Annotated in this window: 49 protein-coding genes and 2 pseudogenes (1 of these 51 running past the window's edge); 33 read left to right on the top strand and 18 right to left on the bottom strand. The window is 39.4% G+C overall.

Going from position 1 to position 57,671, the window contains the following annotated elements:
- On the bottom strand, positions 1 to 872 hold the 5' portion of the coding sequence (locus ACE01N_RS02385) for a DUF6844 domain-containing protein (RefSeq protein ID WP_380584436.1). It extends 436 nt beyond the left edge of the window; the window shows 872 of its 1,308 coding nt (coding positions 1-872); it begins with the start codon at positions 870 to 872; the stop codon falls past the left edge of the window.
- Between the two features lies 1 nt (position 873).
- On the bottom strand, positions 874 to 1,338 hold the full coding sequence (locus ACE01N_RS02380) for a hypothetical protein (protein ID WP_380584434.1): 465 nt from the start codon (positions 1,336 to 1,338) through the stop codon (positions 874 to 876).
- A gap of 144 nt (positions 1,339 to 1,482) precedes the next feature.
- Here ACE01N_RS02380 and ACE01N_RS02375 point away from each other — a divergent pair, with 144 nt between their 5' ends.
- Positions 1,483 to 2,136, top strand: a complete 654-nt coding sequence (locus ACE01N_RS02375; RefSeq protein WP_380584432.1) for an AlbA family DNA-binding domain-containing protein — start codon at positions 1,483 to 1,485, stop codon at positions 2,134 to 2,136.
- On the opposite strand, the gene ACE01N_RS02370 is transcribed toward ACE01N_RS02375, so the two are convergent.
- From ACE01N_RS02370 to ACE01N_RS02360, 3 genes are all read right to left on the bottom strand, one after another.
- The gene (locus tag ACE01N_RS02370; protein ID WP_380584429.1) at positions 2,100 to 3,041 is read right to left on the bottom strand and encodes a helix-hairpin-helix domain-containing protein; all 942 of its coding nucleotides are present in this window, start codon (positions 3,039 to 3,041) and stop codon (positions 2,100 to 2,102) included. The two genes, ACE01N_RS02375 and ACE01N_RS02370, sit on opposite strands and share 37 nt — an antisense overlap.
- Positions 3,042 to 3,349: 308 nt before the next feature.
- Positions 3,350 to 3,811: an IS200/IS605 family transposase gene (gene tnpA, locus ACE01N_RS02365; RefSeq protein ID WP_380584427.1), complete on the bottom strand. Its 462-nt coding sequence runs from the start codon at positions 3,809 to 3,811 to the stop codon at positions 3,350 to 3,352.
- A gap of 315 nt (positions 3,812 to 4,126) precedes the next feature.
- Positions 4,127 to 5,026, bottom strand: coding sequence for a bifunctional enoyl-CoA hydratase/phosphate acetyltransferase (locus tag ACE01N_RS02360; protein ID WP_380584425.1), 900 nt, complete (start codon positions 5,024 to 5,026; stop codon positions 4,127 to 4,129).
- Between the two features lie 303 nt (positions 5,027 to 5,329).
- On the opposite strand from ACE01N_RS02360, the gene hisG reads away from it, so the two are divergent.
- The 4 genes from hisG to hisB are packed head-to-tail and all read left to right on the top strand — an operon-like array spanning position 5,330 to position 9,665.
- The gene (hisG, locus tag ACE01N_RS02355; RefSeq protein ID WP_380584423.1) at positions 5,330 to 6,181 is read left to right on the top strand and encodes an ATP phosphoribosyltransferase; all 852 of its coding nucleotides are present in this window, start codon (positions 5,330 to 5,332) and stop codon (positions 6,179 to 6,181) included.
- Positions 6,182 to 6,198: 17 nt separating this feature from the next.
- On the top strand, positions 6,199 to 7,494 hold the full coding sequence (gene hisD, locus ACE01N_RS02350) for a histidinol dehydrogenase (protein ID WP_380584421.1): 1,296 nt from the start codon (positions 6,199 to 6,201) through the stop codon (positions 7,492 to 7,494).
- Positions 7,491 to 8,534: a histidinol-phosphate transaminase gene (gene hisC / locus ACE01N_RS02345; protein WP_380584419.1), complete on the top strand. Its 1,044-nt coding sequence runs from the start codon at positions 7,491 to 7,493 to the stop codon at positions 8,532 to 8,534. The genes hisD and hisC overlap by 4 nt, the downstream gene beginning before the upstream one ends.
- Before the next feature lie 3 nt (positions 8,535 to 8,537).
- Positions 8,538 to 9,665: a bifunctional histidinol-phosphatase/imidazoleglycerol-phosphate dehydratase HisB gene (gene hisB / locus ACE01N_RS02340; protein WP_380584417.1), complete on the top strand. Its 1,128-nt coding sequence runs from the start codon at positions 8,538 to 8,540 to the stop codon at positions 9,663 to 9,665.
- A 40-nt stretch (positions 9,666 to 9,705) separates the two neighbouring features.
- Here the strand turns inward: hisB and ACE01N_RS02335 are convergent, their stop codons facing one another.
- Positions 9,706 to 9,921 (bottom strand): hypothetical protein, encoded by a 216-nt coding sequence (locus tag ACE01N_RS02335; protein ID WP_380584415.1) that lies wholly within the window; start codon positions 9,919 to 9,921, stop codon positions 9,706 to 9,708.
- Positions 9,922 to 10,139: 218 nt separating this feature from the next.
- On the opposite strand from ACE01N_RS02335, the gene ACE01N_RS02330 reads away from it, so the two are divergent.
- Positions 10,140 to 10,496 (top strand): hypothetical protein, encoded by a 357-nt coding sequence (locus ACE01N_RS02330; RefSeq protein ID WP_380584413.1) that lies wholly within the window; start codon positions 10,140 to 10,142, stop codon positions 10,494 to 10,496.
- A gap of 86 nt (positions 10,497 to 10,582) precedes the next feature.
- On the opposite strand, the gene ACE01N_RS02325 is transcribed toward ACE01N_RS02330, so the two are convergent.
- The 3 genes from ACE01N_RS02325 to ACE01N_RS02315 form a co-directional block, all read right to left on the bottom strand.
- A complete protein-coding gene (locus tag ACE01N_RS02325; protein ID WP_375727765.1) occupies positions 10,583 to 11,275 on the bottom strand; it encodes a Crp/Fnr family transcriptional regulator in 693 nt (230 codons plus the stop codon).
- A gap of 84 nt (positions 11,276 to 11,359) precedes the next feature.
- Positions 11,360 to 12,799 carry an N-acetylmuramoyl-L-alanine amidase gene (locus ACE01N_RS02320; RefSeq protein ID WP_380584410.1) on the bottom strand — a complete coding sequence of 480 codons (1,440 nt, stop codon included), beginning with the start codon at positions 12,797 to 12,799 and terminating at the stop codon, positions 11,360 to 11,362.
- Between the two features lies 1 nt (position 12,800).
- Positions 12,801 to 13,181, bottom strand: coding sequence for a BlaI/MecI/CopY family transcriptional regulator (locus ACE01N_RS02315; protein WP_380584408.1), 381 nt, complete (start codon positions 13,179 to 13,181; stop codon positions 12,801 to 12,803).
- Positions 13,182 to 13,394: 213 nt separating this feature from the next.
- Between ACE01N_RS02315 and ACE01N_RS02310 the strand changes: the two genes are divergently transcribed.
- The 5 genes from ACE01N_RS02310 (at position 13,395) to ACE01N_RS02290 (ending at position 17,583) form a co-directional block, all read left to right on the top strand.
- Positions 13,395 to 13,739, top strand: a complete 345-nt coding sequence (locus ACE01N_RS02310) for a NifB/NifX family molybdenum-iron cluster-binding protein (protein WP_380584406.1) — start codon at positions 13,395 to 13,397, stop codon at positions 13,737 to 13,739.
- Between the two features lie 12 nt (positions 13,740 to 13,751).
- Entirely contained in the window at positions 13,752 to 14,123 is a 372-nt protein-coding gene (locus ACE01N_RS02305; RefSeq protein WP_380584404.1) for a thioredoxin, read from the top strand.
- 90 nt (positions 14,124 to 14,213) lie between these two features.
- Positions 14,214 to 15,179, top strand: a complete 966-nt coding sequence (trxB, locus tag ACE01N_RS02300) for a thioredoxin-disulfide reductase (RefSeq protein WP_380584402.1) — start codon at positions 14,214 to 14,216, stop codon at positions 15,177 to 15,179.
- A gap of 443 nt (positions 15,180 to 15,622) precedes the next feature.
- Entirely contained in the window at positions 15,623 to 16,135 is a 513-nt protein-coding gene (locus tag ACE01N_RS02295; RefSeq protein WP_380584400.1) for a DNA-3-methyladenine glycosylase, read from the top strand.
- 191 nt (positions 16,136 to 16,326) lie between these two features.
- Positions 16,327 to 17,583 carry a porin family protein gene (locus tag ACE01N_RS02290; RefSeq protein ID WP_380584398.1) on the top strand — a complete coding sequence of 419 codons (1,257 nt, stop codon included), beginning with the start codon at positions 16,327 to 16,329 and terminating at the stop codon, positions 17,581 to 17,583.
- A gap of 447 nt (positions 17,584 to 18,030) precedes the next feature.
- On the opposite strand, the gene mnmA is transcribed toward ACE01N_RS02290, so the two are convergent.
- The 4 genes from mnmA to ACE01N_RS02270 all read right to left on the bottom strand — a co-directional run bounded on the left by mnmA (position 18,031) and on the right by ACE01N_RS02270 (position 22,509).
- Positions 18,031 to 19,092 carry a tRNA 2-thiouridine(34) synthase MnmA gene (mnmA, locus tag ACE01N_RS02285; RefSeq protein WP_380584396.1) on the bottom strand — a complete coding sequence of 354 codons (1,062 nt, stop codon included), beginning with the start codon at positions 19,090 to 19,092 and terminating at the stop codon, positions 18,031 to 18,033.
- Between the two features lie 8 nt (positions 19,093 to 19,100).
- Positions 19,101 to 20,211, bottom strand: a protein-coding gene (gene prfB, locus ACE01N_RS02280) for a peptide chain release factor 2 (protein WP_380584394.1) whose coding sequence is annotated in 2 segments (ribosomal slippage) — positions 19,101 to 20,147 and positions 20,149 to 20,211 — 1,110 coding nt in all. Because the reading frame shifts where the segments join, the coding sequence is not laid out codon by codon here.
- Between the two features lie 224 nt (positions 20,212 to 20,435).
- Positions 20,436 to 21,557 carry an arginase family protein gene (locus ACE01N_RS02275; protein ID WP_380584392.1) on the bottom strand — a complete coding sequence of 374 codons (1,122 nt, stop codon included), beginning with the start codon at positions 21,555 to 21,557 and terminating at the stop codon, positions 20,436 to 20,438.
- Position 21,558: 1 nt separating this feature from the next.
- Positions 21,559 to 22,509 (bottom strand): NAD(P)H-dependent flavin oxidoreductase, encoded by a 951-nt coding sequence (locus tag ACE01N_RS02270; RefSeq protein ID WP_380584390.1) that lies wholly within the window; start codon positions 22,507 to 22,509, stop codon positions 21,559 to 21,561.
- A gap of 118 nt (positions 22,510 to 22,627) precedes the next feature.
- Here ACE01N_RS02270 and ACE01N_RS02265 point away from each other — a divergent pair, with 118 nt between their 5' ends.
- The 8 genes from ACE01N_RS02265 (at position 22,628) to ACE01N_RS02230 (ending at position 32,470) form a co-directional block, all read left to right on the top strand.
- A complete protein-coding gene (locus ACE01N_RS02265) occupies positions 22,628 to 24,841 on the top strand; it encodes a patatin-like phospholipase family protein (protein WP_380584388.1) in 2,214 nt (737 codons plus the stop codon).
- 11 nt (positions 24,842 to 24,852) lie between these two features.
- Positions 24,853 to 25,548 carry a lipoyl(octanoyl) transferase LipB gene (gene lipB / locus ACE01N_RS02260; RefSeq protein WP_380584386.1) on the top strand — a complete coding sequence of 232 codons (696 nt, stop codon included), beginning with the start codon at positions 24,853 to 24,855 and terminating at the stop codon, positions 25,546 to 25,548.
- 276 nt (positions 25,549 to 25,824) lie between these two features.
- Complete coding sequence (locus ACE01N_RS02255; RefSeq protein ID WP_380584384.1) at positions 25,825 to 28,071, top strand: inorganic phosphate transporter; 2,247 nt, start codon at positions 25,825 to 25,827, stop codon at positions 28,069 to 28,071.
- A 71-nt stretch (positions 28,072 to 28,142) separates the two neighbouring features.
- On the top strand, positions 28,143 to 29,135 hold the full coding sequence (locus ACE01N_RS02250; RefSeq protein ID WP_380584382.1) for a hypothetical protein: 993 nt from the start codon (positions 28,143 to 28,145) through the stop codon (positions 29,133 to 29,135).
- A gap of 11 nt (positions 29,136 to 29,146) precedes the next feature.
- On the top strand, positions 29,147 to 30,490 hold the full coding sequence (locus tag ACE01N_RS02245) for a hypothetical protein (protein WP_380584380.1): 1,344 nt from the start codon (positions 29,147 to 29,149) through the stop codon (positions 30,488 to 30,490).
- A 90-nt stretch (positions 30,491 to 30,580) separates the two neighbouring features.
- Positions 30,581 to 30,997 carry a C-GCAxxG-C-C family protein gene (locus ACE01N_RS02240; protein WP_380584378.1) on the top strand — a complete coding sequence of 139 codons (417 nt, stop codon included), beginning with the start codon at positions 30,581 to 30,583 and terminating at the stop codon, positions 30,995 to 30,997.
- On the top strand, positions 30,990 to 31,748 hold the full coding sequence (locus ACE01N_RS02235) for an MBL fold metallo-hydrolase (protein ID WP_380584376.1): 759 nt from the start codon (positions 30,990 to 30,992) through the stop codon (positions 31,746 to 31,748). The genes ACE01N_RS02240 and ACE01N_RS02235 overlap by 8 nt, the downstream gene beginning before the upstream one ends.
- A 26-nt stretch (positions 31,749 to 31,774) precedes the next feature.
- Entirely contained in the window at positions 31,775 to 32,470 is a 696-nt protein-coding gene (locus ACE01N_RS02230; protein WP_380584374.1) for a type 1 glutamine amidotransferase, read from the top strand.
- A 145-nt stretch (positions 32,471 to 32,615) separates the two neighbouring features.
- Here the strand turns inward: ACE01N_RS02230 and ACE01N_RS02225 are convergent.
- The 4 genes and pseudogenes from ACE01N_RS02225 to ACE01N_RS02210 form a co-directional block, all read right to left on the bottom strand.
- A pseudogene (locus ACE01N_RS02225) lies at positions 32,616 to 32,792 on the bottom strand (T9SS type A sorting domain-containing protein); the annotation flags it as partial.
- Between the two features lie 7 nt (positions 32,793 to 32,799).
- Complete coding sequence (locus ACE01N_RS02220) at positions 32,800 to 32,889, bottom strand: peptidase associated/transthyretin-like domain-containing protein (protein WP_380584855.1); 90 nt, start codon at positions 32,887 to 32,889, stop codon at positions 32,800 to 32,802.
- A 171-nt stretch (positions 32,890 to 33,060) separates the two neighbouring features.
- Positions 33,061 to 33,594, bottom strand: coding sequence for a hypothetical protein (locus ACE01N_RS02215; protein ID WP_380584372.1), 534 nt, complete (start codon positions 33,592 to 33,594; stop codon positions 33,061 to 33,063).
- Between the two features lie 238 nt (positions 33,595 to 33,832).
- A complete protein-coding gene (locus ACE01N_RS02210; protein WP_380584370.1) occupies positions 33,833 to 34,504 on the bottom strand; it encodes a zinc metallopeptidase in 672 nt (223 codons plus the stop codon).
- Positions 34,505 to 34,788: 284 nt separating this feature from the next.
- On the opposite strand from ACE01N_RS02210, the gene ACE01N_RS02205 reads away from it, so the two are divergent.
- The 14 genes and pseudogenes from ACE01N_RS02205 to ACE01N_RS02140 all read left to right on the top strand — a co-directional run bounded on the left by ACE01N_RS02205 (position 34,789) and on the right by ACE01N_RS02140 (position 56,651).
- Positions 34,789 to 35,100 (top strand): isoamylase early set domain-containing protein, encoded by a 312-nt coding sequence (locus ACE01N_RS02205; protein WP_375727790.1) that lies wholly within the window; start codon positions 34,789 to 34,791, stop codon positions 35,098 to 35,100.
- 82 nt (positions 35,101 to 35,182) lie between these two features.
- The gene (locus ACE01N_RS02200) at positions 35,183 to 36,103 is read left to right on the top strand and encodes a DMT family transporter (RefSeq protein ID WP_380584368.1); all 921 of its coding nucleotides are present in this window, start codon (positions 35,183 to 35,185) and stop codon (positions 36,101 to 36,103) included.
- 50 nt (positions 36,104 to 36,153) lie between these two features.
- Positions 36,154 to 36,849, top strand: a complete 696-nt coding sequence (locus ACE01N_RS02195) for a hypothetical protein (protein ID WP_380584366.1) — start codon at positions 36,154 to 36,156, stop codon at positions 36,847 to 36,849.
- 135 nt (positions 36,850 to 36,984) lie between these two features.
- Positions 36,985 to 38,286 (top strand): ribosome biogenesis GTPase Der, encoded by a 1,302-nt coding sequence (der, locus tag ACE01N_RS02190; protein WP_375727793.1) that lies wholly within the window; start codon positions 36,985 to 36,987, stop codon positions 38,284 to 38,286.
- A 47-nt stretch (positions 38,287 to 38,333) separates the two neighbouring features.
- On the top strand, positions 38,334 to 38,927 hold the full coding sequence (locus tag ACE01N_RS02185; RefSeq protein WP_375727794.1) for a DUF2179 domain-containing protein: 594 nt from the start codon (positions 38,334 to 38,336) through the stop codon (positions 38,925 to 38,927).
- Positions 38,928 to 38,998: 71 nt separating this feature from the next.
- Positions 38,999 to 41,830, top strand: coding sequence for a TIM-barrel domain-containing protein (locus ACE01N_RS02180; protein ID WP_380584362.1), 2,832 nt, complete (start codon positions 38,999 to 39,001; stop codon positions 41,828 to 41,830).
- A gap of 332 nt (positions 41,831 to 42,162) precedes the next feature.
- Positions 42,163 to 44,340 carry a beta-glucosidase gene (locus ACE01N_RS02175; protein ID WP_380584360.1) on the top strand — a complete coding sequence of 726 codons (2,178 nt, stop codon included), beginning with the start codon at positions 42,163 to 42,165 and terminating at the stop codon, positions 44,338 to 44,340.
- A gap of 23 nt (positions 44,341 to 44,363) precedes the next feature.
- On the top strand, positions 44,364 to 45,938 hold the full coding sequence (locus ACE01N_RS02170; protein WP_380584358.1) for a GH39 family glycosyl hydrolase: 1,575 nt from the start codon (positions 44,364 to 44,366) through the stop codon (positions 45,936 to 45,938).
- Positions 45,938 to 47,443 carry a family 43 glycosylhydrolase gene (locus tag ACE01N_RS02165; RefSeq protein ID WP_380584356.1) on the top strand — a complete coding sequence of 502 codons (1,506 nt, stop codon included), beginning with the start codon at positions 45,938 to 45,940 and terminating at the stop codon, positions 47,441 to 47,443. The genes ACE01N_RS02170 and ACE01N_RS02165 overlap by 1 nt, the downstream gene beginning before the upstream one ends.
- Before the next feature lie 202 nt (positions 47,444 to 47,645).
- Positions 47,646 to 48,902 carry a T9SS type A sorting domain-containing protein gene (locus ACE01N_RS02160; RefSeq protein WP_380584353.1) on the top strand — a complete coding sequence of 419 codons (1,257 nt, stop codon included), beginning with the start codon at positions 47,646 to 47,648 and terminating at the stop codon, positions 48,900 to 48,902.
- A 128-nt stretch (positions 48,903 to 49,030) separates the two neighbouring features.
- Positions 49,031 to 49,924 carry a type IX secretion system membrane protein PorP/SprF gene (locus tag ACE01N_RS02155; protein WP_380584351.1) on the top strand — a complete coding sequence of 298 codons (894 nt, stop codon included), beginning with the start codon at positions 49,031 to 49,033 and terminating at the stop codon, positions 49,922 to 49,924.
- Between the two features lie 9 nt (positions 49,925 to 49,933).
- Complete coding sequence (locus ACE01N_RS02150; protein WP_380584349.1) at positions 49,934 to 50,602, top strand: hypothetical protein; 669 nt, start codon at positions 49,934 to 49,936, stop codon at positions 50,600 to 50,602.
- Between the two features lie 70 nt (positions 50,603 to 50,672).
- Positions 50,673 to 54,647, top strand: a pseudogene (locus ACE01N_RS02145) (carboxypeptidase-like regulatory domain-containing protein); the annotation flags it as partial.
- A gap of 150 nt (positions 54,648 to 54,797) precedes the next feature.
- Entirely contained in the window at positions 54,798 to 56,651 is a 1,854-nt protein-coding gene (locus ACE01N_RS02140) for an alpha-2-macroglobulin family protein (RefSeq protein WP_380584853.1), read from the top strand.
- Between the two features lie 40 nt (positions 56,652 to 56,691).
- On the opposite strand, the gene ACE01N_RS02135 is transcribed toward ACE01N_RS02140, so the two are convergent.
- A complete protein-coding gene (locus ACE01N_RS02135; protein ID WP_380584347.1) occupies positions 56,692 to 57,288 on the bottom strand; it encodes a superoxide dismutase family protein in 597 nt (198 codons plus the stop codon).
- Between the last annotated feature and the right edge of the window lie 383 nt (positions 57,289 to 57,671).

Below are 57,671 nucleotides of genomic sequence, written 5' to 3'. Positions count from 1 at the left end.
CCGCTTGCATTCACCTCTTCCTGTCCAAATCCGTATACAACCATATCACCATTCTGATCGTACGTAATATAGGTTCCCATTCTGCCGACAAGTTTATCGGGGGTCATACCTAAAATCTTGTCCATCGAATTTGTCGATTTTCCCTGCTTTGCCTGCGAATCATCCCGGTTCTTAATCATGGCTGACAGTGACTGAAACTCTGGTGAGTATTTCATACATACAGAAACCTGATAGTCATTATTCCCAGCCTCTCCCTCACAAATACGGACGACTGCACAACCTTTTACCATTCCGGAAACAAAAGAACGGATCGATTCATTATACTTCTGTTCAAACACAGCCTTCTTATTGGATTCGTTCAATTTCTGTATTTCCTCATCCGAAACACCGAGTGCACTCAAAGCTTTATCAAGCGACTTATCCATTACCATTTTGGCCTTTTTCAGCATACCTGCTTTCTTTTTCTGATCCGGATCTTCACCAATTATTTTATCATCGATCATTTCAAATCCTCTACCTGAGGTGATCTGTTCACCTGCCATTCTCAGTAAATTCATTTTAGCAGTCATTTCAGCAATTGAATATGCCACATTTCTTGATAAAATAAATCCCGGCATATTACTAGGCCTGGTAGTAGTTCCTGATGCTATCACATAAATGGAACCATCGCTGTTAATTGCATCCAGACTCTTCCCTTGTCTTGCAAGTGAATTCATAACCGATTCAGTTAATTTATCTTCCGGGAATTCAAGCACTTCTACCTGGACATCCTGTGTCTCAGAAACGGCCTTTGAAGCCGCCATATCTCCGGGATTTTGAGCTTTGGCCATTAAAAAAGGCAAAAACGCAAAAAGCAATAATTGTTTTTTCATTTTATTCAATATTTATGGGTTTGTAGATTGCGTAGTAAAACATAGACTTATCATCAGACTTCCAGCTTGCCAGCTTGGACATAGAGTGAATAAATCCTTCTGAATTCTCTTTAATTGTCTGAAAATATGATGTTTTTTCTTCTACTTTCCTTTCGTTACCTTCCGTGGTAACAATTTGCTCTATTACCGCCACTGCTGACGACGTAAAATCAGAACCATTAATCAATACTGCAATTTCCTTTTCAGCTTTAACCTTCCCAATTCTTTCAAGAATGGCACGTGATTGTCCCTTATTTTCCACAAAGCCAACTCCAACAATATAGGCCTGCCCATCAAAAGGTATGACCTCGGCACCTCCCTCGCTAATGACCGGATGTTTTTTTACAACCTTAATCAATGAATCAGTCTGTGACCATAAAGCTAATGGCAACAAAAACACAAAAAGCGTTGATGCGATATATTTCATAATGGATACATTGAGGTGCCGTAAATTTATTAAAAACCCAATGGTTTTATGTTTCAGGTATTTAAAATTATAAGCCGTCTCCTTAATTTATAATCATTATACATTAAGAAGATATATCATTTTATTTAAAGCTATCTTTGCACCATGTCTTATACGAACAAAATACTGCAGTATATTACAGAAGGAGAGCATGTGGAACAGGATTTCAAATTTGAAATTTCTGATTCAAAAAAAATTGCGCGTTCACTTGCAGCCTTTGCTAACACACAGGGAGGTCGTTTGCTCGTCGGTGTTAAGGACAATGGAAATATCTCTGGTGTGCGCTCCGAAGAGGAATTTTATATGATAGAAGCTGCTGCACATATGTATTGTAAGCCCCCGGTCCCCTTTCAGGCAAAAGAGTGGGACGTGAACGGGAAGACCGTACTGGAAATAAAAATCGCAAAAAGTGACTACAAGCTCCACAAGGCACCGGATAACGACGGGAAGTTTAAAGTGTATGTTCGGGTAAACGATCAGAATTTGTTGGCTAATGCCATATACATCAATGCGCAAAAGCAGAAAAAGCGACCTGAAGGCAAGGCTTTTTTGTTGTCTGAACCCGTGAAAAAACTGCTCGATCTGCTCAGCGCTGAAGAAACCGTTACTGCCGGAAAGTTTAAACGTTTGGCTGAGATCAACTCCAGAACGGCCAACCGGATATTAACAGACCTTGTTGCCATGAACATTATCCGCATCCATTTTACGGATAAACTCACCTACTATTCACTGGTTTCTCCATCAGAAAATGACAAGTAAGGCTTGATCCTTCCCAGTTTTACTGTATCCAGACCTTCTATCCTCATAAGCTCTTCAAAATTTTCTATCGGTTTTTTATCTCTTCGGTATTCATATATGGCTTTAGCCTGGTAAAAATTCAGATATGGATGGCTTTTCAGTTGATTGACAGACACTGTATTTGGATTTAGCCTTACCAACAACGTAGTGTCAATGGTAAGCTGATCCGAAATATTATGTACCACATCGGGTTTCAGACCATAAACTTCTTTTAATTGATCCTGACTGTAAAAACCTCCCAGCCAACTCCGGTATTTCACGATACGCTCAGAAAGTACTGAGCCAATTCCGGGCAACATTTTCAGCAGAGCAGTATCAGCGCTGTTGAGTTCTATGACAATTTCAGGTTCCTTTTCAATACTCACATACTCAACCCGCTTTTCCTCTTTAACCTTTACTTCAGTTACTTCCACTACTTTAGCAGGAAAACTTTTCTCCTTTTTGCTGATCCGGATGAAAGGTTTCAATACCACGAATTCACTGTCTGATACAGAATATATTCTTCCAAGATCTTTAGCTTCACGAAATGATCCACCAGATTTTCGGTAACGTGTCATATTATTGATACTGATTGAACCAAATCCCAAACGTCGCATAGTTAATGAATCAGCTGTGTTCGGATCAAACACCGAAAGGGAATCTCTATTAAAATGATCCTCTGTGAGCCACACCTGCCTTAAAGAATCCATGTACATTGCATGTTTAAACGAATCTATTTTTGACTGGTAATAGGAATAGTCATATGGTCTATGGTTGACAAGTGTTGGCATAAATAACCTTGCAATCAGCAAAATCAGCAACAGGATGATGAGAATAATAATGCCATTGCGTTCCCGGCGCGAGTAAAAAAACCAGTCTTTCCACATGTTCAGGTTGTTTAGTAATAACCAAAGTTAACAAAAAAACTAATTCCTGTTATCAAGGACTTTAATGCGAGTAAAAGCTTCATTTATCCCAACTCTTTCGCTCCTACGGAGCTCTGATATTTTTGATGTTGATTGTCCCTACCATACAGTCGGGATCTACGGCCCTCTTTTTAAGTATCCGGTCTTTTTCTCCACATTAAATGCATTTACACAAAAACATAAGCACACCAGAGGTATGCAAGTATGGTAGAAAAATAACGCGTTTTAATAGCGAGGAGCCCGATAAGGGCGAAAGAACTTAGGTAAGTTTATTCATAAAATTCAAATACATATTCTCCTTTAAATTTTATACTAAACTTCTCCAATAATTCTAAATATTCTTCACGAAAAGTTCTTTTCCTGTGGTGTAACTCTTGTTTTGTGATGTAGTTAATTACAGCATCCCTTTGTGATCTGGAATAAGAAAATCCTCCATAGCCTTCCTGCCAACTGAATCTGCCTAAAACAAAGCGGTTTTCGTTTATCCATTTAGTTGAATTGCTTTTAATAATACTGATAAGATTTGAAATACTTGTTTTAGGGTTCAATTCAAAAAACAGGTGGACATGATCCTTATCACCATTTACAGCTAATGGGTATTGTCCACTATTTTTCAATATCCCTGATAAATATTGATGTAACCTGTCCCTGAATTTATTGGTTATTAAGTTCTCTCGTCCTTTTACAGAAAATACAATATGAATATTAAACTGGGTGTAGGTATTTGCCATTGCATTTGGATTAAAGGGTTTAACAAATATAAAAAATGACAAGAGGAAAAACAATTATTATTCTTTCGCTCCTACGGAGCTCCGTATTTTGATGTTGATCGGTTCTACCATACTGTCGGGACCTATGGTCCCCTTTTTAAATAAGCACACTGTAAGGTGTGCAAGTATGGTAGAAAAATTGAGCGATTCAATTATTAGGAGCCCGATAAGGGCGAAAGAACAGGTAAATTTTGAGTACAGATTATCATTGAAATATCATAGCCTGACTATGAATTTTCAAGGATAAATTACATTTCCCAATCAGGTATTTGTCTATTATGCACCTACAGCTGCCAGCAAAATAGAATTAAATTTAGCTTCTTCTGAATCGCTCCTGGAAGTCAATACGATTGGCGCACTTGCACCCAGCACCACCGATGCCACCTTCGCATTTGAGAAAAATACCAAAGACTTATACAGCACATTTCCCACCTCAATATCGGGAACAAGTAGTATGTCACAATCGCCGGCCACATCACTTTTGATGCCTTTATGTTTGGCACTTTCGCTGCTTACAGCGTTATCAAACGCCAGTGGACCATCAATAATACATCCCATTATCTGATCCCTCTGATTCATTTTTGAAAGCAATGCAGCATCCAGAGTGGCAGACATTTTCTCGTCAACCACCTCAATGGCACCCAAAACGGCTACTTTAGGATTAGCTATCTGAAGCCTGTGCAGGTAACTAACGGAATTTTCCAGAATACCGATTTTCTCATTCAGGTTTGGTGATATGTTCATTGCAACATCCGTAATTGCAATGAGTTTATGGTAAGTGGGAACTTCAAATAAAGCAAAGTGCGACAGCAGCTTTCCGGTACGTAAACCCCATTCTTTATTCAATACCCCGCGCAATAAATCCGGTGTTTTAACATTACCCTTCATAAGTATGTCTGCCTGCTTGTTATGAACCAGACTAACGGATAACCGAATACCTTTCAATTTATCCGGTTCATGAATAATCTGCGTCCCTTTAATGGATATCTCATGTTCATAAGCTACTTTTTCAATTTTGTTCTGGTCACCAACCAGAACAGCATCAATAATATTTTCCTCCTGCGCAGCTATTACAGCACCTAAAGAATGTGGATCATCAGCAACAGCCAGAACAAGACGCTTGGTTGGCATATCGGCTTTTAAAAGTTTGTTGAGGTCAGACAGTTTTATTAGCATGGTAAATTTTTTAATAAAAATACAGCATCTAAACAAAATGAAATATGATGAAGTTCATTCCGCTGTGTAACAAGAGCATGTGTATTGATTAAAATTCCATGACAATTGACAGGTTTTTTTGCAGATTTTAAATTTTAACTTACATTTGCAGCACAATTAATTGAACATGATTACGAACACTTTACATCACGGTCATCATTTTTTCCTGCTTCAGCGGTAGGCCGTGATTCTAATGTGTAAAAATATTCAAAGGCTTATCGTTTACCGGTGAGCCTTTTTTATTTGCATATAACTAAATAACAAATGATACGAATTGCAGTACAAACCAAAGGTCGGCTACACGAAGAGTCGATGGAGTTACTAAAAGAAGTTGGTATTAAACTCACACCAGGGAAACGTCAGTTGCTTTCTCCCGCAAAAAATTTCCCTTGCGAATTGTTGTTCCTGCGCGACGATGATATTCCTCAGTCGGTAGCAGATGGTGTGGCTGATATCGGGATAGTGGGTGAAAACGAATATCTGGAAAAAGAGCAGGATGCGGGAATCATCAAACGTTTGGGATTCAGCAAATGCCGTCTGTCGCTTGCAATACCTAAGGGTGAAGATTATCAGGGACCTGAATGGTTTAAGGGTAAAAAAATCGCTACGTCCTATCCGGTGATCCTGAAAAATTATCTGAAAGAACAGAACATCAGTGCTGAGATTCATGAGATTATGGGATCAGTTGAGATTGCTCCCGGAATTGGTCTGGCAGATGCTATATTTGATATTGTCAGTTCAGGCGGGACACTGGTCAGCAACGGACTAAAGGAAGTTGAGGTGGTCACACCTTCAGAAGCCATCATCATCGGGAACAAAAATCTGAGTGATGAGAAAAAAGCAATTATTGACGAGCTGATCTTCCGGATAGAATCGGTTCAGAGGGCCAATAATAAAAAATACATCCTGCTGAATGCTCCCAATGAAAAAATCGATGCCATAATTGAGCTGCTTCCGGGCATGAAAAGCCCTACGATTATGCCTTTGGCGGAAGAAGGATGGAGCTCTCTGCACTCCGTTATCGAAGAAAAACAATTCTGGGAAATCATCGGAAAATTAAAGGCACTTGGAGCACAGGGCATCCTCGTGATTCCTATTGAGAAAATGATAATGTAAATTTGTAACAAAAAGCAATGGAAGTTTTACGATTCCCTGACCGAAAGGAATGGAATAAAATAACAACCCGACCGGATAATGATAACAGCGGCATTTTTGATTCGGTTCAATCCATACTTGACGAGGTAAAAGCAGGTGGAGACAAGGCTGTGCTAAAGTTCGGGAAGAAATTTGACCGTGCTGAACTGGATCAGCTTTTGGTGACTGAAAATGAAATTGAAACGGCATCTAAACTGGTGGATGAAGAACTGAAAGATGCCATCAGACTGGCCGCAAAAAACATTGAAACATTCCATAAGACTCAGGTCTTTGAAGGCCAACCTGTTGAAACAGCACCTGGCGTACGCTGCTGGCAAAAAAGTGTGGCTATTGAAAAAGTAGGCTTGTATATTCCAGGCGGCACTGCACCACTTTTCAGCACGGTATTAATGCTGGCTGTTCCGGCTAAAATTGCCGGTTGTAAAGAGATTGTGCTTTGTACACCTCCCTCAAAAGACGGAACCATAAATCCGGCTATTCTCTGGACCGCACATTTTGTAGGCGTAACGTCAATTTTTAAAGCCGGTGGTGTTCAGGCTATTGGTGCTATGGCCTACGGAACCGAATCCATTCCTAAAGTTTTCAAAATTTTTGGCCCGGGAAACCAGTTTGTAACGGCTGCAAAACAGTTGGTAAGCTTAAAGGAAGTTGCCATCGATATGCCGGCAGGTCCTTCTGAAGTGGAAGTGATTGCAGATAAGGATTCCAATCCTGCATTTATCGTGTCTGATCTGCTTTCACAGGCTGAACATGGTGAAACCAGCCAGGTCATCCTGGTGACAGATACAGAAGATTTGATTGCTCCTGTACTGTATGAACTTGAAAGTCAGCTTTCAAAGCTTCCCCGAAAAGACATGGCACGAAAAGCCATCGCCAACAGCAGGATGATCGTGGTAAAAAACACAGAGGAGATTGTTGATATCACCAATCTTTATGCGCCGGAACACCTGATTATACAAAGCAAAAACTACAGTGAGATTGCGGATAAAGTAATTAATGCCGGATCCGTATTTCTGGGTCAGTATACCCCTGAAAGTGCAGGTGATTATGCATCGGGAACCAACCACACCTTACCAACAAACGGCTACGCAAGGGCTTATAGTGGTGTAAATCTGGATAGTTTTACTAAAAAGATCACTTTCCAGGAAATCACCGCACAGGGATTAGCCAACATTGGTCCTGCCATCGAGAAAATGGCCGAAGCGGAACAGCTTATGGCACATAAAAATGCCGTTTCACTGCGATTAAAAGATATAGAAGATTCTGAAAAATGAGCCAGATTGATCTGAATAAACTGCTACGAAATAATATTAAGCAGTTAAAACCATATTCCAGCGCCCGGGATGAGTTTTCGGGAACAGCTTCGGTTTTTCTAGATGCAAATGAAAATCCGTATAACGAACCATATAACCGCTATCCCGATCCGCTGCAGAGGGAACTCAAATCACGCATTTCAACAATAAAAGGAGTAGATGCATCAAGGATTTTCCTTGGAAACGGCAGCGATGAACCCATTGATCTGCTTTTCAGGGCATTTTGTGAACCCGGTAAGGATAACATTGTGGCCATGGAGCCGAGCTATGGTATGTATACCGTTGCTGCTGACATTAACAATATAAAAGTAAAACCGGCTTTACTCAACAGCGATTACAGTCTGAACACCGATACTGTTCTGAATGCTGTTGATGAGGATACAAAGCTGATCTTTTTGTGTTCCCCCAATAATCCAACGGCTAATCTGCTCAAAAAAGAGGCGATAGAACCAATCCTGGACCGCTTTAAAGGATTAGTGATCATTGATGAAGCCTATATTGATTTTGCACCTGGGGCAACATGGCTGAACCAACTGGATAAATATCCAAATCTTGTGGTTCTTCAGACTTTTTCGAAAGCATGGGGAATGGCTGCCATCCGTCTTGGAATGGCCTTTGCCGCAACTGAAATCATTCAGGTTCTGAATAAAATTAAATATCCTTATAACCTGAATATTCTCACGCAGCAGAAAGCCATGGAACTGCTGAAAGATGATGTCAAAAAAACAAATTGGGTGGATGCTATTTTAAAAGAACGGGAACGTCTGAAAGGTGAACTGCTACACATTCCGTATGTTGAGAAGATATATCCTTCGGATGCCAACTTTTTACTGGTGAAGGTTAAGGATGCTGATGGAATATATCATAAACTGATCGATAATTCTGTGATCATCCGGAACCGTAGCCGTGTAAAGCTTTGTGAAGGTTCACTTCGCATCACGGTTGGGACACCTGAGGAAAACACAAAATTAGTCACTGCACTGAACACATTAAAGGCTTAAAAAATGAGCAAACAACGCATATTATTCATCGACCGGGACGGTACACTGGTCAAGGAGCCACCGGTAGATTATCAGCTGGATTCACTGGAAAAACTGGAATTTTATCCGGGAGCGCTCCGGAACATGCATTACATTGCAGAGCTGGATTTCAAACTGCTTATGGTGAGCAACCAGGATGGCCTTGGAACCGCTTCGTTTCCAGAAGAGACATTCCGGCCGGCACATAATAAGATTATTTCTGCCTTTAAGAATGAAGGTGTCGTGTTTGATGCCGAGCATATTGATCCGTCCATGTCCGAAGATAATTCTCCTGCACGTAAACCCGGAACTGCCATGCTTACCGAATATATGAAAGGTGATTATGACCTGGGTAATTCTTTTGTAATCGGAGACAGACTAACAGATGTGCAACTGGCAAAAAATCTGGGTTGTAAAGCCATTTTGTTATCTGAGGTAATAACATCTGATGACCTGAAAACCAATGAACTGTCTGATGTTTGTGTGCTTCAAACCGGAAACTGGGATGATATTTACGCTTTTCTGAAAGCCGGGGAAAGAACAGCCGAAGTTCAGCGCACAACAAAAGAGACGGATATTTATGTCCGGATCAACCTTGACGGTACGGGGAAATGCGATATTCAAACCGGTCTTGGTTTTTTTGACCACATGCTGGAACAGATTGGAAAACATTCCGGTTCGGATCTGACAATTAAAGTTAAAGGAGATCTTGAAGTGGATGAACACCACACCATTGAAGACACTGCACTGACCCTTGGAGAAGCCATATATAAAGCCATTGGCGATAAGCGTGGCATTGAACGCTACGGCTATGCCCTGCCCATGGATGATTCATTCATTACGGTTGCACTGGATTTTGGTGGCCGGCCATGGCTGGTCTGGAATGCTGAATTCAAGCGCGAAAAAGTGGGAGATATGCCAACTGAAATGTTTCTGCACTTCTTTAAATCCTTCTCGGATGCTGCAAAATGCAACCTGTACATCAAGGCAGAAGGAGATAATGAACACCATAAAATTGAAGGCATTTTCAAAGCTCTCGCCCGATCCATTAAAATGGCGGTAAAACGCGATGTCTTTAAATTTGAACTGCCCTCTACTAAAGGGGTACTTTAATGTATTCATCCGATTACTTCGAGTCATTGGATGAATAAGTTTATTTCTTCACCCTCGCATCTACAAAGCTTTTGATAAAGATGATCATGGCGTATAGCGATGTCGCCATCATGATAACCACCCGAACCACTCCAATCTGACTATCGCGGCCAATTGCACCTGTAAGCGGTTTAACAAGTGACACCAGTAACAAAAATGTTAGTGTGACCACGATATGTGCCACTACCCTGTTTCCTCCCTGCATTGGTTTAACCATTGCCAAGAGTACTACGCCAACAAACACAGGTATCAACGCTGTAACGGAGGGAGTTTCGCTTCCAAAATACGACCACAAGCCTAAGGCTATAAGAACGATACTGTTAATCAAATTTGCCAAATATGGTTTCATCTTAATTATTTTAAAGTTTTTTCTATCCTACTATAAACCATTTTTATCCGGAATCGTTTAAAATAAGAACCTTTTATTTTTAAAACATGGCAAACGACAAACAAAGCCGGAAATCATTTCTGAAGCGAATAGGACTGACACTGGGAGCAGCAGCTGTTGCGCAACTCGCCACTGCATCAGATATTGGTTATATGAAAGATGATAAGCTAAATGATGTACAGAAAGATTTTTTACAGACGTATGAAAAATGGCTTGGTGAATTTCACGGGTTTGTAAAAAAACAAAAGGCTGACTTTACCAATCTTGAAAACAACAAAAAGCTGATGGCATTATCGGCGGAAGCCGAAGAATGGAAAAAACAGCTTGAAGTTCATATGCTGGATGAACGGTTTTCGAGATATCACGAAAAAATTACCAGGAAAGTCACCGAGGAAATAGCGTAGTTAATTACGGCACTTCGATATATTCAGTAAAAATTAGGAATTTGGATAACACAATCCGTAATTATTCATAATTCCGAATTGATTTTTTATCCTTTGATGCTGACATCTTCAAGACCGTGTTTATCCAGAATTTTGATATCCTTACCATCCAGAGAAATTAATTTATCCTGTTCAAATTCTTTCAGTAGTTTTACGGTACTTTCCATGGTTATTCCGGCAAATTCAGCGATCTCTTTTCTGGTTAAATGATGAAACACATCTTCCGCCAGAAAATCTTCCTGTGCAAGATATAGCAACGTTGTTGCAAGCTTTCCAGGCATTTGTTTATGGGTAATGGTCTTGATGATCTCCAGCAAATGGTTTTCTGTCCGGTAGTTGCGCGATACAATATTAAATGCAAAATCACGGTTATCTTTCAGGATCTTTTTCAGCCCCTCCTTATCTATCATGCAAACTGCAGACTCTTTCAATGCCATGGCGGTATAATTGTAAACACTCTCTCCAAATACCGTTGAAAACGCGATGAAGTCACCGCCTTTCATCAGGCTGATGCTTTTAAATTTTCCTCTGCCCGTTTCCACAAAAACCTTCACCAGACCATCCAGCACATACAATACATACGGGGCAAACGCGCCCTGCTTGCACACTGTCTCGCCACTGTTATAAACAATCTGACGCTTCTTGGTGCTGATAAAATCGAGCTCATCCTCTGTCAGCATCATAAAACAACTGCTCTTGCTGAATATAGAGTTCAGGTGGGGTACCTGGTGTTCTTCCATCGCATTTTATTTAAAATACGAAGATACAAAAAACAGCGATACAGCGAGGGTTTCGCTTAACGCGAAACCCTCGCTAAAGCAAATTTACTTTCTGTTTTCCTGAATTTTTAGAAGTCCGTTATAAATGGATTTTGCAATTTGCGATTGGTAATCAGGATCCGAAAACGTTGTTACATCCCGATCAGCAACTGAAAGATCAATTGAATATAATGCAGAAGGACATTCACTATGCTTGAGCACATAAAATGGCCCGCTCATAATTTTATTAGTTTCCTTGTTCAAAGATTCTGAAAGCAAGTCTTCACAACAGGAAAACGATTCTGAAGAATACTTACCATCATTAAAATAGCATATAAAATCGTTGACTCCTTTCGAAATATTATCCTGGCAATGAATGCTCAGAAAAAAGTCAGGATGGTTTTCAGCTGAGATATCCACTCGTTCTTGTAACTTCAAAAATTCATCGTCTGTTTTAGTGAGAATGATTCTAACATTATCATCATTTTTCAAACTTAAGGAATACAGAAGTTTACTGACATTCAAATTAATATCCTTTTCCTGTATGCCATTCAATACAGCTCCGGGATCTTTCCCTCCATGACCGGAATCAATTACAACTACGAAAGGTTCACGTTCTGCACCCAGATCGAAGGAGGTTAAAATAAAAAAGGAAACAGACAATGACAATGCAAAAAGAAGAGTAACCCATCTTCTGAATTTTGCAGGATTTTTTCGGTTTACCATACGTATTCTGTTTTTAGTTTGCGTAAAATTAAATCCACTGACCAATTGATAGCTTTTATTTTTTATTGAGCTATTTATCAGACAATTAAAATACATCTCCCTATCCGTTCCCGTTTTCACAACACTATCATCAGCCAGATATTCATGGTTCAACACCATTATATTTTTAAATACCCAAATCAAAGGATTGAACCAGAACGCACATTTTATCAGTTCCACCAAAATGATATCCACAGAATGAAGCTGTTTCATGTGAGCCCTCTCGTGTTGTATCAATATAGAGGACGATGCATCATCTTTTAAATCATGGCTGCTTATAAACATATAATTTAAAAAACTATATGGTTTAATCCGCTTCTCTTCTACTACCATTTTCAATCCATCAATTTTAATTCGCCCATGTCTGGCACTAAAAAGGATCAGCATAAGGTTGAAAACAAAACGGATCAAAAAGCCTGAAGCAATAAGAAAATATCCGAACAGGATTTTTTGCCGTTTTGAAAATTTGATATTCTCTGGCTCCCTAAACATAATCTCCTCATTTTGTACAAAATCCTTCTGTACAAAACTTTTTTCTGTTCTTCTAATACCAAGATCTTTAATTACGGAAGGCATATTATTTACCTTTATATTCATTGTTGGAACAATTAAGCTTAGCACCAATGCTGTTAACAAGAAGAACCTGATGAAAACAAAATTCTTAAGGGATTTAAGTAAGGTGTAATAAAGCAGAATCGCAATTCCTAAACCTATGGTGGATTTTAAAATATATTCAACCATGTCATTGGTTCTTTTGGGAAATTTGTGACTTAACCAGTTCTTTCAGCTCTTCCAGTTCTTCAACACTGAGGTCACTGTTTTTTGTAAAAAAAGATGCAAACTGAGTCGCTGAATCATTAAAAAAGAGAGAGATGATACTTTTCAAATATCCTGAAAAGTAGTCCTTTTTCTGTAGGATTGGAAAATACAATTTGTCCCTTCCAAGTTTCTTGAATCCGATATATTTTTTGGAGCACATTCTGTTCAACTGTGTTGAGATGGTAGTGTACGCCGGCTTTGGTTCAGGGAACTTTTCAACGATATCTTTCATAAATCCTTCTTCTATCTCCCAGAGATATCCCATAATTTGAAGTTCGGACTTATTAAGCTGCTTTATAACCATAAATGTAGTTTTAATACTACAAATGTAGTAATTAATTTTAAATAAGCAAATTTTTTATGCTCAGCGAGGGTTTCGTTTTAAACGAAGCCCTCGCTACCACCCTCGCTAAAAATTGCTTTGTAAAATTTCAATTTTTGGATTGTAATACTTCAATGGCTTTTTCTTTACCGGAATTTGGCAGCGCCGTACTTTTGTTGCATAGAAATTTAGTGAATGAAACGCATCGCAATTCCAATACAAGACAACAGGCTGAGTTCCAAATACGGAACATGCGATTTTTTGACTGTCTATGCAACGGAAGGCAGAAAAGTTGTTGGAAAGGAAACATTACTTCCGGTCAACGGATCAACCGAGGAAATTGCAACTCAACTGAACGCAATGGGTGTTGGAATTGTGATCACAAACTTTATAGAGCCGGGCATCATAGGATATTTGGCTCAGCACAAAATTCAGGTTTTTATTGGGGTTAAAAACAGCGATCCGGATGTGCTTGTCCGTCAATATTTAGACGGACAGCTCACCTCGGATCAAAAAGTAATGCATTTGTATAACAATTAAACATAAAGTAAAATGAAGTATTTAAGAACTGGCTTACATGAGTTTGAGACAGCTGCAGAATTGCAGAAGTTTATTCAGGAAAATGAAAACGTAATGGTTTGTACAGGACGTATGGGGCCTATGTGTATTCCTGTTTACGGAATCATGGAAGAACTGGAAGAAGAAGAGAAATACAGCCATGTTAAATTTGCTGTAATGGCATTCGACAGCCCTGAAGCACACATCGTTCGTAACGATCCAAAATGTGCAGGTTTTATGGGATTGCCTTTTACCATGTATTACAAAAACGGAGAAACAGCACACGCTACATCAAGCATCCAGAGTATGGATATGGTAACCTCTGTTCTTGACAGAGAATTCGCCTCAGCTGATGTAGAAAAATAAGACCCAGGTCAAATGATTATTTGGTTCATGCTTTCATGCGTGAACCAAATTCATTTATCCCAATTTTCTTGCTTAATAAATAATTTTACCATGAACGAAGAATTATATGATGTAATCATTTTAGGGGCCGGACCGGCAGGACTCTCCGCCGGAATTTATGCTTCACGGAGTAAGCTGAAAACACTGATTTTGAATGAAGGAGCGATTGGAGGGCAGGTTACGCTTACAGAGGAGATTGCAAACTATCCGGGTGTTGAAACCACACACGGATATATGCTGGTGAATACCATGAAGAACCAGGCCAAATCGTTCGGATGTAAAATCAAAGCCAACCTGTCAGTTACCGGTTACCGGTTGAACCAAAATATCAAAGAGATTGAGGTGAACGGGAAAGAAGTATATAAGGCAAAATCGGTAATCATAGCTGCTGGTGGTAAACCACGCCCATTGGGTATTCCGGGTGAAGCCGAATTGAAAGGCCGTGGCGTATCCTATTGTGCCACCTGCGATGGTGACTTTTTTACAGGAAAAGAACTGGTAGTGGTCGGCGGAGGAAACTCGGCACTGGAAGAGGCAGTGGCACTGACTAATTATGCCACAAAGGTAACCATCGTTCATCAGTTCGATCATTTTCAGGCTTTTGAACATGCAGTGAATGAAGCAAAGAATAATCCGAAGATTACGTTCGTAATGGAAAGTGAACTACGTAAAATCAACGGAACAGATGGCGTGGAATCCGTGGTAATTGAAAATCTGAAATCCGGCGAACAAACCGAACTGAAAACAGACGGTGTGTTTGTGTTCATCGGCTATGTGCCAAACACTGATAATATCAAACACCTGGTTAAAACAAACGACCGGGGAGAAATTCTGGCTGATGCCGATATGAAAACTAATATTCCCGGTGTGTTTGCAGCTGGTGATTCCATTCAAAAAAGATACAGACAGGTAACCACTGCCGTAGCAGATGGTACCATTGCAGCACTTTCAACATCAGATTACGTGCGCAGTGTATTCGTTGAAAAAGAAGAAGAAATTGCCATTAGTGCAGTATAAAATATAACATCCGGTTTCGTAATACAGCCAATTACAAACCAGTTTTTGTTATAGTAGCGATTGTTAGAGGTTAGATAATTAAGGGTTTCGCATATGCGGGGCCCTTAATTTTTGCCACAAAATTTCCTTGAGCCTCCGCTTACCCTTTTATTCCCTAAAGGGAACCACACACTTACGCTCTTAATTATTTAAAGTCCGTAGGACTAAAATATTGGTAGAAACAGGTTAACCATTAAAAATAAATCCCGTAGGGATGATATATGATATCGTTTATTATTAACTAATGATCTCGTACCTATGGCACTTGGATTTGTATCTTTGATTTCAAACTCTACCAATATTGTGTCCCTCCGGAACAATGTCGTCGCGATGGCTTCGCTTTGAGCGAAACCATCGCTAACTCTTAAATAAATTCACTATTTTAGTCAGCCTAAACGCAACAAATGGCTGAAAGACTTAAACGGGAATTTTACATACGCAACGTGCTTGAGGTAGCTCCGAAGCTGCTGGGAAAAACCATTGCCGTCAATCATGGCGATGAAATTCTGCGCTATAAAATTACCGAAGTTGAGGCTTATAACGGATTCGAAGACAAAGCCTGCCATGCTTCCAAGGGCCGTACCAACCGAACCGAAATCATGTTTCACGAAGGTGGTCATGTATACATGTACCTTATCTATGGCATGTACTGGATGCTGAATATTGTAACCGGACCAAAAGATATTCCGCAGGCTGTTCTGATCCGCGGTATTGAAGGGTTCGATGGTCCCGGGAAAGCAGGAAAAGCACTTGGACTGGACAAATCATTTTACGGCGAAGATCTGACTACTTCCAACCGTATCTGGATCGAAGATGCTCCGGTGATTTCTGATCATATCACCACACCACGCATTGGGATAGATTATGCCGGCGAACCCTGGGTAAGTAAACACTGGCGATGGAAACTCATCGGATGACTCAAAGTCATCCGATGAGTGGCATATGAAATTTACTCAATTAGCTGGCTTATTATTATTTATTTGTGTATTTTTAAACATTAAAACTTTTGCAACCTGTTTTAAAATGAAAACACTGTTGAATTTTACCTGATAACAAATGTTTATTAAATTGACTATGATATTTTAATTACCATACTACTTGCATACTAATGAAAAAACTAACTCTTACCATTTTTATATTCTTTATCGTTTTTCATACCTATGGACAGATTTCCTTTGAAAAAGGTTATTATATTGATAACCGGAACGACTCAACAGAATGCTATATTAAGAACAAAGACTGGAGTACTAACCCCAAAGAGTTTCAGTGTAAATTATCTACTGACGATGCTCCGATTATTTTAGGCATAGATTCCGTTAAAGAATTCGGAATATATGACAAATCAAAATATATCAGGTCTGAAGTACTCATTGACAGATCTAGCCATGCAGCAACTCACATTAGTGAAACAAGGGAGCCTATCTATAAAGAAGAAACACTTTTTTTAAAGGTCATTATGGAAGGTAAAGCAAGTCTGTATTACTACAATGGAGCAGACTTCTACAGATACTTTTACAGCATTGACAATTCAAGGATTGTTCAGTTAATATATAAACCTTACAAAGATAAAGTTGCTAATGTAACTCCAGACTATGGTATATTACTGATTAACTATTCTTATGATAAGAAAAATGAGGATTATAAAAAGCAATTATTAATCGACCTCCACTGTAACGCCATTTCATCTGATAAAATAAATAGTACACAATATTATAAAAAGGATTTAATCAAGATTTTTAAACTGTACAACGAATGCAAGGATTCAGACTACAAAGACTTAACTAAGAGACCTAATCCTGTGTTTATAGCTTTAAGACCCGGGATACGTAAAACATCTTTATATTATAATCTTGCTAATTCTGCACTTGGACACTATGTGCCTTACATATACGAATACCGTTTTGACAATGAAATATCATATCGTTTTGGAATAGAATCAGAACTTACACTACCCGGAAATAAGCAAAAATGGGCCTTCCTTATTGAACCTACATATGTGTATTTTAATTCAGATCTGAGGTATCCCGGTAATTCTGAAAAACTCGCAAATGTTAAATACCATGGAATTGAGTTGCCCCTTGGATTCAGGTATTATTTCTATTTGAATCAAAAATCAAAGATATTTGTGAATGCCGGTTACTCCTTTGGGATGGCTAGTTTTACATACCAGTTACAAACGAAAACCAATTCAAAATACTTTATAAATTACTTCACCGTTGGTGCCGGTTATAAATATAATGATAAACTGAGTGTGGAATTACGTTTTAGACCAACTAAAACTATATTGGAATTCGTGACTTCTGAAAATAAACATGATCCGAATCTTACCTCTTTAACTATTGGTTATACAATTTTTAAAAAATAACAAAAACTGTTTTGTCTGATATTCGAAGTAAGAGTAATAAAAGCTCTAGACAAAATCACTGCATTTAGATACCTCACTTTTATTTATTTGTGTATTTTAAACTTCAAAAGATAAGGAACCTTAAAAAACTGATTGGCATTTAGTTAAAAAAAAGAGTTGAGTTGACGATTTTATAAATTATTAATTCCCTATCAATGTTATCCGCTTAAAAAATAAATATTACTTAAAGATTCTTCGCTTCATTTTACTACGCTCAGAATGACAGTCTTTTAGGTTCATATGGTGCTGGAGGATGGGTTGGTTTGCGACAGATTCGCAAACCAACCCATCCTCCAGCCCAACAGCCAGCAAATGCCTGTCATTCCGAGTGTAGCGAGGAATCTCTGAAGCTTTAACCGGTCAACAGTAAATAGGAATTATTAATTGTTTTGGATAAAATACTAATTCCTAATTGACTATAAACCCTCCTCCTAAAATCAAATTCCCCTGCATAAAAACGGCGGTTTGGCCTTTGGCGATGGCATATTCGGGTTCGGATAAAACAACTTTTAAAATCTGATCATCATCGGTTTTATACAGCCGTCCTTTGGCCAGTTGTTTGCGATAGCGGATTTTTACATCCAACTCCATTTCCATCACTTTTTCCGGATCGATAAAATAGAAATTGGTGATGTAAAATTCTGATTTGTACAACTGATTATGCGGACCAAGTGTTATATTTTTGGTCTCGGAATCAATTTCAGTGACAAACAGCGGGCCATCAATATTGAGATTAAACCCTCTGCGCTGGCCTACTGTATACAGATGAATGCCGTTATGCGGACCTAGAATTTCTCCTTCCGGCGAAACAAAGTTTCCTTTTAGTGCATTCAGCTTCCCCTCCGGCACATATTTTTCTAAAAACTGCTGGTATCCTTCGCCGGCGAAACATACACTCAGGCTGTCCTTCTTTTTAGCCATGGACGTAAAACCTATATTTTTAAGGTATTCACGGACTTGGGTTTTTGTGGTTTGTCCCAACGGGAATAAAATCCGGGGCATCCACTCTTTACGTATGCTCCAAAGAAAAAAGCTTTGATCCTTATCAGGATCAGCGGCCACAGAAATGACCTGTTGTTCCTGCCAGTTTTCAATCTGCGAATAGTGCCCCGTGGCTACAAAACCGCAATTCAGCCGATCTGCATACTCCAGCAGCAAGGGCCATTTCAGCGTTTTGTTGCACAATGCGCACGGAAAGGGTGTAATACCGTTTATATACTGATCAATAAACGGTTGAATGATGGTTTTGGCAAAGTCTTCCTGCACATCCACTACATCAATGGGAATGCCTGTTTGGATGGCAAGATTTTCAAACGCATCAAAAACCGGTTGCAGGTTATCTGATTCGTGATAAAAAACAAAGTGAATGCCGTATACCACATACCCCTGATCTTTTAACATCAGTGCGGTTGCCGTGGAATCTACGCCGCCACTCATGGCCACTAATACGGATGTTGCGTTTGTGTTCAAACCGAAAATTAACGTGTTGATACCACACTGTCGCTAGCACCGAACATCATGAGATAAGCCTTGATGAAATCATCCAGATCGCCATCCATAACAGCCGGAACATTGGATGTTTCATGACCGGTACGCAGGTCCTTCACCATTTTGTAAGGCTGAAATACATAGGAACGGATTTGTGATCCCCACTCGTTTTTCTGCTTTGTTCCTTCAATCTTTTCCTGCTCTTCCATGCGCTTGCGAAGTTCAAGTTCGTACAGTTGCGACTTTAAAATTCGCATGGCATTTTCCTTATTGCCCAGCTGGGAACGACTCTCTGTATTTTCAATAATAATCCCGGAAGGCGCATGCCGCAAACGGACACCGGTTTCCACCTTGTTCACATTCTGTCCTCCGGCACCACCCGAACGGAAGGTTTCCCATGTAATATCAGCCGGATTAACCTCAATTTCAATGGTATCATCCACCAAAGGCGCTACAAAAACCGAAGTAAACGATGTCATACGTTTGTTCTGCGCATTAAACGGCGACAAGCGAACCAGCCGATGCACACCATTTTCGCCTTTGAGATAACCGTAGGCATAATCGCCTTCCACCTGAAGCGTAACCGATTTAACACCGGTTTCATCGCCGGGTACGAAATGTGTTTCAGTAACTTTGTATTTATGACTTTCGCACCAGCGCAGGTACATGCGCAGCAGCATATCAGCCCAATCGTTGGATTCTGTTCCTCCGGCTCCCGCGTTGATTTTAATAATAGCACCCATGCGATCTTCTTCTCGGCGCAGCATATTTTTCAGCTCCAGCGCCTCAATCAGGGTTACTGTTTCAGCATAGTGTTGGTCCACCTCATCTTCGGAAGCTTCCCCTTCTTTCTGAAAATCGTAAAGTACCTGTAAATCTTCAATGGAAGTGTTGATGTCGTTGTATCTGCCTACCCAGTCTTTCAGGTCGTTCAGCTCTTTCATCTGAGCCTCGGCTGATTTCGGGTCATTCCAGAAATCTGGCGCCTGGGTGCGCATTTCCTGTTCTTCGAGTTCTATCTGTTTTCGGTCGATGTCAAAGATACCTCCTCAGAACATCCCTTCGGGATGAGAGTTCTTTGATATTTTCAATTGTAATCATAGTTATTTAAATTTTTACGGCTACAAAAGTAGGAAATCAATTACGATTTACGAATTAAGAATGAGGAATTAGTGTTCGTTGATAGGAACCCGGTTACTGAGTGAAACGAAGTTTCGTATCGAAGTAACCTTGATGCAATTACGAATTATCAATGGCTTTTAACGAGGGCTTCGTTTTAAACGAAGCCCTCGGTTAATTCGTAATTCATCATTCCCCTTTACTGATTATTTAAGGTGTTTGTGCCACTTATAATACACATCCGGAATTTTATTGGCCCGGGCATAATGATAATCGTCAATTGTACAGGACACGATCATTTGTTTCGCAGCATCAATCTCCAGCCACCAGCGGTTATTCTGCGGGTTATTGTAAAAAACCATTTCATGGTCTATATCAGATTGCTGCACCACAAATTTTTTATATGTTGAAATGTTCCTGACTGGATAATCCTTATACCTCTTATCCAGGCCATCGAGAAAATGCCAGATAGCCTGAGCTGCCAGTTTTGAGGTCTGGTTATTCAGATCACATTCCGGATTGGTCTCAAACAACGAAAACAATGAAATCCTGTCGCTGAAACCGGCATAGCGGGCAAGCTGACACAATTCTTCGCCAAACAAACCATTTGGTGATCCATATGCCACACCCGGTCCGTCTGCCAAACGAACGGCACCCATATCCATAGCTACTATATCCGCATCACGAAAAAGTGGTTCTGTAATATGAATCTGCTTTCGCAGCTGCCCCAATCTGATCACATTTTTCGGAAATCTATTAAAGGGTTTCAGATAAGTCTCATCGTACAAATAACTTTGATAGCCAACCAGACTAAACGACAAGAGGTCGGGATCATTCAGCACCTGTTTCAGATAATTTCGGTGATCAAAATCCTCCGAATCGTTAGCATCCAGTGTTTGATCCACGGCAACCATGTTGACCTTTCCACATGCCTCTTTCACACCGTTGAAAAGCGGTAGTGCAAAATCGTTGGATCCGCCTAATATAACCGGAATAACCCTGTTTGTTATCAGATAGGCAACCACTTCCTCCAACGCAAAATAAGCATCTTTAACCGTTTTACTTTTTATGTTACCCAGATCAGAAACGTAAATGTTTTTAAAGCTTCCACGTAAACCGTACAGTTCCTGTCTGATAGTCTCCGTGCTTTTCGCTGATCCTTTATTAGTGGTCCCGTTAGTATCGTTCGAAATTCCGATGATCGCCACATCATAATCCACCTGCGTAGAAACAACAGATTTTAAAACTTCACCAAGCGACTGACCTTTAGAAAGATGTCCGGATTGTTTTGCAACTTCAACGGGTTCTGTATAATCGTAAATATCCATTTTATAAGGTTCCTGAATTTGTAATCCGGGTCAAAGCCTGATTATATGACTCCATTAAATCTTTCATAATCTCTTTAACCGGCTTAATGTCATTTATCGTTGCCGATACCTGGCCAATTTCCAGTTCGCCCTCTTCCATATCGCCTTCAAAGATTCCTCTTTTTGCCCTTCCTCTTCCTAAAATATCCTTAAGTTCTTCAACCGGTGCGCACCGCAACTCGGCTTCAGCAACCCTGTTGTAAAAGCTGTTTTTAATTAAACGCACCGGGGTAAGCTTTTTTAAAGACAGCATAGTGTCTCCTTCGCTTATAGAGACAACTTTCTGTTTAAAGTTGACATGTGCCGACGATTCTTCTGAAGCAGCAAACAATGAACCTATCTGTACACCTTCAGCTCCCAGAGCAAAAGATGCCAGCATGCTTTCGCCTGATCCTATCCCTCCTGCAGCAATTAGAGGTAAGGAGGTGGCCTTTCTTATGGCCGGGATAAGGGTCATGGTTGTTGTTTCGTCCCTTCCGTTGTGTCCTCCTGCTTCGAAACCTTCGGCGACAATGGCATCCACCCCGGCAGCTTCGCATTTTTCAGCAAATCGGGTTGCCGAGACCACATGAACCACCGTCACACCAAGATCCTTTAAGTAAGACGTCCATTGTTTGGGATTACCAGCAGAGGTGATGACGATTTTAATCTCCTCATCCTTTATGATCTCCATTATCTTATCAACATTAGGATATAATAAAGGAACATTCACTCCAAACGGTTTATTTGTTGCCGCTTTGGTTTTCAGAATATTTTCTTTTAAAATATCCGGATACATCGATCCTGCACCCAGTATCCCGAGGCCTCCGTTATTTGCCACTGCCGAAGCCAGTCTCCATCCACTACACCACACCATACCTGCTTGAATAACAGGATATTTAATCTTAAATAACTCCGTAATCCGGTTCCTCATAATTATATTAATTTAATTCAAAAATAGATATTAATTTTTGTACTTTTGGTCAATATATTAAAAACCTGACAAATCACTTTTTTGTTATACTATAACATGTATTGGTTTATTTAGCTGAATGAAAAAAATAACCGGATATAAAAACAGTTTGATGGTGCTCATTTTTTGCACTTTGCAGGTGTGCTTTTCATTTGCTTTTGCAAAAAACGACACGAAGATTGGTCTTGCATTAAGCGGTGGCGGAGCCAAAGGATTTGCACATATCGGAGCCATTAAAGCACTTGAAGAACTGCAGATGCCGGTAGATTACATTAGCGGAACCAGTATCGGATCCATCGTCGGTGGCATGTACGCTATAGGTTATAAACCGGATGAGATGATGAAGCTGATCAATCAGCAGGATTGGGAGTTTGTGCTTAGTGATAAGATGATCCGTAATCAGATGCCGTTTTTCGAGAAAGAAGAAATGGACAGGTATATCATCTCACTTCCAATTACAGGAAAGAAAATTGAACTGCCTTCCTATTTTGTGGAAGGACAAAACATAATGCAGTTATTGTCAGATCTGACCGTTGGCTATCATGACGATGTGGATTTCTTAAAATTCCCAATCCCGTTTGTATGCATCGCCACCGATCTGGAAAATGGTGACGAAATTGTATTAAACCATGGGTCGCTGCCCCAAAGTATGCGCGCAAGCATGGCTGTTCCTGCTGCTGTCAGTGCGGAATTGATTGATGGAAAACTACTGGTGGATGGAGGTGTAACCAATGTATTTCCCGTAGACAGGGTAAGAGAAATTGGTGCGGATATCGTTATCGGAATAGATATTCAAACGGGTCTTAAAAGTAAAGATGAACTGAATGATGCACGAAATCTTGTCAATCAGCTTGTGGCCATTTTATCGAAGGATTTGTACGAAAAGAATGTAAAGAACTGTGACATTCACATCAAACCTGACTTGACCGGTTATACTATGACGAGCTTTAATAAGCCTGCAGCAGCAGCTATGTATCAGCTTGGTTACGATGCAGTAATGCAGCAAAAGGACAAACTCATTCATTTGCGTGATTCCCTGCATCTGAGTTATAATCCTATCCCAAAATATAATCCTGTAACGGATGACGATGTATTCTTTTTACGAAAAATAACGGTTGAAAACGGAGACGATGAACTGACAAGCTACGTAAAGGGGAAACTGGAGCTTCAGGAGGGATCATTTGTTCCTTTTTACCTCATAAAAGAAGGAGTGGAAAAGTTGTATGCCACAACCAACTATCAGAAAGTGGATTACAGACTAATTGGCGACAAGGAAAAAACGCTTGTTCTGGACCTTTTGGAAGCCAACAGCAGTTATCTGAACATTGGTCTGCATTACAACGTGGAAAGCCAGGCTTCTCTTCTAATTAACGGGACCCTGAAGAATAAACTTGGTCTGGGTTCATTACTGTCAGTAGATTTGAACCTGTCACGTCTTCCGGGTTTTAAATTCAGGTATACCCTGGATAAAGGGACCATTCCTGGCCTGGAATTCAGATATGATTTTTCAGGAGCAAGCTTCGATCTGTACAACGGAGGGAACCTGGCCGGATTTGTAAAAGGGAATTACAACAAAGTTCAGCTGAACACACATACAATATTTAACCATACCTTTACTATTGGAGCCGGATTTGAGATGGAAATGTATGATGTAAGTTCCTATTATTACAATGTGCCTGATGGCGAAGATCCTCTGGTTTTGAGCGATGAAAATTTTTATAACTATCAGTTCTTTATCAAACTTGACGACAGGGATAGTAAATATTTTCCGCATAAGGGAACATTTTTGCAAGCCTACGCAAAAGTTGTCACCAGCGATTTTGTAACGTTATACGGCTCGAATCCTTTAATTATTGGGAGCATAAAATATAAATATGCCAACGAAATATTACCAAGGTTTACTGTACTACCGGCATTTTATACACGAATTCTGTATGGTGACAATGTTCCTCCCTACCATTATTCAAGAATAGGAGGTGACGACTGGGTGGAAATCATCGAGAACCAGATTCCGTTCTATGGTATGCGACTGGCTGAAATACAGACCAATGAAGTGGCTATAGGAAGGATAGAACTTAGATATAACTTATTTAAGACCCATTACTTGCATACTTTTTTTAATTTTGGCGGGATATCGTCAGACTTTAATTTTACAAAAAACGGACGTATGATTTGGGGAGGTGGTTTAGGTTATTCAATTAACAGCTTTGGCGGACCTTTATCCTTTACACTCACTACGTCATCAAACAACATGGAATTTATCAGTTATCTGAGTCTAGGGTACTGGTTTTAAAACTAATTATCGTGGGTAAAACATATTTTCAGGATTGGGGAGTAACAGATTATAACGAGGCATGGAAAAAACAGGAAGTGCTTTTCGATTCTATAATGAATGCCAAAAAAGATGTACGGGAAGGTAAAGCTGATCCGGATATTATTGATCATTATGTAGTATTTGTAGAACATCCTCATGTTTATACTCTGGGTAAAAGTGGCTCAGAAAATAATTTGCTGATTAATGCTATCCAGCTTCAGGCCAAACATGCCACATTTGTTAACACCAACCGTGGAGGAGACATCACATACCACGGCCCGGGACAAATTGTAGGCTATCCGATTCTCGATCTGGAAGCATTGGGACTTGGTTTAAAACAATACATCCACCTGTTGGAAGATAGCATTATTCTGAGTATTGCTGAATATGGTATTACAGGAAGTCGTCTGGATGGAGCTACAGGTGTCTGGCTGGAACCAGAAACCAAAAACGCCCGTAAAATATGTGCCATCGGTGTAAAAAGCAGTCGCTATGTTACCATGCATGGATTTGCACTTAATATTAATACGCAACTTGAATATTTCAATTATATCAATCCCTGTGGTTTTATCGATAAAGGTGTTACTTCTGTTCAAAAAGAACTTGGAAGAGAAATTGATTTTGAAGATGCCAAAAGAATTGTAAAAAAGAATATTGAAAAAGTCTTCGGTTTCAATTTACGCTGAAATTATTTATCGAAAAAATGTAGTAAAACGCTGGACTTCGCATTTTGAACCACACACAACTGTATCAGATAACACAATCCTGTTACAATTTCATTATTATTTAGATTAATTTAATTAAATATTTGATTATTAAATGAATTGACAGTAAGTTTATCATTGCGAATAGGCTTTAATGTCATTCCTATGTCATTAACATGTAACATATTTGTAACATTTATTTCGCTCTTTTGCAGCGGAAAAATCTAAAAGGATTTAATGTTAATATAAAAAATAATCATGGAGACCCTGTTTTTATTTATCGTTATTGTGCTATTTGCTCTGGCAATTTCAGACCTTATTGTAGGAGTAAGTAATGATGCAGTAAACTTTCTTAACTCGGCTGTTGGTTCTAAAGCAGCATCATTTAAAGTAATTATGATCGTTGCCGCTCTCGGCGTTTTTGTCGGAGCAACGTTTTCCAGTGGGATGATGGAAGTTGCCCGTAAAGGTATTTTTCACCCGGAACATTTTTACTTTTCAGAGATCATGTACATGTTTCTTGCAGTAATGTTAACCGACATTATCCTGCTGGACACCTTTAACACGCTTGGATTACCAACTTCAACTACCGTATCAATTGTATTTGAATTGTTGGGATCAGCAGTTGCCATTTCATTAATTAAAATTAATACAGATCCGAATGCCCTGCATTTGTATGAATATATCAATACTTCAAAAGCACTTGCCATTATATCGGGTATCCTCATATCGGTGGTGGTAGCCTTTACGGTTGGAGCCATTGTTCAGTACCTGTCCCGTTTATGGTTTTCATTTAATTATGAGAAAACCATGAAATATTACGGATCCATTTTTGGAGGTATTGCCATAACATTTATCACATATTTTATACTTATCAAAGGTGCAAAGGAGGTAGCATTTATTTCCAGCGACGCCAAAGCCTGGATACACGAGCACGTCTGGACCATAGTTGGTGTTGGATTTGTTGCATGGACTTTGATTATGCAATTAGCGGTATGGATATTCAAAGCTAACATCCTGAAATTTATTGTACTTGTTGGTACATTCGGTTTAGCCATGGCTTTTGCCGGTAACGACCTTGTAAACTTTATTGGTGTTCCTCTGGCCGGATTCCAGTCTTTTAAAGAATTTATCGCCAATCCAGGTGCTGATCCGAATACATTTGGTATGGCTTTCCTTGGAGGAAAAATTAAAACGGATACCTATCTGCTTATTATTGCTGGTCTTGTAATGGTAGTTACATTGTGGACTTCACGCAAGGCAAGGTCAGTTATTAAAACATCCATTGACCTTGCCCGTCAGGATGAAGGGGAAGAACGCTTTGGTTCATCATTACTGGCCCGCTCAGTTGTCAGGTTTTCTGGTAATATAGCAAGTGGGGCATCGGCCATAACACCTGGTGTGTTGAAGCGGTTCGTACAAAAACGATTTGACAGCACCGAGTACAATGCTAAAATTGCACAAATGGAGGAACCACCTTCATTTGACCTGATCCGTGCTTCTGTGAACCTGGTTGTAGCAAGTATTCTTATTGCATTTGCAACATCATTAAAACTGCCTTTATCTACAACTTATGTTACCTTCATGGTTGCCATGGGTACTTCACTGGCAGACAAAGCGTGGGGAAGAGACAGTGCTGTTTACCGTGTTACCGGTGTATTATCCGTAATTGGTGGCTGGTTTCTTACTGCATTGATTGCATTTACAGTTGCATTTGTCATTGCAAATATTATTTACTGGGGAGGAACCATTGCCATTATTCTCCTTATTGCTCTGGCTGTATTCCTTGTGATCAGAACCCAAAAGATTTATAAAAGACGTCAGGCAGAAATTGCGGCTGATACCAAAGAACAAAAATCCAAAGTTGTTTCAGTTGAAAGTTCATTAATCAATTCCTGTTCAACAGAAGTAAATGATGTGATTGACAGAATGGGTGATATTTTCTGTAAAACAATCAATCATGCCAGGGTTGAGGAACGTAAGGGACTGAAAGAACAGCTGGCTGAATCTGAAGCAATAAGTAAGCGGGCTAAAAAGCTGAAAAAACGCTCGCATGAGAAATTAAAATTACTGGAGGATACAGGCCTTGAAACCGGACTCTACTATATTCAAATACTTGATTACTTACGTGAGACAGCTCATTCACTGGAATATATTGTAGAGCCAACGTTCACGCACTTCGAAAATATTCACAAACCATTTTCTAATATTCAGCAGCAGGAACTTGCAGAAGTTTGCAAAAACATCAAGAGCTTTTTGTATCATGCTTCCAGAATTGTGAAAGATAAGGATTTTGAAAAAATGGATGCACTGTTTAAAGAACAGGTAGCTATTCTTGAAATGCTTAAGCGATTCAACAAGAACCAGATTAAACGTCTCAAAAAAGCTGAGGATGGAACAAGATCCAGTATGTTGTTCATCACTATTCTCCAGGAGACTAAAGGTTTACTGCTTAATCTGAATAACCTTATTAAAGCTCAGCGCGACTTTTTATCGCAAAAATAAAAGCAACAACATAATTTAGCAGCCGGACTTATTCCGGCTGCCTTCTTACAGCAGCAACAAACAAAACAACAATGAAGAGAATTTTATTATTGTGCTTTGCGGTCATTGGTATATCTACAATCGGCAGAGCAGAGACTCCTCTGGCAGGAGGTAAAGTTACCGGTAGAATTTTTACCGATGCCTATGTGAATACAATTGGGGATTACAATTCTGCCAGTATGGCATTTGAGGTTACCCGCGCCTATTTCGGGTACAGCAACGAATTTGCTGAAGGCTGGTCAGCATTTGTGCTTCTGGACATTGGTAGTATTAACGACGATTCTGAATACGCACTTATCAGAAGATACACTTACTTCAAAAATGCCGGACTTAAATACAAAAAAAACGGTTGGGAATTGCAACTGGGATTAATTGGAACCTACCAGTTTAAACTTCAGGAGAAACTTTGGGGGAAACGTTACATCCGCAAATCATTTCAGGATGAATTTAAATTTAACTCCTCAGCAGACCTTGGATTTTTCGTAAAGAAATCGCTGAACGATATTTTTGATGTAGATTTTATGATCGCCAACGGCGAAGGTTATAAGGATTTTCAATACGACGATTTCTTACGGTATTCTGCCGGTGTGGTTGCCAAACCTGCAGATTTTCAATTCAGGGCCGGTATCGATCTTGCTCCGAATAATGATAATATAAATACCGTATATACGTTTTACGGAGGTTACAAAGGAGAAAAGTTCAAACTGGGAGCAGACTTCACGCTCGAACAAAACTACAAAAACCGTGAAGGATACACCCGGCAGGGTGGTTCTGTATTCGGTGAATTATTTCTGTCGGACAAACTGAGCGTTTTTGGCCGTTACGACATGATTTATTCTAACATTCTGGAAGGCGATGAACGTCCGTGGAACCTGAGCAAAGACGGGAGTGCCCTGGTGGGAGGGCTGGAATACAGCGTAAACAAACACATGAGGGCATCGTTAAATTACCAGGACTGGATGCCTTACGCTAAAAACCTGGACTACGCTTCAGCCATTTATCTGAATCTCGAAATTAACTTTTAAATCAGGTCAGCATGAAAAATACAGTTTTATATCTAATAGCTGTCCTGATGGTCTTATCTTCCTGCCGGAAAAGTGATTATGAACTAACGGAAGATGAACTTCAGGTAGTAGCAGCCAATGCAGGTGGTGTGGGAACAACAACATGGACAAGTGACAAGGAATATTTGCTGGACGGATTTGTGTTTGTAAATCCGGGTCAGACCCTGATAATTGAAAAAGGGACTGTGATAAGGGCAAAGACCGGACAAGGGGTGAATGCCAGTGCCCTGATTGTCGCTCGTGGGGGAAAAATATTTGCCCAGGGAACAAAAGAAGAACCCATTATATTCACGTGTGACGGTGATGACCTGAAGGGGTCAATTGATGTATATACCAGAGGTTTATGGGGTGGTGTTATCATTCTTGGCAATGCACCGGTAAACACTACTTCTGGTGAAGCATATATTGAAGGAATTCCATTATCAGAACCCCGTGGCGTATATGGTGGAGATAATGAAGCCGACAATTCCGGGATTCTTGAATATGTTTCCATTCGCCACGGAGGTACAGATATTGGAACGGATAACGAAATTAATGGCCTGACATTGGGCGGCGTAGGTAAAGGAACAAAAATCAGTCACATTGAAATCATATCAAATAAAGATGACGGGATAGAACTTTTTGGTGGATCGGTGAACCTGAAAAATATTGCCGTAGCATTTTGTGGTGACGATGCATTTGACTTCGACCTGGGTTATCACGGCAGATGCCAGTTTTTGCTGGCCATACAAGGTGAGCAGGTTGGCGATTGTTTGGCTGAACACGATGGTGGAGTAACGCCTGAAGACGGGATACCTTACACCATACCGCAAATTTATAATGCCACATTTATTGGAAGCGGGCAATCGCTTATCCATAATCTGATCACATTTCAGGATAACGGTGGTGGTGTCTATTCCAATTCCATTTTTGTGAATCAGGACCTTGGGATCACCGTGGAGTATGTAGGAGATGCTTCGAGTTACGAAAGACTGGAGACAGGTGATCTGGCATTTAAGAAAAATATATTTTATGACGTGGCCAGTAACACATTTGAATCCCTTGGGGAAGTTGTGGATCAGTCATTCAATGAAATTCCTGATAAGAGCGATGTGTTTATTCTGGATATTATCTCCCAAGGGAATGAAATTGAGAATTATGGTATTGGTTACAGCGGATCATCGTTCAAGGTAACCTCTGATTCTCTTCCGGAAACAAACCTGGACTCCTATTCCTCCGATTGGTACGACTGGGTGGATTACAAAGGTGCTTTCGGACCGGAAGATAACTGGATAGAAGGATGGACTCTGCTGTCCCAGGAAGGATTGGCAGAGTAGTTTGATTATACATTTTGTTGAAAGGAGGTCTTCGGATCTCCTTTTTTGTTGCAGAAATTTGTAATAAATTGCAGCAAAATATTAACCACTATGAAACCACAATCAAAATCGGAATATGCCGTTGCTGTATTTTATGGCGATAATAACTGTGCGCAATCTGTCCTGGTTCCTTTTGGAACTGAGAAAGGATTAAGTCAATCACAATGTATACAAATTGCATCAGGGTTCGGAGGTGGAATTGCCATGTCGAGATTAACCTGTGGTGCAATAACCGGGGCTATTATGGCACTGGGACTTGCAGGAACAGGGGAAGGAAAATCGAAAGAACTGACCTACGAACAGTCGAAAGAACTAATGCAAATGTTCGAAGAAAAGTTTGGATCAACCCAGTGCAAAATTTTAATCGAACCCAAACAAAATGATGACACTAAACATTTTTGTGATAAATTTGTCCGCGAAGCTGCTTCAATGGTAGAAGATATTTTAAAGAGAGAGATTAATGGTTGAGATTTGTGCGATTGCTTCAGGCAGCAATGGAAATTGTTATTACGTTGGAAATGGTTCCGATGCTGTCTTGATAGATGTAGGGATAAGCCGTAAACAGGTTTTGCTGAGAATGGAAGCAATGGGGTTGGATAAACATAAAGTCAGGGCCATTTTTATATCGCACGAACACGCCGATCATATGAGGGGTGTTAAAGTTCTTTCAAAAGTTTTGGATATTCCCGTTTATCTGACAAAAAAAACATATGAATCTTCGTGGAACCCCAACCGTCCCGGTAAGTATGCTTTTTTTGAACCGGATCAGCCGGTAACTATTGGATCCGTTACGGTTCATCCGTTCATTAAAAATCACGATGCCATTGAACCTTGTAGCTTCAGGATTGAAATTAATGGCAAACAGGTTGGGGTATTTACCGACATTGGCGAACCCTGCGAAAATATGATATCACATTTTAAACAATGTGATGCGATGTTCCTGGAGACAAATTATGATGAAGATATGCTGTGGAACGGACCATACCCCTACTATTTGAAACAAAGGGTGGCTTCATCAAACGGACATCTGAGCAATATTCAGGCTCTGACACTTTTAAAAGAGCATGCAGGGACTAATCTGAATCATGTATTGTTATCCCATTTGTCTCAGGAGAACAATACACCGGAGTTAGCTGTTAATACATTTTCTGAATTAAATGCCAGGTACAATATACAACTGACATCACGACTGGAAGCTTCAGGGGTATTTACACTTTAACTGTTTTGTGGCGAAATAAAACGTGTATGAAGAAAGTGCTAATTTTAAAACATGTTGAATTCGAAGGTCCGGGAAGGTTTTTAAAGATTTTTGAATCTTTAAACTATACCATAACGTATTGCAACATTTGGAAAGACTCACTCCCTTCTATAAAGGATTATGATTTATTCCTTATTATGGGTGGTCCGATGAGCGTTAACGATACAGAAGACTTCCCCTGGCTAGAGGCCGAAAAACAATTTATTAGCAGTGCTATCAATGCAGGTAAAAAGGTTATCGGTATTTGTCTGGGTGCACAGCTTATAGCCAGCACATTGGGTGAGCCGGTTTTCCTGGGAGAAGAAAAAGAGATTGGCTGGTATCCTGTACGTTTGAATAACAACGATCTGCATTTTGTCTTTCACTGGCATGGTGAAACCTACGACCTTCCTGTGGGTGCCGAATTGCTTGCATCTTCGGCAGCATGTGAAAATCAGATTTTTACATACAACAAAAATGTTATTGCATTTCAGTGTCACCTTGAGATGGATGAGTCTGCGTTAAAATCTATAGTGGATAAATGCAGGGATGAGTTGACCGGTGAACGCTTTATGATGACAGAAGAACAGATCATGGACGGTCTGGCTGTCTATGGTGCCAGTTCATTCGAACTCTTAAAATCCCTCATCCTTCCATTTCTTAAAGAAGCCTCATTTCAGCCTTTATCCGGACCTGTAATCTGAATCAAGTTCTTTTATTACAACATCTCCTCTATACTGAACCGGAGTTGGGATTATTATTACAAAACCAACCAGTGTAAGAATTATGTTATACAAAAAAGAGGCTATCATAACGACAACCTCTTTCCTTCAGCTTTAATCTTATATTTTATTTTTTCACAAAACGTACCACGTTTGAATCAACAGACAATAGATAAACACCGTTATCCAGTGAAGAAACATTGATTTGATTGTTTGAAACATCAAGTGTTTTCACAACTGAACCCAGAATATTTACAACGTCAACCTGTTTTGCTGTTGTTCCTGTAATATTCAACACATCTGATGCAGGGTTAGGAGTTAGTAACCGTGCCTGTTGTTGTACCCTTAATTACAACTGTGGCACCAATCAGGGTTTCTTTTGTATCCTTATCTACAACAATACCTCTAACCTACCTCTGGCCGTAAGTGATAATTGAAAAAAATAATACAATAAGGTGAAGTGCAAATTATTCTCATAAAAACAGTATTATAAAAGATATTAATATGAAACTGAACATTTAACCTTTAAACTTTCAAATGTTTACACCACACAATATCTTCTTATGAACCAATTATTTATGTCGGATTTTTAAATCGTAAACATCACCAAACAGATTTGTGTTTGTCTGCAACGACTTTATCAGCGAAAGGTCTTCATTTTCAACAGCAGCCTCCATATCTTCCAAATCAAAGCTCAGAGTACGCTCCCGTACAAACAATGTCCCGGTATGATTCAGTAACTGCCTAAGAATCTTCAGGTCCGGTTCTATGTCAAGGTCATTGTAGTTCAAATGCAGAATGATAATATCAAATATCCTGCCTGAATTCAACATTGCCTTCATGCTTTCGGAGCTTACATCAATACGTTTTTTTAAAACGTATTTTTTTGATGCGGCTTTGGTTTCTTCATCCGATAACCCACTAAGCGTAATTTTACCTGTTAAGCATTTTTTATGGAGATGCTTTACCAGTTTTTCAGCTTCATAGCCTGCAACAAGAATTTTTTCATACCCACATACAGAGATATCTGCAATGTAGGATTTATAATAGCCACTTGTGGGAATCAACAGATTTTTCTTACCTGAAATCATATCCTTTTTACTCATCTTCTATTGTTTTAAGTGTATGACATAAAAAAGAGAAGTTACAGAACTGCAACTTCTCACTTTGGGAAGGTATTATGTTGATATTGAGGAAAGACATAACCTTTTGATCACAAAACTATAGCCTGCGTATTACGCTTTTATTGCAACCAAATTAAAGATGAATGAAACTGATGTGAAGTTAATACCACAAAAAAAGCATCCCTAAAGAGGAATGCTTTTCCAAATTTTGTAATTTCCTTTACCTGCTTCTGGCTATCATAATATAATAAAGCAGCGTAACCAAAGAACCTAAAGCAGCCACAACGTAAGTTCTTCCTGCCCATTTCAGTGCATCCTTAGCCATGGCATTGTTCTGAGATGTGGTTATGCCGGATTGTCCTAACCATGCTATTGCTCTCCGGCTGGCATCCATTTCTACCGGTAAGGTAATGAATGAAAACAATGTGGTAACCGCAAATAAAATGATCCCTACCATAAAAATCTGCGGAAAGGTGTTAATCATTATAATCCCTGCAATGATTACCCATTGAACCCAGTTGGAAGCCAAACTTACAAATGGAACCAGGGCAGAACGCATATTCAGCCATGCATACGATCTGGCATGTTGCACGGCATGCCCGCACTCGTGTGCAGCAACTGCTGCTGCCGCAACACTGCTCCCATTATATACATCCTGACTCAGATTCACAGTTTTATTTGCAGGGTTATAATGGTCTGTTAACTGCCCGTTTACAGATGTAATACGCACATCATAAATACCATGGTCATGTAACATCTTTTCTGCGATATCCCTACCGGTCATCCCGTTGATTCCAACTTTGGAATATTTTTTAAACTTTTGTTTGAGCGTACTCTGTACGATCAGACCGGGAATCATAATAATAATGATCAATAAAATATACGACATCATAACTTTTAAATTTAATGTCAGAATTGCTTCAAATCAAATGCCAATTCATCCGAAATGCCTTTTTGGCATATCACTTTTAATATTTTTTTAATAATTATCATTTACCCTCAAGTGCCTGAATAAGCGAAACAGAAATATCCTGACTTATACATCAGCAGAATGTTTTTACAATTATTATGTCATTTTTGTATTAAATCTTAATTTTGCAGCACCGCAACCTGATTAATTGGATTCATTCTGTTTCCAAAAAGAAATCTCATCTATTAATTCTAAAGATATTTGTCATGAGTTTTAAAAAAACATTTTTAAAATCAAAACCGGTATGTAAAGTTGCATTCCGGTTATCTAAATCTGAAGTTGAAAGTGCCAGTGATGTGAAGATCCTTGGATCATTCAATAACTGGGATAAAGGTGCTGAGCCAATGAAACAATTGAAGAACGGTGATTTTACCGCAACTGTTGAATTACCGGTTGACCAGGAAATCGAGTTCCGCTATCTGGTCAATAATTCATCATGGATTAACGACTCTGAAGCAGAAGGTTTCATTTCCAATGCTTTTGGAGATACAAACAGCTTGATCAGCACCAGGGCATAACACGTTCTGAATATTTTTGCTAATTCACTTACACTATCGTTATAGTGTAAACCATTTTCTATCTTAGCGAAAATTTTCGGACATGTTTCAAACCCATTTTGGTGAAGTTGCCTCTGTTTTGACTGCCCTTTTCTGGACGGTTACAGCACTGGCGTTTGAGGCAGCAGGTAAACGGGTCGGAGCTCTTTCTCTGAACCTGATAAGGCTTTTTATGGGCTTTATCTATCTGAGTATTTACAGCCTTATCAGCCGTGGCTTTCTGTTACCGGTCGATGCAACTTCTTACCAATGGTTCTGGCTTTTTTTGTCGGGGATTATAGGCTTTGTCCTGGGTGATCTAATGCTTTTTCAGGCCTTTATCCTGATTGGTGCCCGCATATCCATGCTTGTCATGTCGCTGGTACCACTTATCACAGCTATCATTGCCTGGATTACACTCGGCGAGGTGCTGACAGTAAAAGATTTTCTCGCGATGGGTTTGACCATTACCGGGATTGTTATTGTTATGCTCGTACGCAAGCGGGTCAACCAAAAAAAAGCCAACGAGACATTGAAAAAAGAGCGGTTCTCCAAAACAATGTTGGGATTACTTTTTGCCTTTGGTGGTGCTTTAGGTCAGGCAACCGGACTGGTGCTCAGCAAAAAAGGAATGGGAAGTTATGATGCTTTTGCGGCCACACAAATACGCATCATTGCGGGAATTGCAGGTTTTATTATAGTTGTTACGGTAATGCGAAGATGGAAAAATGTCAGAGCAGGATTGCTGAATATCCCGGCCGTTAAACGTATGGCTTTAGGATCATTTACCGGACCATTTCTGGGTGTTGCTTTTTCGCTTTTAGCTGTTCAGAACACCAATGCAGGTATAGCCGCCACCATAATGGCCATTGTTCCCGTATTAATTATTCCGCCTGCTATTCTTATTAACAAAGAAAAGGTGCACATCGCAGAAATTGCAGGAGCAATTATTTCTGTTGGTGGTGTTGCACTGTTTTTTATGTAAAACTATTTTATTCTTCTGCTGTTGTTTTTGTAATAATCCTTACGGATCACATGCAGGTTACAACACTTACCATATTAAAATTTAAAGGGAAAGAGATTTTCTGGATGCTTCCTCAAATGCAGTTAGCCAAACCTGCCCTGGAACAAACCAAAGGATTACGGTTCTTTAAGCTAATGGGAAGCGGCAGCAAGGGAGGATTCTCGGTCATTCCTGATTTTACAACATTTGCAATTTTGTGCGTGTGGGATAATGAAACATTTGCTGATACATTTTTCAATCATTCGGACCTGTTTCAGCAATTAAAGTCACATTCAAAAAATGCCTGGACAATATTTATGCATGCTGCAAATTCCAGAGGTTCCTGGTCGAAGCAAACACCTTTTACCGACTTTAGTGAAACCAAAGCTGGAATAATTGCTGTTATAACGCGTGCCACTATTAAATGGAATCATGTACCGCGTTTCTGGACTAAAGTCCCTGCTGTCCGACGTAATTTAAGACAAAGTCGGGGATTAATCTTTTCTATCGGAATCGGGGAGTATCCTTTATTTATGCAGGTTACATTCAGTTTATGGAGAGACCGATCACATATGGCACAGTTCGCGTACAAAAATGGACAGCACATGAAGGCAGTCCAAATGACGAGGCAACGCGACTGGTTCAGAGAAGATCTGTTTGCCAATTTCACACCATTTAAAACCCTTGGATCGTGGAATGGAAATGATCCGCTGGAAGAACATCTGTAAATTACACTCCTGGTGTGTATGATAAATATTCATAAAAGTTAATTCGCTAAGAGAATTAAACTTAGATAGAAAAGACTTTTACTATTTAAAAGAATGTAATTCTGTTGTTTTAATTACTTTTGCAAAAATTTTGACATGAGTATTGTAGCTATTGTAGGGAGACCAAATGTTGGCAAATCGACACTGTTTAATCGTTTAACCGAGTCTAAAAGGGCTATCGTTGATGAGACGGCCGGAGTGACCCGTGACCGCCATTACGGAAAGTCGTTATGGAACGGAAAAGATTTTTCTGTGGTGGATACCGGAGGTTATGTGGTAAATTCGGACGATGTGTTTGAGGAACAGATACGAAAACAGGTCCTTATTGCAATAGCCGAAGCGGATGTAATTATTATGCTGGTTGATGTAACCACCGGCATCACCGATATGGATTCAGCGGTAGCAGAAATTCTGAGAAAAACGGAGAAAAAAGTAATTCTTGTGGTCAATAAAGTTGATAACAATATGCTTATCAACGATGCTTATGAATTTTACAACCTCGGACTGGGCGACTACTTTATGATATCTTCCATGAACGGCTCAGGAACTGGAGAACTGATGGATGAAATAGCAGCAAATCTTACCGAAGACACAACTGAAGTAGAGGAAGAACTCCCCAGAATTGCCGTGGTTGGAAGACCGAATGTGGGCAAGTCATCTATTATTAATGCCTTTATTGGCGAAGAACGCAATATTGTAACTGAAGTGGCAGGAACAACACGCGATTCTATCAATACCCGGTTCAATAAGTTCGGACACGATTTTATTCTGATCGACACTGCCGGTCTGCGTAAAAAAGGAAAGGTCAGTGAAGATCTTGAATTTTATTCTGTTCTGCGTACCATACGCTCCATTGAATACTCCGATGTTTGTGTATTAATGCTTGACGCCACTCGTGGAGTCGAAGCACAGGACATGAACATTTACAGCATCATAAACAAGAACCGGAAAGGTGTTGTCGTTTGTGTTAACAAATGGGATCTGATTGAAAAAGATACACATACGGCTAAAGAATTTGAACGGGATGTTCGCGAACGCTTTGCCCCGTTTACAGATTTCCCTATACTGTTTACATCGGTTCCTGATAAACAAAGGATTTTAAAGGTGCTTGAAATGGCCATGAAGGTGTATGAAAATAAAACCAGAAAAGTTCCTACCTCGAAATTGAATGAGGTAATGCTGGAAGCCATCGAAAATTACCATCCGCCGGCCGTAAAAGGTAAATTCATCAAAATTAAATTTGTGACCCAGCTGCCTTCAACCACGCCTTCATTTGCGTTTTTCTGTAACCTGCCACAGTATGTCAAAGAACCATACCGGCGATACCTTGAAAACCAAATCAGAAAAAACTGGGATTTTTCAGGCGTTCCAATTCGCGTTTTCATGCGCAAAAAGTAACTTTGCATTAAGCAATAACCGCCTTCGGGAAACAAAATATATCGATTATGTCTGATCTGATTTCGACAGATTCGTTTATGTATACGTACATATTAATTCCACTATTGATTTTTTTAGCACGCATAGCTGATCAAAGTATTGGAACGCTACGCATTATTTTTGTTTCCAAGGGATTTAAGGCTATTGGCCCTATGTTGGGCTTTTTTGAAGTAATTATCTGGTTACTGGCAATGGGGCAAATAATGCAACACCTCAATAATGTGTGGTGCTATCTTGCTTACGGTGGTGGATTTGCAACAGGAAATTACATCGGGATGCTGCTGGAAGAAAGACTTTCCCTCGGAACGGTTCTGGTTCGGATCATACCTAAAAAAGATACAACAAAACTCATAGAGAACCTGAAAAATGAAAAATTTGGTGTAACTTACCTTGATGCCAAAGGAGGGAAAGGTCCAGTGAATATTATTCTCACCATCGTTAAAAGAAAACAACTGCCCAGGGTTATAAATATTATCAATGAACACAACCCAAACGCCTTTTACACCATAGAAGAACTTAAAACCGTGAATGAAGGTGTCATTCCGCTGGAAACCAATAAAACTATTTTTAAACGATTGACCCAAAGCCGTAAAAACAAATAATTATCTTTATAGCCTGGTAAACTAACGGGTATCACCACTTTCATTCAGTGCGTGAGTTTAACAAAATGACTATGAAGATACTATATCCCATTTTGCTTATCTGCTTAATTACAGCATGTAAACAACCATCTGTGGTAACAGAAAAAAACAGTGTTATTACCTATCCTCAAAAAAAATCTCAGACCAAAGCTGTAAGGATCACTTTTTTAACCAATTCTGTTGTAAAAGTGGAAGCTTCTGCCAGTAAGGGATTTGATGATACAAAAAGTCTCATTGAGGTTCCTGCTCCTGATCAGGTATCCTTTAAAACCACTGAAAACGACTCTGGTGTTGAGCTGGCCACATCCAAATTACTGGTAAAAGTTTCCAAACAAACCGGCGAAATCAGTTATTTTAAACCGGATGGTTCTCCTGTTATTTATGAACCTGAAAATGGAGGCAGACTTTTTGAGCCGGTAACGGTAGACGGAGTGGATGCTTTTAGCCTTCAACAACAATTCATTACTCCAAAAGATGAGGCCTTATACGGTCTCGGGCAACATCAGGCAGATGAAATCAATTACAAAGGGAAAAACGAGGAACTGTTCCAGTATAATACCAAGGTATCCGTTCCGTTTATCGTTTCTACCGAAAACTATGGCATACTGTGGGATAATTATTCACTAACCCGGTTTGGTGATTCTAGACCCTATGACAATATCAACAGCTTAACCCTTTATAATAAAGAAGGCAAAAAGGGAGGACTTACTGCCACATACATCGATGACAGGAATACTGATCATGTTTTCACCACACGTACAGAATCAACCATTGATTATGAAAATCTGGAAACGATTACTGACTTTCCTGAAAATTTTAAATTCAACAGGGCTGAGATTACCTGGGAAGGTGACATGGAAGCCACTGAGAACGGGATCTACCGCTTTCTCTGTTACTATGCAGGGTACACCAGATTGTGGATTGACGGTGAACTGCAGTTTGACAAATGGCGGACCTCATGGAATCCTTCTGTTGCCAAGTTTAACGTGAACATGAAAAAAGGAGAAAAACACCATATTAAACTGGAATGGATTCCTGATGGTGGTGTATCCTATATCGGACTTAAAGTTCTCTCTCCTGTTGATCCGGAACAACAAAACAACATCTCATTTTACTCTGAGATGGGTAAGAATATCCGTTACTATGTCATCACCGGAGAATCTATCGATGATGTTATCAGTGGTTACCGTAAGATAACCGGGAAAGCACAGGTTATGCCGAAATGGGCCATGGGATTCTGGCAAAGCCGTGAACGGTACAAAACACAGGATAAACTGCTGAATACCTTAAAAACGTTTAGAGAAAAGCATATTCCAATCGATAATATTGTGCAGGACTGGTCATACTGGCCTGTTGACCAATGGGGGAGCCACGATTTTGATCTGAAGCGTTTTCCTGATGCAGCAGGCATGAATAAAGCCGTTCATGACATGCATGCCCGCATCATGATCTCGGTTTGGCCAAAATTTTACATCAACACTGACCATTTTAAAGCTTTTGATGAACAGGGCTGGATGTACAGGCAGGCGGTTAAGGACAGCATTCGCGACTGGATACCACCCGGCTATATCGGTTCATTTTATGACGCCTATAATCCGGATGCAAGACAACTTTTCTGGGATCAGATAAAAACAAAACTTTATTCCAAAGGCTTTGATGCCTGGTGGCTGGATGCCACAGAACCTGATATACAGTCCAATGCAAGTATTGCTTACCGTAAAAAACTGATGAACCCTACTGCCTTGGGACCGTCAACCCAATATTTCAACGCCTATGCACTGATGAATGCCAAAGGTATTTATGAAGGACAGAGATCACTTGGAAATAACAACAGAATATTTATTCTGACCCGTTCCGGATTTGCGGGAATTCAGCGTTATGGTGCTGCGACCTGGAGTGGTGACATCGGAACCTGCTGGGAAGATATGAAAGCACAGATACCTGCCGGTATTAATTTTGCCATGGCAGGATTGCCATACTGGACGATGGACATTGGAGGTTTTTCGGTTCAAAAACGATTTGAAAGAGCCAGGGAAGGGAGTGAAGATATGGACGAATGGAGAGAACTGAATACACGATGGTTCCAGTTTGGGGCTTTTGTACCGCTCTTCAGGGTTCACGGGCAGTTCCCGTATCGTGAAATGTTCAACCTGGCTCCGGAAGACCATCCTGCCTATCAGTCCATGTTGTACTACGATAAACTGCGTTACAGGCTCATGCCTTATATTTACAGTATGACCGGCTGGACCTACCTGAAAGATTATACCCTTATGCGTGGCCTGGCCATGGATTTTGCGGAAGACAGCGCTGTTTACAATATCGGGGATCAGTATATGTTTGGTCCTTCACTGTTAGTAGCTCCGGTTTATCAGTACAAGGCAAGATCGAGAACCGTTTACCTGCCCGAATCAAAAGGCTGGTACAACCTGTATAATGGTAAATTTGAAAAGGGTGGACGTCAGATAGAGGCAGCAGCACCATATGAACGGATGCCGCTTTATGTCAAAGCCGGTTCAATAATTCCGTTCGGACCGGAGATCGAATATACCGGTCAAAAGCCGGCAGATCCCATAACCCTGTATGTATATGCCGGAGATAATGCCACATTTGATTTGTACGAAGATGAAGGAACCAACTATAATTACGAAAATGGTGCATATTCGGTCATCCCGGTTTCTTGGAATGATGATGAAGGTCTGCTCACCATTGGAGCCCGTAAGGGCAGCTTCATTGGTATGCTGAAAGAAAGAACATTTAATGTGGTTATAATTACAGAACAGAATAGTGTTGAGTTATATGCAATGAATCCTGACATAAAAAAAGTGACTTATGCGGGTGAACCGGTAAATGTGAGGTTAAAGTAAATGATGAATGGATTTTTCTCTAGAGGCTGTCCAAAAAGTAATATCAGAATTATCTTTACTTACGGATTGTAAGTAGTTTTTACTAAATTACCCCTAAATCCCCTGAATGGAACTTAAAGCCTTCCGTCAGATGACGGAGAGGTTTGGAGGGGTAAAAGAAAGATTGCTTACAATTTATAAGTTCAAAATGTTTTATTTGTCTTTTTGGAAAGCCTCGTTTACTCAAAAAATGTAGAATTGAAAAACACTTATTCTTAATATTCACAATGATTGATCAGAATTGTTAGAGAACCAATTTGCGAAAACATTACATGAAATTAAATAATATAACGATGAACAGAACCTTGTTTTTAATCCTGGCAGTTTCGGTTTTTACCGGAGTAATGCATGCTCAGAGCAATGCAGAAATGGACAAAGAGATTGAATCGATCCTGTCAAAACTTACCCTGAAAGAAAAGGTGGCTATGTGCCACGCACAATCCAAATTCAGTACACCCGGAGTGGAACGGCTGGGTATCCCTGAAGTCTGGATGTCGGATGGTCCTCATGGTGTGAGGGCAGAGATCAACTGGGACGATTGGGGATATGCAGGATGGACCAACGACTCCATCACTGCATTCCCTGCTTTAACCTGTCTTGCGGCAACTTTTAATCCTGAGCTTTCGGGAGAATACGGATTTGCTGTTGGCGAAGAAGCACGCTACCGCAAAAAGGATGTGCTGCTGGGACCCGGCGTGAATATCTACCGTACACCAATGAATGGCCGCAATTTTGAATACATGGGCGAAGATCCGTTTCTGGCTTCCACCATGGTAGTGCCTTATATTCAGGGCGTTCAGAAAAGTGGTGTTGCTGCCTGTGTGAAACATTATGCACTCAACAACCAGGAAGAGTGGCGCGGACACATCAATGTGAAGGTCAGCGAACGTGCCTTGCATGAAATTTATCTGCCCGCTTTTAAGGCCGCTGTGACCAAAGGTAGAGCCTGGGCACTGATGGGCGCATATAACAAATATAATGAACAACATTGCTGCCATAATGAAATCCTGTTAAACAAAATACTGAAGACAGACTGGGGATTTGATGGCGTAGTCGTTTCGGACTGGAGCGGTGCCCATAACACCATGGAGTCCGCATTATACGGCCTTGATATGGAAATGGGAACCATGACAAACGGGATGACAGACAGCGAAGAATATGCCTACAATCACTATTACCTGGCCTCTCCGTTTTATGCATTACTGAAGGAAGGGAAAATCGATGAATCGGTTGTGGACGATAAAGTAAAGCGTATCCTCCGTCTGATGCTTCGCACCAATATGAACCCAACCCGACCTGCTGGCAATAAGAATACCAAAGCGCATCAGGATGCGGCACGTAAAATTGCGACTGATGGTATAGTCTTGCTGAAAAATACGGACAGCTTCTTTCCAATTGATCCGAAAACAACCATGACCATTGCCGTAATCGGAGAAAATGCCACCAAATCCATAACCATTGGTGGCGGTTCATCCGAACTGAAAGCGCAATATGAAATTTCTCCTCTTCAGGGCATTAAAAACCGCTTTAAAAATGCAACCATCATCCATGCCATGGGTTATGCTTCAGGTCCATCTGCTTATGGCAGGGTAATACCTTCTAAACTGGATGCAGATTCTCTGTTCAAAGCTGCTGTAAAAGCTGCAGCATCTGCCGATATGGTGCTTTTCATAGGAGGGTTGAACAAGAACCATCACCAGGATTGTGAAGGTGGCGACCGTTTGACCTTTGGTCTGCAATTCGGACAGGAAGATTTGATTACTGAAATTTCAAAAGTGAATCCGAACATAGGGTTGGTACTGGTCAGTGGCAATGCGGTTGCCATGCCATGGCTCAACAAGGTAAAAGCTGTACTGCAAAGCTGGTACCTGGGCAGTGAAGCCGGTAATGCCATTGCAGAAGTGATCAGCGGTGACGTGAATCCGTCAGGGAAACTGCCGTTCACATTCCCCGTTAAACTTGTGGACAATGCGGCCCATCATTTCGGGAAACTCTCCTATCCCGGCAATAACATTGATGTGGTTTATGAAGAAGGTATACTGGTAGGTTACCGCTGGCATGATACAAAAAAGATAAAACCACAATTTGCCTTTGGATACGGCTTGTCTTATACCGGCTTTGATCTGAATAATATTAAAACGGACAAAAAAACGTATTCTGCGGATGATAAGATCCGGGTAAGCTGTGAAGTCAAAAACTCAGGTTCCAGAGATGGCGCTGAAGTTATTCAGGTTTATATCGGAAAGCCCGGATCTGAAGTGACGCGGGCGTTAAAAGAGCTGAAAGGATTTAAAAAGGTATACGTGAAAGCCGGCAAGTCGGAACAGGTATTGGTGGAATTAAACGTCAACGATCTGGCATACTACAACGAATCAGCAGCTGACTGGTCCCTTGAAAAAGGTAATTACATTGTTTATGTGGGTAATGCATCCGATAATATTGCGCAAAAACTGAAAATAAAAATCGATTAACCAAACGTGAAACTGAAATCCCGATGAAAGTATTTTTTCTTTATACATGTCTTCTTCTGATCTCTTCATTTGAAATTCTTACGGCACAGAACGGAACCAATAACCGAACTATTTCAGCTGATGTTGAGCATGAGAAGGGTCCGATGAATCAAATGTTCAAGGAATGTATCGGTGCCGGCAGAGCAAACGAAGGTTTAAGGGCTGACTGGCAGCAACAACTGAAAACTGTAAAACAGGACTGCGATTTCAGATATATCAGAATGCATGGTCTGTTAACAGACGACATGGCTGTATATAAAGAAGACAGGCAGGGAAATCCTGTATATAATTTTCAGTACATCGATGTACTGTATGATTATATTCTTGACATTGGAATGAAGCCCTTTGTTGAACTGGGCTTTATGCCTTCTGCACTGGCTAGTGGAAGGGAAACCATTTTCTGGTGGAAAGGTAATGTCACACCTCCGAAAGACTATAACAAATGGGGCGATCTGATTCGAAACCTGGTGTTGCACTGGACCGAACGTTACGGATCGGATGAAGTAAATACCTGGTATTTTGAAGTATGGAATGAGCCTAACCTGACACCCGGATTCTGGACCGGATCACAGGAAGACTATTTTAAACTGTATACCTATGCAGCCAATGCTGTTAAAAGTGTAAACCCGGATTATAAGGTGGGTGGCCCTGCAACTGCTGGTGCAGCATGGGAACAGGAAATGATCGCATACTGTTACAAAAACAGTGTTCCGCTGGATTTTATCAGTACCCATTCATATGGCGTGGATGCAGGATTTCTGGATGAATTCGGAGGAAGAGGAACCAGACTGAGTCAAAATGACCGGAGCGTGAGCCAGGACGTTATTCAGTCCCGAAAAGAGATCGCAGCGTCTAAAATGCCTGACCTGGAATTGCATTATACGGAATGGAGTTCATCTTACACCCCTGCGGATCCTTTACACGACAGCTATCACGAAGCGGCATATATACTGGATAGAATAAAGCAATCCGCTGATGCGGCAACATCCATGTCTTACTGGGTTTTTACCGATATTTTTGAAGAGGCCGGTCCCCGATTTACGCCTTTTCATGGTGGCTTTGGATTGATGAATACCCAGGGTATTAAAAAGCCGGCATATCATGCTTATGCCTTTATGAATAAGCTTGGAAGTACAGAGCTTCAGAATGATGATAAGGCCTCCTGGATATGTAAAAATGATGATAATACATATCAGGTTCTGTTCTGGGATTATACCTACACTTTGCCTGATTCTGTCAATAACCAGGACTATTACATTAAAGATTTGCCGGCAAAAGACAAAGGAACAGTGACTGTAGATTTATCCGGCATTCCGGAAGGCAGATACAGGCTTGAAGTGTACCGAACCGGCTACATGCATAACGATCCGTATACCCTGTACTGCCAACTTGATAAACCGGATCAGCTGACAAAAAAACAGGTAGAGTTTCTCAAACAGGAAAGTAATGGCGAAGCAGAACTTTCTGTGTTGACGACCATTGATGCGACCGGAAAGTTCAAACATGAATTCCCGCTTCGGGAGAATGATGTATATCTAATCAACCTAATACAACTATAATGCAACAGAAAGTAATTTTATATCTCCTGTTCATTTCTCTTACTTCGGTTCTAAATGCACAGTATCAAAAGAATGAATTAACAAAAAATGCGTTTCAGAACCCCGTTTTTTCAGGTGATTATCCTGATCCGGGTATCCTGGTCGACGGAAAAGACTACTATATGGTCCATTCGTCTTTTGAATATTACCCGGGATTGTTAATATGGCATTCCACCGATTTAATAAACTGGACACCGGTGGCCAATGCCCTGTTTAAATATGTTGGTTCCGTTTGGGCACCCGACCTCGTTAAATATGAAGGGAAATATTACATTTATTTCCCGGCAAGTGGTACAAATTATGTTGTATCTGCCGATAACATTACAGGTCCGTGGAGTGACCCGGTAGAACTGGATGTAAGCATGATTGATCCGGGCCATATAACAGACAGGGAAGGAAACCGCTATCTCTATTTCAGCAGTGGCAGTTATGTACCATTAAGCAAAGACGGCATGTCAATTTCAGGAGAAATTAAGCACAGTTATGATGGCTGGGAAATACCAAGGGATTGGTCTGTGGAATGTTTTTGTATGGAAGGACCCAAACTGGTTAAACACGGAAAGTACTATTATCTGACGGTTGCAGAAGGCGGAACGGCAGGTCCTCCAACCGGACACATGGTGATATCGGCCCGTTCAGAATCACCTTTGGGTCCCTGGGAAAACTCCCCGTATAATCCGGTGCTTAGAGCCCAAACCAAAGATGAAAAATGGGGTTCGGTGGGCCACGGTACAGTATTTGAAGATGCCGAAGGTAAATGGTGGATTGTTTTTCACGGCTATGAGCATGAGCATTACAACATGGGCCGTCAAACATTGCTGTTACCAATAGAATGGACGTCGGATGGCTGGTACAGAATACCTGATAATATCAGCCTTGAAAGTCCCGTTAAAAAGGATGTAATTCATCAGCCCACAACACCATTTACTTTAAACGATGATTTTAGTGAAAAGAAACTTAAACCGCACTGGAAGTTTTTCGGGGAATATGATGCTTCAAGGTTCAGCTTTGATAACGGCATAATAATTAATGGAAAAGGGAACTCTATTCCGGAGTGCTCTCCTCTGCTTTGTATGCCATCAGACCACTCTTATACCGCAGAGGTAGAAATTGTTATTGAAAATGATGCCATAGCCGGGTTGGTTGTCTTCTATAACAAAAATGCTTATTCGGGAATTCTTGCTGATTCTAAAAATATTCTTACCAATATCAGAGGCTGGCAGTTTGAAACAGAAAAAAATGTCGTGAACAGACATGTCTTTCTCAGGATAAAAAATGTGGATAATATTGTGGATATGTATTACAGCACAGACGGGAAATCATGGAATAAGACAGAAAACTCGCTTGAAGTTTCAGCTTTTCACCATAATGTTCTAGGTGGCTTTATGAGCATGCGTATCGGATTGTGTTCCATAGGAAACGGAAAGGTAAGATTCAGGAATTTCAAATATGGACATATAAAATAATATCGGGCGTATACAGGTTTAAGATTAAGATGTAAAAATTGTTATTCAAATATCAATCCCTGCATGTTATATTTGAAAATTCTCCTTAACTTTATTTGTTTGATACCGTTCAGCGCATAGGCTGATCCGTTATTATTTGAATATTCCACTTCAGGAATTACGGTTGGATAAGATTTGTATGGTAATCTTAATACTTGCGTCAATGAAGACTCCGCTTTACCAGTTCCTCCTTTTATTTTTTCTTTACCCGTGTATCAGTTATTCCCAATCGGATGCAGATATTTTAAAACAACTTTTTCACGGCTCTGAGGATGTCATCAATCAGTCTAAAGATCTGATATCATTATCCGTAGATGCAGTATGGTATGCTTCAGATATTACAGGATATAAAACTACGACAGGAACCCTGACTCAAAGTTCCACCAATTTTGATTACTGGACATTTAGTTCGGCCCCAGCCGATAAAATGATTCTGAACTATGCAAATGGAGACATGATTCAATTTATATTCAATGCCATTGATGGGTATGTTGAAGGTGACGAATATGATTTTAAACGATCGCATGCCATGGACTTTATATCGGTGATCCCAAACATTTTAAACCTGAGAATCCAAAGCGAGACAGGACCGCAGGACGGTAAAATTTACTGGACCAGAACCATGACCGGAAGTACAACATTAGATGAAGTATCCTACAATATTAATCTTACAAATACAGGCAATAATAACGAGGAGATAGAAAGCGGATTTGCCTTTGGCGATTATGTTAATGAAACTACGGGTTCAGTTGCCTCTTCGACACTTACTTATGACATAAACGAAAAGTATTATACAAGCATAGGGCATAATAGCAATACCGGCATCTATGTACAAAGCCGTCAGATTATCAATAATAATTCTGTAACCGGGAGCCTTGGCAGTTACAGGTTTGAAAATGCCAACTGCTTCTGGATAGGAGGTACTTCGTTTTATAACGATGCCTATGAAGGTATTTATAATCAGGTTATTGAAGACTATAACTGGTCTGCACAGGGAACGCTTTATAAAAACAATGCTTATTATGGAACCATAAAATATGACAGGCCAATTATTAATTATTCAAACGGCGCATATATCATAGCAGCATGTAATGACGGGAACAACTATTACCTCTATCCCGCACTTCAGCCTGAAGCAGTTACCGGCATATCTGAAATAACAGGTCAACTGAACCTGAACAGCTACCCTAATCCTGCTACATCAGAAACCTACATTACTTATACGCTGATTAAAGGTTCAAATATCAACTTAACTATTCTGGATCACACCGGAAAAGCTATAGAAAAGGTTATTTCAGAATTTCAGAATCCGGGCGATTATAAATACAAAATACCTTTAGATAGATATCCATCAGGGATGTATTACTACAGAATTATTACAGACGATTTTTCCTCTACCATCAAGTTTGTCAAGTTATAATGAATATAAATTATATAACTATTTCAATTTGTTCGCTACAGTTGTTTGAAATATAACTTTGAATACTTACTTTTAATCCAAAGAATTTACCTGAATTCAGTAAAGTTTATTGATATTTATAATCAGAAATGGGGAAAAAATTAAAGGTTTTAATTTCAGCTTCCTTACTATGTATAACCCTTTCAGGGCAATCTTTCCATAACAGTGGACTTGACTATTTCAATCCTTACGTTATTAATCCAGCATTACTAAAGACTGATAAAAACTTTCAAATAGATGTTTCGGGACGTTTAATGTGGTATATTTTTGATAACTCTCCCTATATACTCAATGGTAATTTCATATTCAACATTGAAAACATAAAAAGTACATTTTTAGTTGGATCCCAATATAACAACTTTGGAACATCTCAAACCTTGAGCAGTTTATTTTCATATGCTTTTCACCATCAATTCAATCAAAATATTTCAATTGATGCAGGAACCGGCGTCAACTTCTATCAACTATATTACGATAAAGGTTATGCCTATTATTACAATATAAGCCAGGGTGAAATTCCTCCAAATATTGACCTGTACTCAAAATTCGGGGCAAACTTTTCCATATATAACTTTAGTTTAAGTTACAGCACAACGATAAGTCTTTTAGAACAAGTTATTCCATCAGGGGTGAATGAATTATATGCAGAACCAGACGATTTGATTGACAAGTTTAGCCTGCAACAAATAGAAACTAATTTTATGATATCTTATTATAGCCCGGATATTCATAAATTTGTTTTAAAACCGATGATCCGAATAAATAGACAATTACATTCCCCAAATTACAGTAATACAAATGTTTATGTGGGTTTATTTACTGAATACAACAACTTATTTGAAATGGGCATGGTTTACGGAAATACAGCAAGTATTTCAGCTTCGGTAAAACTTATTAAATTTGCATGGTTGATCATCAATCTTGACTGCTACAATAAATTGAAGCCAGGAAGTGTTTCAGCTCAGATCAGACTAAAATTTTAAAAAAAGATTATGAAAAAGATTGCTGTTTTTGCTATCACACTTTTATTCACTTTTAGTATTAATAGCCAAACTAAAGAAAGAAGTGGCAGTCAGTATGTTGGAATGAACCTGTTACAATATACATCATTAACTATAAACGGTAATTATTCCAAAGAATATAAACCATGGATAACCGGTATGGCAGATATCGGTTACACCCTGAATTACAGTAAAACCAATCCTTATGATGTGGTTGGATATATCCTTACTCCTCATATAAAAGGAGTTAATGAAGGATTTGACTTAAGCAAACAAAACGGTGGATATCTTAAAATCGGTGCTTTTTATAACTTTAGAAAGACATACGAAAAAACAAACTACGTTCATTTAGGACTATTTCTGAATAACTCTTTTGTTTATGAAAAAGCATTTTTTACAAATCCTGCTCTTGCTGATATCCACCCGAATCCTATTCCTTATTCACATGGAGTTTTAATGAGTGGTTTAAGTGTTTCGGCAGGATATGAATTTAAATTTTTAAAATTCTTAGTTTCAAGCGTAGATTTTCAGGTATCTCTGCCAACAGGAAATTACAAAGACTTATATGGCTACAGCAACTTTATTCCAGGCATGGGACATAAAGACGTGAATAGCTACTGGTTCCCTATGCTGATCTGGAATGTGAAATATAAGCTGTAAATTTTTGTGCTTCTGAATATTATGAAGTATTTTTTTACTACCTTGTTGGTATCAATAAAAAATTACTTCGATGTTATCCCAAAAATCTGTCTTTCAATACCTGTTTGTATTATTATTCTTAGTAAACGGCTTTAGCTTTTTTGGTCAGGATTTGATTCAAAGCAGAATAACAAGTGCTTATACTTATATATATAAACTTACTGAAAAGGAAGCACATACCATTTACAAAAAGGACAACTGGAAAGTTGAACCAACTTATTTTCATACGCTTATTGATTCTTTTCCAACAGACAGTAGTTATTCAGGAAATCTTGCCCCTGGACATTATCTGAAAACATTCTCCAGCGGAAGTCAGCAAAGAATCTCTATTACCACAATTCAGGACTTTGATGTATTTATTTTAAACAACAATACGGATTTATGCATTCAGGTTTATGACCTAAAAGGTAATATAATTCCAGATGCAGATATAAGTGTCGGTTTGAAAAAAATTAGATTTAACCGTAAAACTCAAAGTTATATCGATAAAAAATCTAATCAGAAGGGACTACTAAAAGTTACCTGGAAAGATAACACAGTTTATTACAACCTGAAAAGACGTTATAATAACTCATGCATTGAGAGAGGTTACAGAAAAGTGTCATTTGGCACTCCAATAAAATATGTTTGGGTTCCAGTCAATTTTATTATTCATGTTCCGATCGATGGCGTAAAATCCGTTGTTAGAAGACGCCCGGTTGGAACAATCCGGCGAACAACACATTTCTTCGAGAAAACATATCACAAAATTGCCTGTATTTTCGATGAATGGCATTGTGATTATTATGGTAAGAAAACTAAGGCAAATGGCTATATGGTATTTAATAAGCCTAAATACCTGCCCGGTGATACTGTAAAATTTAAAGCGTACCTGCTTAACAGAAAAGAAAAACCATATAAAGGTACTCTAGGTGTTTACCTTAATAAAAGTGGAAAAAACATTAAACTTACAGATCTTGAACCATATAATAATGGTGGATATGCCTACGAATTTTATCTCCATGATTCGCTTGAACTTAAACTTGACAGTTATTACTGGGTTTACTTGCAAAAGAACAAAAACAACTCATTAATAGGTGAATCCTTTCAATATGAAGACTATGAACTAAAGTCCATAACATTAAATCTTAAGACGGAAACAAAGGATCACTTTTTTGGTGATAGTTTGAAGATACTTTTAAAAGGAACAGATGAGAACGACCTGAATTTACAGGATGCAAGAGTCAAACTACTGCTGCTTCCCAGTACAGTAAAAAAATATCACAGCGCTCATGTATATTTTCCGGATACTTTAATGCAAATTGAAAAGGACCTGAAACCTTATGGTGAAACTGAAATTTATATCCCGAGCATTGATCTTCCAAAGGCAGATTTCAGCTATACAATCCTTGCTCAGCTGCTAACTTCTGATAATGAGGTTGCTAAAGAGCAACTCAAAATAGACTACTGGCACAACCGTACAGATTTTGATATGAAGCTCCTCAATGACTCCATACTGTTCTCAATGAGCAAAAACGGAAAGGCTTATATCGATAAAATTTGTATAGAAGCAGTTGACAATTTTGGAAATGAAACATTACTTTATGAAGGTATTACACCTGCGAAAGTTGAATTTGAACCTTATTTTTACGGTTATAAAATTAGTACTGACAGTACATCCAAAACTTTCATTACCTCGCAAGAACCTTCCCTGATACGTTGCTTCTCAGAGCGCACAGGAGACTCAATACATATTGTTGTTGACAATCCAAGAAACATTCCTTTCACTTATAATATTTATAAACGAAACAACGAAAAGTATGCTGGCTATTCCGATTCTTTGGTCATTAATAAAGCTGTAAAAAACAAGCAAAATTACTTTGTATCGCTACGTTATTTATGGGGCGGTAAAATTAAGGAAGAAAATTATAAAATTCCTTTACTTGACAAGAAGTTAAATATCACTGTCAACCAGCCGAAACTAGCCTATCCGGGACAGAAGACAACAATTCAAATTGCCGTGACGGACATTGATGGAAATCCTGTGGAAGGTATTGATCTCACAGCCTATGCCATGACTGGTAAATTTAAATATTCACCACCAACATTACCATATTTAGGCAAGTACAAAAAAAATAAAAATGTCATTAATACCTTTTTCATTAATCCCGCTACAACGTCAAATAACCGAAGCATTCATCTGGATTATGAAACATGGAAACTTTTGGCAGGAATAGATTCCATACCATATTATCAGTTCTTATATCCGGGAGAAAATATTTTTACCTATTACCACCGGCTGGATAAAATAGTCACCCAGTTTGCACCATTTGTTTTTAAAGATGGTATTAACCAACCAATTCATGTAATATATGTGGACAAAATTCCCGTATATTTCAGGTGGTCCGATTTCACTCAACCCTACTCATTCAGGATCAATCCGGGTTTTCATAAAATTATGCTACGAACAAGTGAAAAGTTGATAACCCTTGATTCTGTTTACATAAAACCTGGTAAAAAGTTGATCTTTAGCATCGGTGAAAACCTGATAAGTAAAAGAGTGAAAATAACCCAAGTAAAAAAACAACTCAGTAAGGTAGAGCAAAATAACCTGTACAAATATATCTTCCCTTACAGGTATCCGGCAGGTAAAAAATATGCGTATTTATACAGCAATGGTAAAGTACAGTATTTGAAACCAAAGTATAACAGGGGAAGACAAGGCTTGTTAGCAGGACCGGTAGCAGGAGATGTACGGTTTCAGGATCTGGATGGCTACAGCCTTTCATTCAGGCACGAACCTTTCATGGAGTATGAATTTGCACCACAAATTCTGAAAATGAGAACATTCGACAAAAAGAATTACCCAACTCATTTGTATAAGTCCCCATACAACTTCAGTTTAACAGACTCTGTTTTAACGGAATATGACATTAAAAAAATAAGACAGACGGAAATTGACAAACAAAGATACAGCCATGTAAGATATGCAAACCCTCGAAATACAGTCTCCGGTTATGGAACACTTTTAATTGGCATTGAGAATCCGACGAATAAAATGGACCGGTTGCCTTTGAATATTTTAATCCTGAAGTATAATGACCCATATTTTGTAAGGGTATATCCCGGTATGAGCCGAAGGTTTTTTAACCTTTCAGAAGGCAGTTATAAACTGGTTTTCTTTTATCCGGGTTCAGGATATCATATCGAAGATAACATTTATATAAAAAAGAACGGTACAAACTATTATGCATTTAAATATCCAAAGAAAATTTACAAAGATTCCTCCAGTGAATATTTTTCCCGGTTAATTGAAAAAACATTATTCTCCAACACGACGAAAGCAGAAGAACAGCAGGAGGAGCTCAAATCTATTGGAAACAAGTTTAACTCGTATCAACCTTATGAGGGCCCGGGCTTAACAATTACAGGCAAGGTAATTTCAGATTCAGATAAGGAATCATTACCTGGTGTTAATGTAATTGCCAAAGGAACAAAGTATGCAACAATCACAGACTTTGACGGTAATTTTACCATAACAGTACCTCCGGAATGCGATGCGTTAATTGTGTCCTTTATTGGTTTTGAACCGAAAGAAGTCCCTCTGCTTTACGAGGATTATAACCTCATAACCCTTGAGGAAAGTGCATTGGCAATGGATGAAGTAATGGTAGTAGGATATGGAACAAGAACTACTCGAAACCTTACTTTTTCCGTTTCAACTGTTGAAACAGAAAGTCTTCTAACTACCATGCCGGGTGTTCAAAGTGATTTATCCGGTGCGCTTCAGGGGCGGCTTGCCGGAGTGGATATAAGCAGGTCCGGCCATCCAGGTGGGCCAACAGAAATTCGAGTACGTGGCGCATCTACAGTATCCTTTGACAAAAATCCATTGTATATCATTGACGGTGTAGTTTTTAATGGTGATATTTCAGAGCTTGATCCAAACTTTATACAAAACATTAATATCCTGAAAGACCCGGCGCAAACAGCAATTTATGGTGCCAGAGGAGCAAATGGCGTTGTCATTATCCAAACCGTTCCGGGGAAATTTACCCCCGCCAGCAGCCCTGCAAATAAAGGAGCAGACTATGATGAAGCTTTTATGGAAGCTGCATCTGAAGCCAGTTCCATAAGATCAAACTTCTCGGATTATGCGTACTGGCAACCGCAACTTATTAGCGATGAAAACGGAAAAGCAGAATTTGAAGTTACCTTTCCTGATGACATAACCAGCTGGCAAACTTTTGTCCTTGCCATGAATGACGAAAAACAAACCGGTCAGGATCAGGATCTGATTAAATCATATAAACCACTAATGGCCAAACTTGCTGTTCCCCGGTTTCTCGTACAAAATGACACTTCCTTTATCATTGGTAAATCATTGAATTACACCCCTGATTCAATAAGTATTAAAACTGAATTTAAGGTTAATGATTCCTCTTCATTCAGCAATAACTCAATATGTGTCAACTCCATTATTGACACCTTAATGCTTGTGGCACCTAAAGATTCCCTTGCAGTAACGTATTCATTGAAAAAGGATGATGGGTATTTTGATGGTGAAAGGCGGGAAATACCGGTATATCCTGTCGGACTTGAAGAAACAAATGGTGAGTTTTTTGTTCTGGAAACTGATTCTAACGTTAGCATAACTTCTGATCCTGCAATGGGAAAAGTAAAAATGTACGCCCGTGCTGATATGCTTGATGTTCTGGAAGATGAGATTGACCACGTATTGCATTACAAGTATTTCTGTAACGAACAGATCACATCCAAACTGAAAGTCTTATTGGCTCAAAAACAAATTGCTGATTATAAAGGAGAAAAGTTTAGACAGGATCACGAAATAAACAAGTTGCTCAGGCTCTTAAAAAAGAATCAGATAAAAGATGGTCTTTGGGGATGGTGGAAGAACTCTGAAGAAAATGAATGGATAAGTCTGTACGTATTGGAAACACTTTCTATGGCAGAAGACTACGGCTCTAAAACATTTGTAGATAAAAACAAAATCGCTGAAAATGCGATCTGGCATATTCTGAATACTAAAAATGTTGATACCAGAATTAAATACCTGATGATTCTGAAGCGCTATAATATAAGAGTTGACTTTGTAGATTTCATTCATAAGCTGGATTCCACAGGAACAAAAAACTTTAATCAATTGCTGCAATTGATTTACCTGAAACAACTCACAGGTGTGTCTTGCAATATTGACACCCTGAACCAGTATAAAAAGACAACTTTGTTTGGGAACACTTACTTTTCGGATGAAAACAAAAGGCTCTCTCTGGTAGATAACGACATTCAGAATACCATTCTTGCTTATAAAATACTGCGGGCTGATACTATTCCGCATAATGTGGAACTACAAAAAATCAGAAATTACTTTTTCGAGCAGCGCAAAAAGTGTTATTGGAGAAATACATTTGAATCAGCTAACATTATTGCGACAATATTACCGGATCTGAAAGGAGGACATAACCAATTTCACAAATCAAAACTGTTTATAGAGGGTGATATTAAAAAATTGGTGAGTGAATTCCCGTTTGAAATGGAGTTTGATCCGGGACAAAATCTTATGCTGTCGAAAACCGGCGATTTTCCGGTTTATGTCACTACTTATCAACGTTTCTGGAATCCCGAGCCAAAATATAAAGCAGAGGATTTTGTCGTTACATCTGCGTTTAGTACAGGATCAAATACTTTAAAAGCCGGTGAAGAAGTAGTATTGAATGTTCATGTTAAGGTAAAAAAATCTGCTGAATATGTTATGATTAATATCCCTGTTCCGGCAGGATGTTCATATGCGGAGAAACATAAAAATAGTTGGTCAGAAACCCACAGAGAATATTATAAAAATGAAGTAGCTGTATTTTGTCAAAGAATGAATAAAGGGAATTATGATTTTGAAGTAAAACTTATTCCAAGATATAACGGTAAATACACCCTTAATCCTGCAAAAGCTGAACTAATGTATTTCCCAACTTTCAATGCCAATGAAGCAACTAAGAAAGTTACGATAAACTAGAAATATCATCCGGTGAGTACTCACCGGATGATATCTTAGTTTATTCTTTTGCTATGCCTATCACGCCTTCGGCAACTCTCGCTCCCGCAGCACCTGTTGGTTGTGATTTCAGATCATCTTCTCCTGCGTGAACAATAATGGCACGTCCGATAATGGAGTGTTTACCGCTTAGACTTATTACTTTATCCACACGTTCATAATGTGCTTTACCATCGGGGCCTGCAACCAGATTACCCAAGTCACCTACGTGTCGTTCTTTATCGCCAGGTGCTCCATGTTTCATGCCTTCCGGATTAAAATGACCACCTGTGGTTTTTCCATCTTTACCAGTAATATCTCCATATTCATGGACATGGAATCCGTGCTTGCCAGGCGTTAAACCTTTCACTTCTGCAACAATCTTAACTCCTGAGGGCACCTTTGTAAAAGTAATTGTCCCCGTTACCTCATTTCCCTCGGTAGGAGCAAGGACACAAACAGCTTTAGTTACATTGTCTTCCATCATCTGCATGGAGGCATTTGGATTATTACCGGAAGACTCTGAACTATTTTTCACGGCAAAAAGGTTAACACTCTGCGCGGCAAAAACAACTGTTGCCATAACAAATCCTAAAAGAAAACTTTTTCTGTGTTTCATAATATTTGTATTTAGAATCCTTAATTTCTGTTTTGGGAATAAATAAAGGTCGTTATGTATATTTATGGGATGTAAAACATGTACACGTTAATTTAGTTGTACATTTTAACATGTTATAATGTTTGGATCACCATAATTATACCTTGCCTGCGGTTGATAGTATTTATATGTTTTCAGCACTCAACACAAAATATAAAAGAAGAGGTCAGATGACGTTTAACAGTTAAAACGCAATGGGCTTGCTGCTGGTATCATTGCAATTTTTGGTTTTCTTCCTATTAAAGAACACGTGCTATACCAGATCATTGAAAAAGGATCTGTAAACCACGTATCAGGGACAAAAGTGTCAGTGAACGGAATGTCATCAATAAAAAATGTGGATT

The organism is Quyinboa ferrireducens, from assembly GCF_042436675.1.
In the GTDB taxonomy this organism is placed as follows: domain Bacteria; phylum Bacteroidota; class Bacteroidia; order Bacteroidales; family UBA5342; genus JBHJHP01.
The sequence above is the reverse complement of the archived record's forward strand: the minus strand, read 5'-3'. Positions and strand labels throughout refer to the sequence as shown.

Excerpts from the sequence above, each read along its gene's own strand:
- ACE01N_RS02380 (WP_380584434.1), bottom strand. The coding sequence starts at position 1,338 with ATGAAATATATCGCATCAACGCTTTTTGTGTTTTTGTTGCCATTAGCT.
- ACE01N_RS02375 (WP_380584432.1), top strand. The coding sequence starts at position 1,483 with ATGTCTTATACGAACAAAATACTGCAGTATATTACAGAAGGAGAGCAT.
- ACE01N_RS02370 (WP_380584429.1), bottom strand. The coding sequence starts at position 3,041 with ATGTGGAAAGACTGGTTTTTTTACTCGCGCCGGGAACGCAATGGCATT.
- tnpA (WP_380584427.1), bottom strand. The coding sequence starts at position 3,811 with ATGGCAAATACCTACACCCAGTTTAATATTCATATTGTATTTTCTGTA.
- ACE01N_RS02360 (WP_380584425.1), bottom strand. The coding sequence starts at position 5,026 with ATGCTAATAAAACTGTCTGACCTCAACAAACTTTTAAAAGCCGATATG.
- hisG (WP_380584423.1), top strand. The coding sequence starts at position 5,330 with ATGATACGAATTGCAGTACAAACCAAAGGTCGGCTACACGAAGAGTCG.
- hisD (WP_380584421.1), top strand. The coding sequence starts at position 6,199 with ATGGAAGTTTTACGATTCCCTGACCGAAAGGAATGGAATAAAATAACA.
- hisC (WP_380584419.1), top strand. The coding sequence starts at position 7,491 with ATGAGCCAGATTGATCTGAATAAACTGCTACGAAATAATATTAAGCAG.
- hisB (WP_380584417.1), top strand. The coding sequence starts at position 8,538 with ATGAGCAAACAACGCATATTATTCATCGACCGGGACGGTACACTGGTC.
- ACE01N_RS02335 (WP_380584415.1), bottom strand. The coding sequence starts at position 9,921 with ATGGTTAAACCAATGCAGGGAGGAAACAGGGTAGTGGCACATATCGTG.
- ACE01N_RS02330 (WP_380584413.1), top strand. The coding sequence starts at position 10,140 with ATGGCAAACGACAAACAAAGCCGGAAATCATTTCTGAAGCGAATAGGA.
- ACE01N_RS02325 (WP_375727765.1), bottom strand. The coding sequence starts at position 11,275 with ATGGAAGAACACCAGGTACCCCACCTGAACTCTATATTCAGCAAGAGC.
- ACE01N_RS02320 (WP_380584410.1), bottom strand. The coding sequence starts at position 12,799 with ATGGTTGAATATATTTTAAAATCCACCATAGGTTTAGGAATTGCGATT.
- ACE01N_RS02315 (WP_380584408.1), bottom strand. The coding sequence starts at position 13,181 with ATGGTTATAAAGCAGCTTAATAAGTCCGAACTTCAAATTATGGGATAT.
- ACE01N_RS02310 (WP_380584406.1), top strand. The coding sequence starts at position 13,395 with ATGAAACGCATCGCAATTCCAATACAAGACAACAGGCTGAGTTCCAAA.
- ACE01N_RS02305 (WP_380584404.1), top strand. The coding sequence starts at position 13,752 with ATGAAGTATTTAAGAACTGGCTTACATGAGTTTGAGACAGCTGCAGAA.
- trxB (WP_380584402.1), top strand. The coding sequence starts at position 14,214 with ATGAACGAAGAATTATATGATGTAATCATTTTAGGGGCCGGACCGGCA.
- ACE01N_RS02295 (WP_380584400.1), top strand. The coding sequence starts at position 15,623 with ATGGCTGAAAGACTTAAACGGGAATTTTACATACGCAACGTGCTTGAG.
- ACE01N_RS02290 (WP_380584398.1), top strand. The coding sequence starts at position 16,327 with ATGAAAAAACTAACTCTTACCATTTTTATATTCTTTATCGTTTTTCAT.
- ACE01N_RS02275 (WP_380584392.1), bottom strand. The coding sequence starts at position 21,557 with ATGGATATTTACGATTATACAGAACCCGTTGAAGTTGCAAAACAATCC.
- ACE01N_RS02270 (WP_380584390.1), bottom strand. The coding sequence starts at position 22,509 with ATGAGGAACCGGATTACGGAGTTATTTAAGATTAAATATCCTGTTATT.
- ACE01N_RS02265 (WP_380584388.1), top strand. The coding sequence starts at position 22,628 with ATGAAAAAAATAACCGGATATAAAAACAGTTTGATGGTGCTCATTTTT.
- ACE01N_RS02255 (WP_380584384.1), top strand. The coding sequence starts at position 25,825 with ATGGAGACCCTGTTTTTATTTATCGTTATTGTGCTATTTGCTCTGGCA.
- ACE01N_RS02250 (WP_380584382.1), top strand. The coding sequence starts at position 28,143 with ATGAAGAGAATTTTATTATTGTGCTTTGCGGTCATTGGTATATCTACA.
- ACE01N_RS02245 (WP_380584380.1), top strand. The coding sequence starts at position 29,147 with ATGAAAAATACAGTTTTATATCTAATAGCTGTCCTGATGGTCTTATCT.
- ACE01N_RS02240 (WP_380584378.1), top strand. The coding sequence starts at position 30,581 with ATGAAACCACAATCAAAATCGGAATATGCCGTTGCTGTATTTTATGGC.
- ACE01N_RS02235 (WP_380584376.1), top strand. The coding sequence starts at position 30,990 with ATGGTTGAGATTTGTGCGATTGCTTCAGGCAGCAATGGAAATTGTTAT.
- ACE01N_RS02230 (WP_380584374.1), top strand. The coding sequence starts at position 31,775 with ATGAAGAAAGTGCTAATTTTAAAACATGTTGAATTCGAAGGTCCGGGA.
- ACE01N_RS02215 (WP_380584372.1), bottom strand. The coding sequence starts at position 33,594 with ATGAGTAAAAAGGATATGATTTCAGGTAAGAAAAATCTGTTGATTCCC.
- ACE01N_RS02210 (WP_380584370.1), bottom strand. The coding sequence starts at position 34,504 with ATGATGTCGTATATTTTATTGATCATTATTATTATGATTCCCGGTCTG.
- ACE01N_RS02205 (WP_375727790.1), top strand. The coding sequence starts at position 34,789 with ATGAGTTTTAAAAAAACATTTTTAAAATCAAAACCGGTATGTAAAGTT.
- ACE01N_RS02200 (WP_380584368.1), top strand. The coding sequence starts at position 35,183 with ATGTTTCAAACCCATTTTGGTGAAGTTGCCTCTGTTTTGACTGCCCTT.
- ACE01N_RS02195 (WP_380584366.1), top strand. The coding sequence starts at position 36,154 with ATGCAGGTTACAACACTTACCATATTAAAATTTAAAGGGAAAGAGATT.
- der (WP_375727793.1), top strand. The coding sequence starts at position 36,985 with ATGAGTATTGTAGCTATTGTAGGGAGACCAAATGTTGGCAAATCGACA.
- ACE01N_RS02185 (WP_375727794.1), top strand. The coding sequence starts at position 38,334 with ATGTCTGATCTGATTTCGACAGATTCGTTTATGTATACGTACATATTA.
- ACE01N_RS02180 (WP_380584362.1), top strand. The coding sequence starts at position 38,999 with ATGAAGATACTATATCCCATTTTGCTTATCTGCTTAATTACAGCATGT.
- ACE01N_RS02175 (WP_380584360.1), top strand. The coding sequence starts at position 42,163 with ATGAACAGAACCTTGTTTTTAATCCTGGCAGTTTCGGTTTTTACCGGA.
- ACE01N_RS02170 (WP_380584358.1), top strand. The coding sequence starts at position 44,364 with ATGAAAGTATTTTTTCTTTATACATGTCTTCTTCTGATCTCTTCATTT.
- ACE01N_RS02165 (WP_380584356.1), top strand. The coding sequence starts at position 45,938 with ATGCAACAGAAAGTAATTTTATATCTCCTGTTCATTTCTCTTACTTCG.
- ACE01N_RS02160 (WP_380584353.1), top strand. The coding sequence starts at position 47,646 with ATGAAGACTCCGCTTTACCAGTTCCTCCTTTTATTTTTTCTTTACCCG.
- ACE01N_RS02155 (WP_380584351.1), top strand. The coding sequence starts at position 49,031 with ATGGGGAAAAAATTAAAGGTTTTAATTTCAGCTTCCTTACTATGTATA.
- ACE01N_RS02150 (WP_380584349.1), top strand. The coding sequence starts at position 49,934 with ATGAAAAAGATTGCTGTTTTTGCTATCACACTTTTATTCACTTTTAGT.
- ACE01N_RS02135 (WP_380584347.1), bottom strand. The coding sequence starts at position 57,288 with ATGAAACACAGAAAAAGTTTTCTTTTAGGATTTGTTATGGCAACAGTT.